Origin of the sequence: Bradyrhizobium sp. STM 3561 (genome assembly GCF_045571455.1) — a bacterium.
Classification (GTDB): domain Bacteria; phylum Pseudomonadota; class Alphaproteobacteria; order Rhizobiales; family Xanthobacteraceae; genus Bradyrhizobium; species Bradyrhizobium vignae.
Genome location: NZ_CP120695.1, coordinates 749731 through 805891 on the forward strand (window position 1 = coordinate 749731; position 56161 = coordinate 805891).

Sequence of the window (56161 nt, forward strand, 5' to 3'; positions counted from 1 at the left end):
GGCAGCTTCGGCTTCGGCGGCGAGGAGAGTGCAGGGGCCTCGTTCCTGCGCCGCGACGGCACGGTGTGGACCACCGACAAGGACGGCATCATCCTCGGCCTGTTGGCTGCCGAGATCATGGCCAAGACCGGTCGCGATCCCAGCCAGCTCTTTGACGATCTCACCGCCGAGTTCGGCATGCCCCATTACGCGCGCATCGACGTTGCCGCGACCGGGCCGCAAAAGAACATCCTGAAGTCCGTCACGCCCGAGCAGCTCGGCCTCGAGGAGCTCGCCGGCGATCCGGTGCGCTCAACGCTGAGCAAGGCGCCCGGCAACGGCCAGCCCTTCGGCGGCATCAAGGTCGAAACCGATTTCGGCTGGTTCGCCGCAAGGCCGTCGGGGACGGAGGATGTCTACAAGATCTACGCCGAAAGCTTCCGCAGCGCCGAGCACCTGACGCGGATTCAGGAGGAAGCGCAGGCCGGCCTGGCGAAGGTGTTCGCGGCGTAAGGTGTTCTGCAGCCGGCACGCCTTTCTCTCGCCCTCCGAGAGGGCCGCCACATTTTTCCGGTGTCATCGCCCGCGAAGGCGGGCGATCCAGTACGCCGCGCCTGAAGTTTGTGTGAACCAATGTCTGCCGCGGAGTACTGGATTCCCCGCCTTCGCGGGGAATGACAGCGGATGGTGTGTATACATAATGAAATATGAAGGTAATATAATACGGCATTTGTGGCCTTGAACGTTTCCATACCCCCGCTATTGTATACATAACGTATTCATAAGCCGTGGGAGTGAGACCGATGACGAAACCCTTCCCCATGAACGCCTGGTACGCCGCCGCCTGGGACGCCGAGGTGAAGCCGGCGCTGCTGCCGCGGACGATCTGCGGCAAGCATGTCGTGATGTATCGGAAAGCTGACGGCTCGGTGGCCGCGCTGGAGGACGCCTGCTGGCATCGCTTGGTGCCGCTGTCCAAGGGGCGGCTGGAGGGCGACACCGTCGTCTGCGGCTATCATGGCCTGAAATACAATGCGCAGGGCCGCTGCACCTTCATGCCCTCGCAGGAGACCATCAACCCCTCGGCCTGCGTGCGCGCCTATCCCGTCGTCGAGCGCCATCGCTACATCTGGCTCTGGATGGGCGATCCTGCACTCGCCGATCCCGCGCTCGTGCCCGACATGCACTGGAACGACGATCCCGCCTGGGCCGGCGATGGCAAGACAATCCATGTCAATTGCGACTACCGTCTCGTGCTCGACAATCTCATGGATCTCACCCACGAGACCTTCGTGCACGGCTCGTCGATTGGAAATGACGCGGTGGCGGAAGCGCCGTTCGACGTCACCCATGGCGAGAAGACGGTGACGGTGACGCGCTGGATGCGCGGCATCGAGCCGCCGCCGTTCTGGGGCAAGCAGCTCGGCAAGCCCGGCCTCGTCGATCGCTGGCAGATCATCCGTTTCGAGGCGCCGTGCACCATCGCCATCGACGTCGGCGTGGCGCCGACGGGCACCGGCGCGCCGGAAGGCGACCGCTCGCAGGGCGTCAACGGCTTCGTGCTCAACACCATCACGCCGGAGACGGAGAAGACCTGCCATTACTTCTGGGCCTTCGTGCGCAATTATCGCATCAGCGAGCAGCGCATCACCACCGAGATCCGCGAGGGCGTCTCCGGCATCTTCCGCGAGGACGAGCTGATCCTCGAAGCGCAGCAGCGCGCGATGGACGAGAACCCCGACCGCATCTTCTATAACCTCAACATCGACGCCGGCGCGATGTGGTCGCGCAAGCTGATCGACCGGATGGTGGCGAAGGAAAACGCGCCAACGCACCTCCAGGCCGCGGAGTAGATCATGGCCGAGCGTGAGGTCGACCGCTCCGTCTCGCAGACCGTGAAGGCGCAGCTCGCGCTGCGCGATCAGATTCTGTCGGGGTCTTTACGCCCCGGCGAGCGCATCTCCGAGCTGCAGGCGGTGGAGACCACCGGCGCCTCGCGCACGCCGGTGCGCATGGCGCTGGTGCGGCTGGAGGAGGAGGGCCTGCTGGAGGCGATCCCCTCGGGCGGCTTCATGGTGAAGGCGTTCTCCGAGCGCGACATCTCCGATTCCATCGAACTGCGCGGCACGCTGGAAGGTTTGGCTGCGCGCTTTGCCGCCGAGCGCGGCGTCTCCGCGCGCGAGCTCGAATCGTTGAAGGAGTGCCTTTCCGCAATCGACGAATTGCTCCGCCAGGTGCCGATCTCGGTCGATGCCTTCTCGTCCTATGTCACGCTGAATGCGCGTTTCCACGCGCTGCTCACGGAACTGTCCCGCAGCCAGCCCCTGATCCGGCAGATCGACCGCGCCTCAGCGCTGCCGTTCGCATCGCCAAGCGGCTTTGTGATGGCGCAGTCGGCGCTGCCCGAGGCGCAGCAGATCCTGATCATCGCCCAGGAGCACCATCGCGTCGTGATCGACGCCATCGAGAACCGCGAGGGCGCGCGCGCCGAGGCCATCATGCGCGAGCATGCCCGGCTCGCGGTGCGAAACCTGCGGCTCGCGCTGCGCAACCGCACCCATCTCGACCTCTTGCCGGCGCTCGCGCTGATCAAGACCGCAACCGATTGAGGGCAGTCACAATGCGCTTCGTCGAAACCCGGATTCCGGCGACACTCGTCTCGACGCGCGATCTCGCGCCCGGCATCCGCGAATTTCTGATCAGGCCGGATCAGTTCGACGTCACGTCCTATCCGGTCGGCAGCCACATCAATGTCAGCGTCACCATCGACGGCCTGCCGGAGACGCGATCCTATTCGCTGGTCGGCGAAGCCTCTTCGCATGGCTTCAGAATAGCGGTGCGCCGCGCTGAGGATTCCCGCGGCGGCTCGCGCTACATGTGGCAGCTCGCACCCGGCGCGCGCCTCGACATCACCCGGCCCGCTTCGCTCCTTGCGGTTGACTGGGCTCGCGAAAACTACTGCCTGATCGCCGGCGGCATCGGCATCACCCCGATCCTCGGCGCGGCGCAGGCACTGGCGCGGCGCGAGGCAAACGTCGCGCTGCATTACGCCGTGCGCTCGCGCCGTGAGGCCGCCTATCTCGACGATCTCGCCGCGATGCTCGGGGACCGTCTGGTTGTTCACGCCAGCGACGAGGGCCGGCGGCTCGATCTCGACGCGCTGTTCGCCTCGTTGCCGCAAAGTACGCTGGCCCTGTTCTGCGGCCCGATGCGGATGCTGGACGCCGCGCGCCATGCCTGGATCGGGGCCGGCCACCCGCTGCCCGATCTCCGCTACGAGACCTTCGGCTCCAGCGGCACGCTGCCGACCGAAACTTTTCGCGTGCGATTGAAGGACTCGAACGTCGAGCTCGAGATCCCGCGCGAGCGCTCGATGCTGGACGTGCTCAACGCCAGCGGCCACGACGTGATGTACGACTGCAAGCGCGGCGAATGCGGCCTCTGCGCCATCGACGTGGTCGCGGTCGACGGCGAGATCGATCATCGCGACGTCTTCTTCAGCGATCATCAGAAACAGAGCAACCGGAAGATCTGCGCCTGCGTCTCTCGCGCGCGCGGCACCATCACGGTGGACACCCTGCTGCGGGCGGATGCGATCTGACACTAAAGCGCGATGGGATCGGGATGAATCGCCATCGCGCTTCAGGTTATTGTTTGAGCATGATCTTTTCGGAAAACCGCTGCACACTTTTCCGGATCATGCTCTAGGAGAGGTCGCCATGCCCGGGCTTGTCCCGGCCATCCACGTTCTTCATGCTCGGAGCCGACGCGTGGATGGGCGGTACGAGCCAGGCCATGACGCGGTTGGAAGCGCTGGCACCTACGCCGCGTAAATCGCCCGAAGCTTCTTCGTATCGAGCAGCGCCAGCACGCCATCGGCCGAAACAGGCCGGCTGATGAGATACCCCTGCACCTCGTCGCAACTGATCTGGCGCAGATATTCGAGCTGGTCGGCGGTCTCGACTCCCTCCGCCACCACGCCGATGTCGAGGTCGCGTGCCAGCGAAATCACCGACTTCACGATCGCGGCGCAGTCCGGCTGCACCAGCATGTCGCGGATGAAGGACTGGTCGATCTTGATGCGGCTGAACGGCAGCTTGCGCAGGTATGTCAGCGACGAGAAGCCGGTGCCGAAGTCGTCGAGCGCCACGGTGACTCCGAGCTCCAGCAATGCGTTCAGGACCGTCGCGGCCGAGCCGTATTTCGACAGCAGCATCGATTCCGTGATCTCGATCTCGAGCCGATGCGGGGCAATCTTGGCGTCGGCGAGCGCCTGCACGATGATCTGAAGAATGCCTGTATTGTGGAACTGCGCCGCGGAGAAGTTCACGGCGACCCTGATCTCTTCCGGCCATTGCGCCACGGTGGCGCAGGCGCGGCGGATCACCCATTCGCCGATCGCGTGGATCAGCCCGGTCTCCTCCGCGATTGGTATGAATTCACTCGGCGGCACCAGCCCGCGCGAAGGATGCCGCCAGCGCAACAGCGCCTCGAAGCCGGTGATCCGGTTGTCGCGGATATCGAGGAAAGGCTGGAACGCCAGGAACAGCTCGTCTCGCGCGATCGCGCCTTCGAGGTCCGACTGCAGCGCCTTGCGGTCGCGAGATAGCCTGTCGTCCGCTTGTTCGAAGAAGCAGACCGTGCCCGGCCCCGCCTTCTTGGCACGGTAGAGCGCCGCATCGGCGTTCTTCATGACGTCGAGCGCGGTGTTGCCGTCGCGAGGGGCCAGCACGATGCCGACGCTGGTCGCGCCGATGATCTGGCGGTCCTCGATCTGGAACGGTTCGTCGAACGCCGCGACGAAGCGCTCGGCGATTTCGAGCGCATCCTCGGGCCGCGCCAGATTGGCCATCACCAGTGCGAACTCATCGCCGCCGATGCGCGCTACGTGCTCGGCCGTGCGGGTGCAGCGCTGCAGGCGGCCTGCGACCTGCACCAGGAAGTCATCGCCGGCGGGATGGCCGAACTTGTCGTTGACCTCCTTGAAGCGATCGAGATCGAGCAGCAGCACCGCGAACTCCTCGCCGGAAAGGGCCAGTCGCTTCAGCGCGGCATCGAGCGTCTCGTTGAAGGCGAAGCGATTGGGCAGTTGCGTCAGCGAGTCCTGGCGCACCGTGCGCTCCGCCTCGATCTGCCGTATCACGCGCCGCGCGAACGAGAACGAATTGACGAACACGTTGCGCAGCAGCACGCTGCCATAGACCACGACGAGGAAGGCCATCAGCAGGAAGGCCAGGTCGCCGTTCCTGCTGAGGCAGATCGCGATGCCGAGGAAGATGGGCGCCGTGAACGCGATGGCCGCGATCGGGATCGTGGCGAAGGCTAGCGCGCCTCCGGCCAGCATGCCCGAGCACAGGCAGGTGATGACGAGCTGCCCGCCGGTCGAGGCGCCGGCGAAGAACGCGACCGGGACGATGCCCCAGGCGGAGCCAAGGATGAAGGCATTGCGCACCAGCCGGTGCATGGCGCGGCGCGAGACGAATTGCGGCTTGGTAATGCGGCGCGCGGCGTAGGATTGCAGGCAAAATCCGATCGCGGCGGCGGCGACCGCGACCGCCCAGATCAGGGCGAACATCCGGTCCGGCGACTGCCACAGCGCGATGGCGAGTACGATGGCGTTGCAGGCATTGGCGAGCATGATGCCGACCGAATAGCCGAGCACCAGCGACATCTGTTCGGCGCGGATATGGCCGGCCATCGCCTCGTCGGTTGCGGGACCGCCAAAGGCCGACAGATCGCCGGCGAACAACCGTGCGACATAGTTGGTCGTTTGAGTCCGCATCCCAGAGCCTAGCAGCAGGGCCGTTCGTCCAGCTCGATCCGGAGAATTCGCTACAAACCTTTGACGAACTATGAATTTTCCACGCCAGCCAGCTTGGCTGCGACCACTCCTGCGTGTTCAAAGCAAGGTATCGATAACAAATCGATACAAATGCGACGTCTTGCGTTACGGATGTAACGGAAGGAGCATGCGGGGCATCCAGTAGGCCGCGGCTTCTCGGCTCAATCACAGCTGTCCTCAATCACAGCTGTCTCGGAGTACTGGATCGCCGGTCAAGCCGGGCGATGACAGCAGCTCGGGGCTTCACCGCCCCAGCTGCTTCGGGTCGTAATAGAACCGTTCCTCGATCAGCTCATCGCCCCGCCAGGCCTGCCACGCGATCTCGTCCAGCGTTCGGACGACGCCTTCGGCATTGGTGAAGCTGAAAACCCAGCGCGTGGCGACGTGGTCGCCCTCGATCAGGCTCGGGGCGACGCGGACGGCCTTGACCTCCTTGAAAGCGGTCAGCACGCCGCGCTCCTTTGCCGCCAGCTTGTCGCGCCCCATCGTCGGCTCGGCGTTGTTCTCGTAGGTGGCAGCATCGGGCGCATAGAATTGCTCGATCGCGCCGACGAAGTCCCCGTCCTCCAGCAGTTTCGCAAAGGCTTCGACGATGTCACGGCTCGGCATGGCGACCTCACGATTAAAACCGACTTATAGTCGGTAAACACCGACCGATGGTCGAAAAGTCAACTGGCCGTCCGCGCTGAATTCGATTAGAGGGGGAGTGAGTTTGAATCGATGCGAGCCAAGAACTCGGAACACCTCTCCCCGTCGGGGAGAGGTGGACGCAAGACGAGAGCCATGGCGAAACAGGCGGAGCGGCGGGCGGCGACGACGGAAGCGATCCTGACGGCGGCGCGCCGCTTGTTCGGCACGCAAGGCTTTGCCGCCACTACCATGGACGAGATCGCCGAAGGCGCCTCCGTCGCCAAGGGCGCGGTCTATCATCACTTCAAGACCAAGGAGGCGGTGTTCGAAGCCGTGTTCGATCAGGTCTCGCGCGACCTCGTTGCCGAGATCGACCGCACGGCGCGGGCAGAGAAGGACGTGCTCGCCGCGATGGTCGCCGGCACCCAGCATTACTTTGCCGCGACCGCCAAGGGCCCGACCGGCCAGATCATCCTGCGCGACGGTCCCGCCGTGCTCGGCTGGGAACGCTGGCGCGAGATCGACGCGCAGCACTTCGGCGGCAAGATGCCGCGTGCGCTTTCCGCAGCGATGGAGGCCGGCCTGATCGCGCGGCAGCCGGTCGAGCCCTTAGCGCGGCTGCTGCTCGGCGCCGTGACGGAGGCCGCGGTCGCCTGCGCCGGCCGTGCCGATATCGCAAGGGCAGGCGCGGAATATGCCCGTGCGTTCAAGTCGCTGGTCGAGGCACTGCGCGTGCGCGCATGATTGTGTTAATGCGGAGCGAGTGATGTGGATGGGGTTACGGTCTCACTTGCCATTGCGGCTCCTCACCCGGATTGCTACGGACGATGCCGCGCATTGCCGTGCGCAAACCGACCTCTCTCCGCTGGGAGAGGTGAAGTGACGAACTGGAAACGCCATACCAACAAAAAGAACAGTAGCGCATGAACGCAAATTCCTCTCTCGCACTCAACGATCCCGAATTCGATTACGTCATCGTCGGCGCCGGCTCTGCCGGCTGCGTGCTGGCCAATAGGCTCTCTGCGAACGGCAAGCACAGCGTGCTGCTGCTCGAGGCCGGCCCGAAGGACTCCAACATCTGGATCCACGTCCCGCTCGGCTACGGCAAGCTGTTCAAGGAGAAGAGCGTCAACTGGATGTACCAGACCGAGCCGGAGCCCGAGTTGAAGGGCCGCCAGGTGTTCCAGCCTCGCGGCAAGACGCTGGGCGGCTCGAGCTCGATCAACGGCCTGCTCTATGTCCGTGGTCAGCACGAGGACTATGACCGCTGGCGCCAGCTCGGCAACACGGGATGGGGGTATGACGACGTGCTGCCCTATTTCAAGAAGGCCGAGAACCAGTCGCGCGGCGCCGATCACTATCACGGCACGGGCGGACCGCTGCCGGTCTCCAACATGATCGTGACCGATCCGCTATCGAAGGCTTTCATCGATGCTGCCGTCGAGACCGGTCTGCCCTACAACCCTGATTTCAACGGCGCGATGCAGGAAGGCGTCGGCCTGTTCCAGACCACGACGCGCAACGGTCGCCGCGCCTCCGCGGCGGTGGCCTATCTCGGCCCTGCCAAGGCCCGCGGCAACCTCAAGATCGAGACGGGCGCGCTCGCCCAACGCATCCTGTTCGAGGGACGCCGCGCCGTCGGTGTCGAGTACCGCCAAGGCGCTGCCTTGCGCCGCGCACGGGCGCGCAAGGAGGTCGTGCTGTCGAGCGGGGCCTACAACTCGCCGCAACTGCTCCAGCTCTCCGGCGTCGGCCCTGGCGATCTCCTGCGCAAGCACGGCATCGAGGTGGTGCTGGACGCACCGGGCGTCGGTCACGACCTTCAGGACCACATGCAAGTCCGCATCGTGATGCGCTGCTCGCAGAAGATCACGCTCAACGACACCATCAACCATCCGCTTCGTCGCACCATGGCCGGCGCGCGCTATGCGCTGTTCCGCAAGGGCTGGCTGACGATCGCGGCGGGCACGGCCGGAGCCTTCTTCAAGACCAGTCCGCGGCTGGCTTCGCCAGACATCCAGGTGCACTTCCTGCCGTTCTCGACCGACAAGATGGGCGAGAAGCTGCATGATTTCTCCGGCTTCACCGCCTCGGTGTGCCAGCTACGGCCCGAAAGCCGCGGCTCCCTGCGCATCAAGAGCGCGGACCCGACCGTGCCGCCGGAGATCCGCATCAACTACATGTCGACCGAGACCGACCGAACCACCAACGTGGAGGGTCTGAAAATCCTGCGCAAGATCCTGAACGCGCCGGCGCTGAAACCGTTCGTGGTCAGCGAGTACGATCCCGGGCCAAAGGTATCCACGGATGCCGAGCTGCTCGATTTCTGCCGTGAGCGCGGCAGCACCATCTACCATCCGACCTCGACCTGTCGTATGGGCAATGACGCGCTTGCCGTGGTCGATCAGCGGCTGAAGGTGAGGGGGCTCGACGGCCTTCGTGTCGTCGACGGCTCGATCATGCCGGACCTCGTGTCGGGGAACACCAACGCGCCGATCATCATGATCGCTGAAAAGGCTTCCGACATGATATTAGAGGAGGCGCGTTGATTTGCGGCTAGAAAGGACAGCGGCTTGGCTACGCGACTGAAGATATCGGCACCCGCAAGAGCGCCATGGCGCTGGCACAGACGGACGAGATCGCGCGCCGCCTGACCGCCGCCGTGCCGGGTCTCGACGTCGAGATCGTCAAGTTCGACACCACGGGCGATCTGGACCAGACCAGCAAGCTGCTGCCACATGGCGGCAAGGGCGGCGCTTTCGTGGCGCAGATCCGCGCCGCCGTGCTCTCGGGCGAATTGCAGGCGGCGATGCATTCGCTGAAGGACATGCCGGGCAACGAGGACACGCCCGGCCTCGTCATCGGCGCCACGCTGTCGCGCGATCCGCCGAGCGACGCGCTGGTGCTGCGCGATGGCGTAACGCTGGAGGCGCTGCGTCAGTCGCGCGGCAAGGGTTTTAAGATCGGCACCAACGCCGTGCGCCGGGCGGCTTATGCACGGCGGTTGTTCCCGGAGGTGGAAGTGATCCATTTCCGTGGCGCCGCCGACACCCGCGTGCGAAAACTCGACAACGGTGAGAAGCAGCGCCTGCCGGATGGCGGTGCGGTGGGGCCGGCAGATGCGCTGATCATGGCGCGTTCGGGCCTCGATCGCGTCGGTCTGTCGAGCCGCATTGCGCACGAATTCACCGCGGCGGAGATGCTGCCGGCGGCGGGGCAGGGCATCGTCGCGGTCGAATGCGCGGCGCGGGACTGGCAGACGCGACAAATTCTGTCATCGATCGACGATCCCTTGGCCCACGCCTCAGCCGATGCCGAGCGCGAGGTGCTGTGGGTGCTCAACGGTCATTGCAATTCGCCGGTGGCGGGCTTCTCGACCATATCAGGCGATCAGATGTCGCTCACCGCCTCGGTGCTCGACCTCTCCGGCAACACCATCATCGAAGCTTCGTGCACGGGCCCGGCCAATCGCCCGCGCGAGCTCGGCCGTGCGGTAGGGCTCGATCTGCTGGTGAAGGGTGCGGCGGAGATCATCGAGCGCAGCCGCCCGCGCTGACGCGCTTTCCGCGACCGCCGTCGTCATTGCGAGCGCAGCGAAGTAATCCAGACTGCTACCCGCGGAAAGATTCTGGATTTGCTTCGCTGAGCCCGTCATCGGGCCGCGCTTCGCGTGGACCCGCTGGCTCGCAATGACTGGTGTGATGAGGAGCCGTCGTCTAACCCGCTGCACCAAGAGCCGGTTGGCACGCTGGCCTTTCTCGAAGCGGGGCAGCGCGCGATGATGCCATACTGCTCCTGTTTTGCCCGACGAGTCAAACCTCGGCGCGATCTGGTGCGATGACGTCTCATCTGATTTCAGCGCGCGCTAAGTCATTGATCGGGCGTGGTCTCTCTACTGTGCATGGGGTTGTTTTCGCACTTTTTTGTTTGCGCCTCCCGAGAGGCGGAAAGATCATCCCCGCACCCGCTTGATCATCTGCTCGACATGAGCGATCGGCGTCTCCGGCTGGATGCCATGGCCGAGATTGAAGATCAGCCGCCCTTGCGCAAAATTGGCCAGCACGTCGTCGACCGCGCGGTCGAGCGCGGCGCCGCCTGTGATCAGCACCAGCGGATCGAGATTGCCCTGCACCGCGACCTTGCTCTGCACGCGCTCGCGGATGAAGGCCGGCTCCGCGGTCCAGTCGATGCTGATGCCGTTGACGCCGGTTGCCTCGACGTAAGCGGGCAGCAGCGCGCCGGCCCCGCGCGGAAAGCCGATGATCTTCGCATCCGGCACCTTCGCACGCACGCCCGCCACGATGCGCCGCGTCGGTTCGCTCGACCAGCGCGCGAACTCGGTTGGCGGCAACACGCCGGCCCAGGTATCGAAGATCTGTAACGCGTCGGCACCGGCGGCGAGCTGCGCCAGCAGATATTCGATCGAGCTGTCGACCAGCACGTCGATGATTTTGGAGAATGCCTCGGGATGGCGGTACGCCATCATCCGGGCCGGCGCCTGGTCCGGCGTGCCGTGGCCGGCGACCATGTAGGTCGCCACCGTCCACGGCGCCCCGCAGAAGCCGATCAGCGCGGTCCTGGGATCTAGCGCGTCGCGCACGATCTTCAGTGCATCGAACACCGGTTGAAGCTTGCCGAGATCAGCGCGCCGCGCCAGCGTCGCGACCTTTGCCGGATCGTCGAGCGGCTCGAGCCGCGGGCCCTCGCCGACCTCGAACCGCACCGAGCGTCCGAGCGCATAGGGGATCACGAGGATGTCCGAGAAGATGATCGCCGCGTCGAAGCCGAATCTGCGGACCGGTTGCAGCGTGACCTCGGCGGCAAGCTCTGGATTGAAGCAGAGATCGAGGAAGCCGCCGGCCTTGGCGCGCACTTCGCGATATTCCGGCAAGTAGCGCCCGGCCTGACGCATCATCCATGTCGGCGGGACGGTCTGGCGCTGGCCGGAGAGCACGTCGATGAAAGGCTTTTTTGCAGACTGGGGCACGAACTGTCCTGATGCAGATTTGAGGTTCCTGATACACCGCCAAAGGCCCGAGCGGAACAGGGGAACCGAGGCAAATGCGCCGCGTTGACCGGCGAATGGAGGAGGATCTCATGGCTCAGACATTCAATCCCGCCCCGCACGACAAGCACGCCGAAGATCTGCGCGAGGCCCTCGCTGCCGATCGCAATGCCAAGCTCGACGCCGGGCTGAAGGATACGTTCCCGGCTTCAGATCCCGTAAGCGCCGCACAGCCGACGCCTTCGAAGGCCGATGCGGATGCCGAGCATTCCTCATTCTGGGACAAGGTTAAGGCCATCTTCAGCTAGCAGCATCGCGCGCCGGACTCCGATAGGCGTGCTAATGTCTTGTTAGCGATGCTTGGATCATTGCGTCCGTAAGACTACTGGAAACGGGGGAGTCGCCGCGTATTCCGGTCGTGATTTCAGACTTCAATAACACAAGCGGCAGAGTCTCCCGTCGATCGGAGAACCCTGCCGCATGAGCGCTGTTACCCAACGAGCCGGATGGAGCCGTCTGCCGCTGCGCGCGGCGGCTTTCGTCGTGCTGACCTGCGCGACCATCCTCGGCGTCAGCGGTTGGCGCGAATGGGCGGCACGTGACGCGGTCCTCAAGGCCGCCGAGGCGGAGATGGCGAACGTCGCCCGTTCGCTGACACAGCATGCCGAGGATAGCCTCGATCTCCTGGACTCCGGCGTCGTCGGCGTGGTCAGCCGGTTGGAGATGGATGGCACTGGAGCGGCCACGATCGCCAAGCTCGGCAACCTCCTCGAAGCGCGCAAGAAGGCGATCGCGCGCATCCACAGCCTCGCCATCATCGACGATCAGGGCAATTCGCTGACCTCGCCCGGTTCGATCGGCTCGACCTTCAGCGACGATGCGTTCTTCCGATATCACCAGCTCTCGCCGAAGCGCGAGGCCCATGTCGGCCGTCCCGTGAAGAGCCTCCTGGACGGCGAGTGGGTCATCACCCTGTCGCGCCGCTTCAACAAGCAGGACGGCAGCTTCGGCGGCGTGGTGCTCGCGACCACCAGCTCCGGTTATCTTTCGCATTTCTACGAGCAGTTCGAGATCGGCCGCAACAGCGCTGTGGCGCTGATGCACGGCGACGGCCTGATCATCGCGCGCAATCCCAGCAACGAGACATTCGTCGGACGCAGCGTCTCCGACAAGCCGTTGTTCCGCGAGCCGGATCTGCAACGGCCCAAGGGTGCCTATCATTTCAAGTCGTCGCTGGACGGTGCCGAGCGCGTCAGCTTCTTCAATCGCAGCAGCCGCTTCCCGCTCCTGCTGCTCGCCACCGTCGACAAGGACGAGTTGCTCGTGCCCTGGCGCGCCGCGGCAATCTCCCGCATGCTCTACGTGCTCGCGCTGGTCATGCTGATCGCGGTCATCGGCGGCGTGCTGGTGCGGCAGTTGCAGCGGGGCCAGCGCATGGCCGTCGCGCTGGCCGAGAAGGAGGCGCATTTCCGCCTGCTCGCCGAAGGCTCCAGCGACATGGTGACGCGCATCGGGCTCGACGAGCGGCTGCGCTACGTCTCGCCCTCCTCGGTCCGCATCGTCGGCTGGCGTCCCGATCAGTTGATCGGTACGCCGGCTCTTGCAGGCATCAATCCGGAGGATCTGCCGGAGGTCCAGGCGATCGTCGACGCCATGAAGCGTGGCGAGAAGGAGGAGGCGCGTCTCACCTATCGCAACTCGCACCGGCAGAACGGCGAAATCTGGCTGGAATCGACCATGCAGGTCACACGCAAGGACAATGGCCGCATCGACGGCGTGGTCGCGATCTCCCGCGACGTCACCGAGCATAAGAAGCTGGAAACCAGGCTCGAGATGCTTGCGATCGAGGACAGCCTCACCGGCCTCGCCAATCGCCGCCGCTTCGACGAGCGGCTGAAGGAGGAATGGGCCCGCGCCTATCGCGACCGCTCCAGCCTTGCTTTGCTGATGATCGATGTGGACCACTTCAAGGCCTACAACGATGAATACGGCCATCCCGCCGGCGATGCCTGCCTGCGCCGGATCGCAAAAATCATCGCGGCCGAAACGCAGCGCGCCGGCGATCTGGCGGCGCGCTATGGCGGCGAGGAATTCGCCGTGCTGCTGCCGAACATCGATGCCGCCAGCTGCGCAGGGGTCGGCGAGCGGATCCGCAGCGCGATTCACGATGCCGGCCTCGTTCATCGCACCAATCTGGCGGCCGGATGCGTCACCGCCTCGATCGGCGGTGCGACCTGCCGGCCGGTGCTGGAGCGCACGGCGGGGGTGGCCTCGCTGGTCGAAGCTGCCGACCGGGCGCTCTACGCCGCCAAGGACGCAGGCCGCGACCGCCTGGTGATGTCGGGTGAGGTGGCCAGCGTGATGCTCAAGGCGTCTGGTCAATAAGCCGCGATGAGTCCGGGACGCGACGCTGCGTGCCCGGGGCACGAGATCTCAATAATGCGGTGGACGCTCGTTGGCAGGTCCGGGCGCGTTTGCCTCGGCCTCCTGGAGCCGCTCATTGAGCTGAGCGATCTGCCGCGTCAACGCGTCGATCTGCTTCCATTGTGCGGTGATGGTCTGGTTCAACGTCTCGATCGTGTCGTCCTGGTAGGCGAGGCGCGTCTCCAGCGTGTCGATGCGCTCGCTCAGCGTCTTGATCTCATCGGTCACGGCCGTGCCCCAATTCCTGTTCGCGCAGGCCCCGTTCGCGCAAGCCGTGGCCGAGCGCCACGCGCTCGTCGAACACGAAGCATTCGCCGCGCCAGCGGCTCTCCGTCTCCGGCACCTCCTCGAGATATTTGAGGATGCCGCCCTTGAGGTGATAGACCTCGGCAAAACCGCGGGCGAGCAGATGCGCGCTTGCCTTCTCGCAGCGGATGCCGCCGGTGCAGAACATCGCGATCCTGCGGTGCCGCGCCGGATCGAGGCTGGCTGCGGCAAAATCCTTGAACTGGCCAAAGCTCTTGATGCCGGGGTCGACCGCGCCCTCGAATGTCCCCATGGCCACCTCGAAGGCGTTGCGGGTGTCGAGCAGCAGCGTGTCGGGCGTCGCAATCAGCGCGTTCCACTCGGCGGCATCGACATAGGTGCCCACTTGGCGGGCCGGGTCGGCAGTCTCGTCGCCGAGCGTGACGATCTCCTTCTTGAGCCGCACCTTGAGGCGCCCGAACGGCATCGCTTCCGCAGTCGAGAATTTCAATTCGAGATTGTCGAGCCGGCCGCCGAACATGTTGCCGTGTGCGAGCTCGCTGGCGAAGGCGTCGATCGCCTCCGGCGCACCGGCGACCGTGCCGTTGATGCCCTCCTGCGCCAGCAACACGCTGCCCTTCAGATGAAGGCCAGCGCAGAACGCGCGCAGCGGCTCGCGCAGCTCGCGGTAATCGGGGAGGGCGACGAATTGATAGAAGGCCGCGACCTTGGTTGTCGAATTCCGATCAGACATGGCGGCTCGTTTAGCAGGCGGCGGCCCTCCGGAAAACCCGCACGGCGGTTTGCCTCGAAAATCCATACGCCCAGCGGATGGCAGCCATTTGCCTGGTATGCCAGCATTGCCCCGCCGGGCGGGAATGTGTCATGTAGACGCGGTTTTCGAGATGGCGCGCACCCGCGCCGACGGCCAAGAGAGCAAGACATTCGATGAGAAACTTTCATTTCCCCGGCAGGTCCACGGTCCATGCCACCAACGCGATGGTGGCGACCTCGCATCCGCAGGCGTCGCTCGCCGCGATCGAGGTGCTCCGTGAGGGCGGCACGGCGGTGGACGCGGCTGTCGCGGGCTCGGCCCTGCTCGGCGTGATCGAGCCGCAATCGACTGGCATCGGCGGCGACTGCTTTGCGCTGATCCAGCCGCGCGGCGAGGGCAAGATCGTCGCCTATAACGGCTCCGGCCGCGCGCCCAAGGCGGCGAATGCCGACTGGTATCTCGAGCGCAAGATCAACTCCGTGCCGCTGACCTCGGCGCATGCGGTCTCGATCCCCGGTGTGATCGACGCCTTCGCGACCGTGCTGCGCGACCACGGCAAGTTCGGTTTCGACCGCCTGCTCCAGCCCGCGATCAAGGCGGCCGAGGAGGGCTATGTCGTCGCGCCCCGCATCGCCTTCGACTGGAAGAACCAGTTCGAGAAGCTGAAGAACGGCACCAACACCGTGCGCTACCTGCTGCCCGGCGGCAAGCCGCCGGTGGCCGGCGACATCATCCGCCAGATCGAACTCGGCAAGACGCTGCGCGCGATCGCCAAGAACGGCCGCGACGCCTTCTACAAGGGTGAGATCGCGGAGGATATGGTCGAGACGCTGCGCGGCATCGGCGGCCTGCACACGCTCGACGATTTCGCCGCGCACACGACCGAAGTGACCACGCCGATCGGTACCATGTACAAGGGCTACGACGTCTGGCAGTGCCCGCCGAACGGCCCGGGCGTCACCGCGCTCTTGATGCTCAACATCCTGTCGCGCTTCGACCTGACCAAGTACGCGCCCGTCAGCGTCGAGCGCTTCCATCTCGAGGCGGAAGCCGCGCGCATCGCCTACATGAACCGCGAGATGCACGTCGCTTCTCCCGAGCACATGAAGATCAATGTCGCCGAGATGCTCGAGAAGGGCTTTGCCAACGAGTACATCAGCAAGATCCGCATGGACGGCATGCTCGACCTGCCGAACGTCGCGCCGCCGATGAACCCCTCGACCATCTACATCACGGTGGTGGACAAGGACCGCAACGTCTGCTCGTTCATCAACTCGGTCGCGCATTCCTTCGGCTCGGCGATCGTCTCGAACAAGACCGGCGTCTTGTTCCAGAACCGCGCCGGCGGTTTCCGCATCCAGCCCGGTCATCCCAACTGCATCGAAGGTGGCAAGCGCCCGCTGCACACGATCATGCCGGGCCTGCTCACCAAGGGTGGCCGTTCCACCATGTCCTTCGCAGTGATGGGCGGCCAGTACCAGCCGACCGGCCAGACTCATCTGCTGACCAACATGCTCGATTACGGCTGCGACGTGCAGGAGGCGATCGACATGCCGCGCGGCCTGCACTACGAGGGCCAGTACCAGCTCGAGGACAGCGTGCCGGCTGCGATTGTCGAAGGTTTGAAGAAGCTCGGCCACAAGACCACCAGCGTTGTCGGCCCGCTCGGCGGCGCCCAGGCGATCTGGATCGACTGGGACAAGGGCACGCTCACCGGCGGCTCCGATCCGCGCAAGGACGGCTGCGCGCTCGGCTATTGAGCTCGCGCGGGGTTCCGCGCACGAGATCAGGACGCGCGATCAGGAAAAGTTGACGAGGGGCGGCGCGGCATTTGCAGCGCCGCCCCTTCTCGTTCGGAACTGCACTCATTGCTCCAAGTTATGCGGCGATGAGCGGTGCAGGCGTGCGCTGCTTTTCTCGATAGCGGCGGAGGCCGGCCCATGTCCGACAAATCAAGTTCCCGACCATCTGGATTCGATCGGCGCGCCTTCATGGCCGGTGCCGCCGGAAGTGTGCTGGTTCCGATGACGGCGCGCGCGGCCGCGCAGGATGCAAATGCGCCCCTCGCGCAGGATCCGTCGCTTCCCGTTGAGGTCACGCTGCGGGTGAACGGCGAGGACAAGCACCTGAGCCTCGACGCACGCACCACGGTGCTCGATGCGCTGCGTGAACATCTCAAGCTCACCGGCAGCAAGAAGGGTTGCGACCACGGCCAGTGCGGCGCGTGCACGGTGCTGATCGATGATCGCCGGGTGGTATCGTGCCTGACGCTGGCGGTCGCCGCCGAAGGGCAGGAGATCACGACGATCGAGGGCCTCGCCACCGACGACCGCCTGCATCCGATGCAGCAGGCCTTCATCGACAACGACGCATTCCAGTGCGGCTACTGCACGCCTGGCCAGATCATGTCCGCCGTGGCCTGCGTGAAGGAGGGGCATGCGGGAAACGAGGCCGACATCCGCGAATATATGAGCGGCAACATCTGCCGCTGCGCCGCCTATCCCAACATCGTCGCCGCCGTGAAGCAGGCCGCGCCCGAGATCATGAAAGGCTAGGCGCATGCGACCGTTCTTGTATCAGAGAGCATCAGACTCGAATATGGCCGTGCAGGCGCTCGGCGCCGCAGCGGCCGCCAACAATCCATTGACGAAAGCGACGGCGCAACCGCTTGCCGGCGGCACCACGCTGATCGATTTGATGAAGCTGGATGTGATGCGGCCCGCCACGATCGTCGATATCAATCCGCTGGCGCGCGCCTGGTCGGCGATCGAGCCAGGCAGTGATGGCTTGCGGCTCGGCGCGCTCGCAAAGATGTCCGACGTGGCCGCCCACGCCGAGATTCAGCGCAGCTATCCGGTGATCGCGGATTCGCTGAAGCTCGCCGCCAGCGCCCAGCTGCGCAACATGGCGACGCTCGGCGGCAATGTGATGCAGCGGACGCGTTGCAATTACTTCCGCGATGTCTCCTATGAAAACTGCAACAAGCGCAATCCCGGGTCTGGCTGCGCCGCAATGGACGGCGTCAATCGCATGCATGCGGTGCTCGGTACCTCCGATCAGTGCATCGCGACCTATCCTGGTGATTTTGCCCAGGCGCTGATCGCGCTGGATGCTACGGTCGAGATCACGGGCAAGGCCGGTACGCGCACGATGCCCTTTGCCCAGTTGCACAAGGCCCCCGGCGACACGCCTGAGATTGAGACCACGCTTCAGCCTGGCGAGCTGATCTCGGCGTTCTCCATTTCCGGACGCTGGCCGCGCTCGGTGTATCTCAAGGCACGCGACCGACAATCTTACGAATTCGCACTCTCATCGGCCGCGATCGCGCTCGATGTGCAGGACGGCACGATCCGGAACGCGCGCGTCGCGCTCGGCGGCGTCGCCACCGTGCCGTGGCGGGCGCGCGAGGCGGAGGCGCTATTGAAGGGGCAGAAGTTCGATGAAGCGCTGGGACAGCGCGTCGCCGAGGCCGCCTTTGCGGACGCCCGCGGCCGTCGGCACAACAGCTTCAAGATCGCGCTCGGCAAGCGTGTGGTGGCTCGTGCGCTTCAGCAGGCCGTAACGATGGAGATCTGACCATGACCGCTGCAGCTCCCGAGCCCAAGGCGAATATGGGCCAATCCGTGCCGCGCTATGATGCGGCCGCAAAGGTCACGGGGCGGGCGACCTATGCCTCGGACATGCCGCTGGACAATCCGGCCTACGCATTCCTGGTCACCAGCGCCATCGCCAAGGGTCGTATCGACCGCTTCGACCTCGACGATGCCGGGCGCGTCCGCGGCGTGATCGACATCGTCACGCACGAGAACGCTCCGAAGCTGAAGGAATCGAAACTCTTCAGCAACGGCGGCTATGCCGGCACCACGATCCAGCCGCTGAAGTCGGCCGAAATCGCGCATGACGGCCAGATCATCGCCGTGGTCATCGCGGAGAGCTATGAGGCGGCGCGCGAGGCGGCCAATCGCGTCAAGGTCAGCTACACCGCGGCGGCGCCGAGCGCGAGCTTCGACTCGCGGGGGACGACCATGGCAGCCGCCAAGGGACAGAACGCGCAGTTCAAGGAAGACCCCGCGGTCGGCGACTTCGCCAAGGCGTTCGAGACGGCCGAGGTCAAGCTCACCGCTTCCTATGATACGCCGACGCAGCATCACAATCCGATGGAGCTGTTCACGACCAGCTGCGTTTGGATGGGCGACAATCTCGTCATCTACGAGGGCAGTCAGTACGTCCATGGCCTGAAGAACGGCGTGTCCGAGCAGCTCGGCATCGACGCCGACAAGGTGCGTGTGGTCAATCCCTATGTCGGCGGCGGTTTTGGTTCGCGCGGCTCGATGACGCCCCGGACTGCCATCATCGCCGGCATTGCCAAGCGCCTGAACCGCCCGATCAAGCTGGTCCCGACCCGCGACCAGGGCTTTACCATTGCGACCTATCGCGCCGAGACGCGGCATGAGATCAAGCTCGGTGCGAACCGGGACGGAAGGCTGGTCGCTTTGAGGCATGAGGGGGCCGAAGTCTCCTCGCGCCCCGACGCCTATTGCGTCGGCGGCACCAAGACGACGACGCGGCTCTATGCTTGCCCGAATGTGGACAGCCTGGTCTCGATCGTGCGCGCCGATCGCAATACGCCCGGCTTCATGCGATCGCCCCCCGAGGTGCCGTATTTGTTCGCGCTGGAGAGCGCGCTGGACGAGCTTGCGGTCAAGCTCGACATGGACCCGATCGAGCTTCGCCGCATCAACGACACCACGAACGAGCCGATCAACGGCAAGCCCTACACGTCGCGCTCGCTCATGGCCTGTTTCGACGAAGCCGCAAAAGCGTTCGGCTGGGCGCAACGCTCGCCTCAGCCGAAATCGATGTCGGACGGCGACTGGTTGATCGGCTACGGCTGCGCCGCGACCTGCTATCCGACGCAGATGGCGCCGTCCGCCGCGCGCGTGCGCCTGCAGCGCGACGGCCGCACCCGCGTCGAGATCGCCGGGCACGAGATCGGCACCGGCGCTTATACCGTCATCGCCCAGACCGCGGCTGAGCGGCTCGGCGTACCGCTCGAGAAGGTGGCAGTCTTCATCGGTGACAGCGACCTGCCGCCGGCGCCGGTGGCGGGCGGTTCGAACTCGACCGCCAGCACCTGTTCTGCGGTGATGATGGTGTGCGACCAGATCCGCCAGCGCCTGTTCAAGGCGGTGATGCCGAGCGACAGCCTCGCCGACAAGGCCAAGGAGACCGTCGGCATCAGCCCGGCGCCGTCGACTCAGGCGGCGAGAGGCGATCGCTCGCTCGATCTCGACAAGGCCTTCGATGCGCTCGGCGTCGGCGTGGTCGAAGAGTATGGCGAGTGGAAGCCGGAGGGCGCGCCGCTGGATTCCTTCCAGGCCATGCACACGGGTCACGTGCGGTTGATCGGCGGTCACGCCATGAAAGACCAGATCGCCTACGCCTTCGGGGCGGAGTTCGTCGAGGTCCGCGTCAACCGCTTCACACACGAAATCCGCTGTCCCCGCCTGGTCGGCGCGTTCGCGGCGGGCAGAATCATGAATCCGCGCACCGCGCGCAGCCAGCTCATGGGCGGTCTGATCTGGGGCATGTCCTCGGCGCTGCTGGAGGCCACCGAGATTGACGAGCGCAATGCGCGCTACGTCAACGACAATCTTGCCGACTACCTCGTGCCCGTGAATGCCGATGTGCCCGGCGTCGAGGTGATCATGCTTTCCGAGCAGGACGACCATATCAACCTGGTGGGCGCAAAGGGCCTTGGCGAGCTTGCCAATGTCGGCACCAATGCTGCGGTCTGCAACGCGCTCTATCACGCCACCGGTCAGCGTATCCGCAAGCTGCCGGTGCGGCTGGAAAATATCGAGATCTAAGGGGTGGAAACGGCGACGGCGTTGGGTTAGACACCTCCCGCCTCAAACGGAAGGTGCCTTATGCAGCGTTTCCGGCGCGTGCTCCTCGCCCTGATGTCCGCACTCGCGATCACCGTGATCGCGGGCGTGTCGCATTTTGCTTCCACCACGGCCTCGGCCCAGACCGCAGGAAAGACCATGACCACAGCTTCAGGCTTGCAGATCATCGACTCCACCGTCGGCACCGGTGCTTCGCCGCAGCCCGGTCAGATCTGCGTGATGCACTATACCGGCTGGCTCTATGAGAACGGCCAGAAGGGCAAGAAATTCGACTCCTCGCTCGATCGCAAGGAGCCATTCGAATTCCCCATCGGCAAGGGCCGCGTCATCGCCGGCTGGGACGAAGGCGTGGCCTCGATGAAGGTCGGCGGCAAGCGTACGCTGATCATCCCGCCGCAGCTCGGCTATGGCGCGCGCGGTGCCGGCGGCGTGATCCCGCCGAACGCGACGCTGATGTTCGACGTGGAATTGCTCGCGGTGAAGTGACGGCCTAGCCGTCATTCCGGGGCGGTGTGAAGCACCGACCCCCGAATCTCGAGATTCCGGGTTCGCTTCGCGCCCCGGAATGACGGCTCAAACAACAAGACCGGCCTGCCGGCCGGTCTTGTTTCATTTTCGATCTTACGCGCGTTACTCTGCCGCGCGACGTGCCGCCGCGGCGGCGCGATCCATCGCATCCTTGGCGGCGTCCTTGGCATCGCCCATGGCCTGCTGACCCTTGCCCTTGACCTCCTGCACCGCGCCTTCGCCCTTCATGCGGTCGGATCCGGTGGCCTCGCCGACGCCCTGCTTGGCCTTGCCGATCGCCTCGTTGGCGTTGCCCTTGATCTTGTCGCTCGTGCTACCCATGAAACGCTCCTTCCATCTTGCTCGGTGCGACAACGCTCGGCAGCTGGCAGCGTTCCGATTTTGGTATGGCTTGCGGCTGCGCCTTTGGGTTAGTTTTGCCGCGCACGGAACCAACAGAAAGCAAGTCCAATGACCGGCCATGACCACTCGCATTCCCACCATGACCACGATCACGACGATCGCTGGAAACATGACGGCGTGCGCGTCATTCCCGGCAACCAGCTCGATACCAATGTGCCGTCGACGCCAGGCATGGACCGCGCAGCCGCCATCAATTTCGCCCGCGTCGGGGCGCAGAAATTGTGGGCGGGCACGGTCAGCATCAAGCCGGATGCCAAGACCGGCGCGCATCATCACGGCCATCTCGAAAGCGTCATCTATGTGGTGAAGGGGAAGGCGCGGATGCGCTGGGGCGAGAGCCTGCAATTCACGGCGGAAGCCGGTCCCGGCGACTTCATTTTCGTCCCGCCCTATGTGCCGCACCAGGAGATCAATGCCAGCGCGGACGAGGTGCTGGAATGCGTTCTGGTGCGCAGCGACGGCGAGGCGGTGGCGATCAACCTCGACATCGAGCCGGTCGAGAAGCCCGAGACCGTGCTGTGGATCGACCCGGTGCACCGGGATCCCAACGAGAAGAAGTAAGACTCTTCAGGGGCGCGGGCGCGGCGCGATAGAACCCCGCAGACCGGGATTCAAAAAATCGTCGGAAGCGGTGTCGGATGGCGGCCTGGTCGTCCGTCCTTGGGCAGAACCCCGCCCAAGGAGCTTCCAATGCCCAAGATGATCTTCGTCAGCCTGCCGGTGACCGACCTCAAGCGCGCGACCGCCTTCTACGAGGCGGTCGGCGCGGTCAAGAACCCGCAATTCAGCGACGAGACCGCGAGCTGCATGGTCTTTTCCGAGACCATTTTCGTCATGCTGCTGACCCACGACAAATTCCGCCAGTTCACGCCGAAGCCGATCGCGGACGCCAGGACTTCGAACCAGGTGCTGCTCTGCCTGTCCGCGGACAGCCGCAGCGATGTCGACGATATCGTCGCAAAGGCCGAGGCTGCGGGCGGGATGCCCGATCCCAGCCCGAAAGACGAATACAGCTTCATGTACGGCCGCAGCTTCGAGGATCCCGATGGTCATATGTGGGGCGTGAACTGGATGGACCTCGCGGCCGCCCCCCTGCAGCGCGACATGGCGAACGCCTGATTCAAGCCCATCAAGACCTGAAGAGGAGCATTCACGATGTCCAAGCTCGTGCCCTGTATGTGGTTCAACGGCGATGCCGAGGACGCCGCAAAATTCTACGTCTCGCTGGTCCCGAACTCAGAGATCACGCACGTCCAGCGCAACGTTTCGGACGGGCCCTCCGGCAAGGAAGGCTCCGTGCTCGTGGTCGAGTTCACCGTGGCCGGACAGCCGCTGGTCGCGCTCAACGGCGGCATGAAGATGGAATACACCCACGCGATCTCGCTGATGATCCATTGCGACGACCAGGCCCAGGTCGACAGCGTCTGGGACGCGTTCCTCGCCCATGGTGGCAGGGAGGAGCAGTGCGGCTGGCTGAGGGATCGCTGGGGCGTGGCCTGGCAGGTGGTGCCGAAGGTGATCTTCGAGTTCCTGTCGAGCCCCGACAAGGCCGCGGCCGCGCGTGCGATGCAGGCCATGATGAAGATGGTGAAGCTGGACGTGGAAGCCTTGCGCCGCGCGTTCGAGGGCAAGTCGGCAGCGTGAAGGTCGGAATGCTCTCGCCATGAGATCGGTGTCATCGCCCGGCTTGATGTTCAGCCCGGGGACATGACCGACGGGTGTTCGGGGACATAGCCGACACATTCCCCGCTTTGCGCGGGGAATGACAGCAGAGTTTGTGGCCGCGGGCCGCCGCTAATAGTTGATCCTCAGCCCCACGCCGCCGTGGATCGTATTGCCCACCGGCTGCGGGCCCAGTGTGCCGTTGGCGAACAGGTCCACGATCCAGCCCTTCTGCACGCGGAAGCCGAGGCGGCCGCCATATTCGAACCAGCCCTGGTTGCCCATGGTCGGCACCACCACGCCGTTGCCGGTCACCGTGGCGACGATGCCGCTATGGCTGGCGAACGACTGCACCCAGCCGCCATTGATGTTGGTCTCGATGTTGCTGCCGAACAGATGCGTCCACTGGCCGCCGATCTTGATGAGGCTGGTGCGGTCGGTGCCGGTCGCGATGCTGGCGTCGAATGGATTGAACGCCACTGCGCTGTCGGTGTAGCCCGACACACGTTGCCAGAGCTGCCAGACTTCGATCGCGGCCGCGACCTCGTCGCGCGGCGAGAGGCGGCTGATCCAGCCGGCACGGCCGTAGACGGCGTAGTTCGATGCATTGGTCGAACTCGTCACGCTGACCGGGCCGAGGCTGGTGTCGTAGCTGCGCGTGTAGCGTGCCTTCTCCCATGGCGTCAGAATGGTGCCGACATCGAAGAACGGGCGCGACGAGCCCCAGTCGGTGAAGTCATAGCGTAGCGCGAAGGCGCCGATCGGCGCACTCGTGATCTTGTAGCCGCCTTCGTTGTATTGCGTGTAGGCGATGCCGGCGAGCAGCGACAGATTTTTGGTCAGCTCCTTGCGGCCGTGGATGCCGGCCGAGAACGAGCCGGCCGAGCCGAACGCGCTGATGCAATCGCTGCAATTGATCTGCTCGTTGACACCGAGCAGCACCGTGCCGAGCACCCGGTTGGTGATCATCTGGTTGAAGCGCTGATTGGCGAGGCCGCCGATCGAGTTGCCGCTGGAATCCGCACCGGTCGGCGTCGGGCTAGGAGACGGATATGGCGACGGCGACGGCGAGGGATAGGGACTAGGCGAAGGGGAGGGCGTCGGGGACGGTGAATAGGTCGGCGTAGGCGACGGCTCGCTGCATTCGATCTCGCAGGTCGCCTGGGCTGCCGCCGGAAGAACATCGAACGCGACAAGCGCAAGCGCCGCCACGGCGGAAAGCAAGCCGGCGAGGATGAGGCGCTTCAACGGGAGCTTCGCCATCGTCAACGCCCGCACAGCATGCCGTCGTCCTGGACGGCGGGCGTGATGGTCGGCGGGGCGCCGGCGTACTGGTTGATCACGCACAACCCGGCGCTCGCGGCGCAGTTGGCGGCGAAGGTCCAGGGCGGCGTGTTGGTCTTGGTGATGCTCACCTTGCCGCCGGTCGATGTGATGATCGCGGTGTCGCCGGGCTGGGTGAGTTGCACGCACTGAGAGCTTTTCGTGCAGACGCTGGCTGCGCCGTCCTGAAGCACGACCACGGAGCGCCCGCGTTGCGAGAGAATGTCGAGTGTGGTGCCGCGCACGCCGATGGTCGCGAGCGGCGTCGTGATCTTGTAAGCGGCCTTTTCGGAGTGCCCGGTGACGAAGCGGAAGGCGCCGGTGGTCATGCGGATCGCGACGTCGCGATAGCTGTGCTCGTCGTTGAAGACGGTGCGGTCGAGCTTCAGCGTGGCGCTCGGCCCGAGCGACAGATTGGTGCTGTCGGCCATCACGAAACGCGCCGCGCTGTCGGCGCCGGTCCGCACGGTCTCGTCGCGCAGCATGCTGTCGCCGACATTGATCGGCGTCGTGGTCGCGGCGACGCGCACCACCTCGTTCTGGATCACGACGGCCTCGCCGACGCGCGTCTGCGCCTGGGCGCCGGACGCCGCGCAGATTGCGGCCGTGAGCAGTATCGGGAAAAGCCAAAAACGCAAATTCATTTCGCAACCGATCGATGTGCCCCTGATCGTACCGGATCGCGCGCGCTTCTGATGTGGCGGAATTATCACAAGCGGCGCGGGACGTGCGTCATGCTTAGTGACAGCTGCGGCAGAATGCGTTCAATGACGAGAACCACTATCTTTTTTCTCAGCGGTGAAGCAGATTTGCCACGCAAGACGGCCCCACAAAAAATGCTCGAATCGCCCGCGGTTCCAGGGGTGTCGCGGAGCGCAGTGATTGCTGTCGCGATTTTCCTGGTTGCGCATCTGGCGCTGCTGATCGGTCTCACCACGCCGGAAAAATTCGTCTTCGACGAGGTGCATTACGTGCCGGCGGCGCGCCAGATGCTGGCGCCCGTGATGTCGCAGCCGATGCTCAATCCGATGCATCCGCCGCTGGCCAAGGAGCTGATCGCGGCATCGATCGCAACTTTCGGCGACAACGCGCTTGGCTGGCGTTATCCCGCGACATTGTTCGGCGCGCTCGCGATCGTCGCGATCTATCTGTGCGGTCTTGCGCTGTTTTCCGCGCAGGGACCCGCGATCGCCGCGGCCCTGATCGCCGGCCTCAACCAGATGCTGTACGTGCAGGCGCGCATCGCAATGCTGGACATTTTTGCGCTCGGTTTTGGCCTGCTCGCGACCGCGGCCTTCATGCATGGGTTTCGCAGAGAGCGGCCCCAGGCGATGTTTGCGTTCGCGGGGTGCCTGTTCGGCTGTGCGGCGGCCTGCAAGTGGAGCGGCCTGTTTCCGCTTGGCGTGTGTATCGTCATCGTTGCGGTGATCCGCTTGATGCAGGGCTGGCGCACGCTGTTCGCCGACCCGAAGCCGGACGATTGGTATCGGCCGGAGGTTTGGCCAAGCCTGAAGCTGCATCATATCGCGCTCTGCTTCGCGGTCTTGCCGACGGTGGCCTATCTTGCCGCCTTCGTTCCGCTCTATGGATTGTCGCTGCCGGATTTGATCGAGGCGCAGCGGCGGATCTTTGCCGACAACACCACGACGGCCATCGCCGGCCACACCTATATGAGCGCATGGCCGTCCTGGCCGTTGCTCGCGCGGCCGGTGTGGTTCCTGTTCGACAAGACGGCGGAGGACCACGTCGCCGCAATCGTCTTCCTCGGCAATCCGCTGGTAGCGTGGCCGGCGCTGCTCGCGCTCGTCGTGGTGCTGCGCGATTTCATCGTGGCGCGGCGCTGGGACGCGTTCCTGATCGCGGCATTTTATTTCGGTCCCTGGCTCGCCTGGGCGTTGCTGCCGCGCACCCTGGGTTTCATCTATTACTACCTGCCGGCTGCAACTGCAGCGTCGCTGGCGCTGGTCTACGTGCTGCGCCGGGAGGGGCTGCCGCGCTGGCTGCTGTGGGCTTATGTCGGCGTCGCCGCGGCCGCCTTTGCAATCATGCTGCCGATTTCCGCGGCCTTCATCGGCACCTCGATGAAGGGCTTCAACCGGCTGATGCTGTTCCAAAGCTGGATATGACATCGCCGCCTGCCGGGCTGCGGCAAGCTGCGTGTTTTGCCCGACGGTCGCGAGTTACTTCGCCGCCGTCTTGGTGTCCATGTTCACGACCTGGACGCGGCGGTTGATCGGGTCGGCGCCGTTGGCGGCATCCTTCAGCTTGGTCTTGCCGTAGCCGACGGTGACCAGATCATTGCCGTTGAGACCGTAGTTCTGCACCAGGTACTTCTTGATAGTGTCGGCGCGCCGTTCGGAGAGCCCTTGATTGTACTCTTCGCTGCCGATCGCGTCGGTGTGGCCGGCGACCACGAAGGTCGAGCCCTTGAGCGCCGGATCGGACAGAGCCTTGCCGAGCGCCTGCACCGAGGCCACCGACGTCTTGGCGATATCGGCCGAGTTGTAGTCGAACTGGATCTCCAGATCGATCTTCGGCTTGGTCGCAGCGAGCTCGGCGATCTGCTCGCGTTCGCCCGTCGAGAGCGACCTGGTCGATCGGTTGCGCACGGTGTTGAGGAAGGCGGCTTCCCTGGCCTGCGCGGTCGTGTCGGCCTGCGGACCGACGGAGAGGCCGCGGGTCACCGGCTTCGGCTTCAGCGCATCGACGATCTGGCTGGCGGAGATGTTGTTGTCGCCGGCCAGCGCAAGGCTCGCCGTCATCGACAGGGCCGCGGAGAGGGTTATCGCCTTCAGTCCAAAGAACTTATCAAAAAGGGTCATTGTCGTATCCTCGCTGTTACGCCCGATGGCGATTTGATGCCGCGAGCCTAGGGCAGGTTCAACGGCACTGACGTGATCTTGGTCACATTCGAAACTGCGAGCCGAGCTCACTCTTGGTCGGGTTGGCTTGTTCGCGGTTTGCTTCGAACTGCTCCCGAGCGGGTTCCCGGAAATGCGCTTTCACCGATCGTCGCAAAGGCGTCGCGTCGCGGCCCGCCCGCGAACAAGAATTCGTCCAGAAGCCCGCCTAGCACGCGTCAATCATTCGACAATTTGTCCCCTCCGCGACAGGAGCCGAGTTCCGTCCAGTGCCGAGGCCAATTGACCATCAGCGTGACTATCAGTTCTATCGCAGCGGCCCTCCGGATCGGACACTGTCCCTGAGCTCAACGCCCATTTATATCGGCGCAGCGATGATCGCAGTGGCAATCCTGCTGTCGACGCTGATCTCGGGGCTGACCTCCCGCTATATCGGGCTCGAAGGGCCGACCGACGAGAACATGTGGCTGGTCGACCGCCTCACCGGCAGCGTTTATCGCTGCCAGGCGGAGGCACGCGGCAAGGCCGTGTGCGAGCCGGATGTCGCGACCGGAAGCCTCGGTGACCGGTCGAAGGCGCCGAAGGACGGCCGCTGATCCTGTCTTCGCAGCGCAGCAAGATAATTGTGTCGCGTCCACACTTTCGTGTCACCCGCATCCGCGGCGATGATGGCCAGCACCAAGGACAACATGATGAAGTCCGCCGCCGCGATAGGCGGTACGCCAGATGCCTCGGCCAAGATGGCGTCCAACAAGGAAATGGCCATGGCAGCACCGACATGAGCAATGGCAAGATGAAGAGTGCCTGCATGCACTACATGAAATCGCAGAAAGCAATGATGGCGAAGTAGGCTTCGGCGCGTCATCCGCCGCGCTGTCAGCAGGTGGCAGCGCGGTTTTTCTTTGGCCGCTCCCGCGGTCCTCTTTCCTCCTTCTTGTTGGCGCGAATCCCGCTACATTGCCTGCTGCAATGTCCCGTACGCCCAAACCGCTTCCACTCACCACGACACAGGCCCGGCGGATCTGGCTGCATGCCCAGCGGCTGGACGAGCGCATCCCGTTCGGCGACGGAGCGCAGGCCGTGGCGGACGCGGTCGCCCATCTCGGCTATGTGCAGATCGACACCATCAACGTCATCGAGCGGTGTCATCACCACATCCTGTTCAGCCGCATTCCGTCCTATCGTCGCGCCGATCTGGGCCAAGCCCAGAGCACCGACAAGAGCGTATTCGAATACTGGACGCATGCGTTGTCCTACGTCCCGGCGAGCGATTTCCGCTTCTTCCTGCCGGCGATGCGCGAGCATCGGCGCGAGGGGCACAAATGGTTTGCTTCGGTGAAACCGGCCGACACGCGCAAGGTGATGCGGCTGCTGCGCGCCGGTCCGCTGACGATCCGCGACATCGATGACGACGTGCTGGTCGAGAAGGAGCATCTGTGGCAGAGCCGCAAGCCGTCGAAGCGGGCGTTGCAGCTCGCCTTCTATACCGGCGCCGTGACCATCAGTGAGCGCCAGGGCATGCTCAAAACGTACGAGCTGATGACGCGCCATTTCGGCTGGGACAAGCTGCCGAAGGCGGCGTCGGCTGGCGAGATCACGGCCTATCTGCTCGACCGCGCGCTGCGCTCGCAGGGCGTGGTCAGCCTCGATTCGATCTGCCATCTCGACGCGCCGCGCAAGAAGCCGGTCGCACGCCTGATCGCCTCGCGCGTCCGCCGCGGCGAGCTCCTGCCTGTTACGATCGAGGGCGCCGGCAAGCAGGAGCATTGGGCCTCGCCCGCAGCGTTGGAGCCGCATGAGGTATCTCCCGATCTCGTCCACATTCTTTCGCCGTTCGATCCCCTGATCATCCAGCGCAAGCGCACCAATCTGATCTTCGGCTACAACCACCTGTTCGAAGCCTATGTGCCGAAGGCCAAGCGCAAATTCGGCTACTTCGCGCTGCCCGTGCTGGTCGGCGACGAGATCGTCGCCGCGCTCGATCTCAAGACCGATCGGCAGGCGAAGAAGCTGTTGATGCAGAAATGGACCTGGGTCGGGCAGGGCAAGAAGACGGCGGGACGAAAGGAGCTCAAGCGCAAGATCGAGGACGAGCTCGATCGCTTCGAGCGGTTTCAATTGGCGGAGTGAGACGCCTTCTGCGTCGGCGCAATGGCTTGATCCGGCTGCGCCCCGTGCATTGCTCGCTCCATTGACTCTTTGCCCGCGATGCTCAAAACCGCCCACTCGGCCCACAAAAGCAACAACCCCGGGGGGAAGCCATGAGCCAGACCACCTATGCCGGTTCCGCCGGCGGCGCCAAGAGCGCCAGCAAAAGCGACAGCAAGAGCGACATCGAAACCTCGACCATCCGCGCCATCTCCTGGCGTCTGATTCCGTTCCTGGTGCTGGCCTACTTCTTCTCCTATCTCGACCGCGTCAATCTCGGCTTCGCCGCGCTGACCATGAACGCCGAGCTGAAATTCACGCCGCTGATCTTCTCCTGGGGCGCCGGCATCTTCTTCATCGGCTATTTCATCTTCGAGGTGCCGAGCAACCTCGCGCTGGAAAGATTCGGCGCGAGCCGCTGGATCGCCCGCATCATGGTGACCTGGGGCATCATCTCGGCGCTGATGGCGGTGGTGAGCGGCGTCACCAGCTTCTACGTGCTGCGCTTCCTGCTCGGCGTCGCCGAGGCCGGCTTCTTCCCCGGCATCATCCTCTATCTCACTTATTGGTACCCGGCCGAATATCGCGCCCGCTTCCTCGCGGCCTTCGCCATCGCGGTGCCGGTCTCGACCGTGATCGGCGCGCCGATCTCGGGCCTCTTGCTCGGGCTCGACGGCATGATGGGGCTGAAGGGCTGGCAGTGGCTGTTCATCATCGAGGGCATCCCCTCGGTGCTGCTCGGCATCGTCACCTGGTTCTATCTCACCGACAAGCCGGAGAAGGCGGACTGGCTCTCTTCCGAGCAGAAGGCCTGGCTCAAGGCGAAGCTCGATGCCGAGATCGCCATCAAGCAGGCCGTGAAGCATCCCTCGCTGGGCGAAGCCTTGTCCTCGCCGAAGGTGATCGCGCTCAGCCTGATCTATTTCGGCTTTGTCGGTGCGCTCTATGGCATGCAGTTCTGGCTGCCGCAGATCGTCAAGGCGTTCGGCCTCACCAACGCGCAGACCGGCTTCGTCACCGCGATCCCCTATCTGTTCGGCACCATCGCCATGATCCTGTGGGCGCGGCATTCGGATGCGAGCCGCGAGCGCGTCATGCATGTCGGCGCCCCGCTGCTGCTCACCGCCGTCGCGCTCGGCGTCTCCTCCTATCTCACGGATCCCACCCTCACGATGTTGGTGCTGACGGTGGCCGCGGTCGGCGTGTTCTGCTGCTTCGGCGTGTTCTGGACCCTGCCGACCGCCTGGCTGTCCGGCACGGCGGCGGCCGGCGCCATCGCCCTGATCAACTCGATCGGCAATCTCGCCGGCTTCGGCGGTCCCTATCTGATCGGCTGGGTCAAGGAGGCCACCGGCCAGACCTCGACCGGCCTCCTGGTGCTCGCGGTGCTGCCGTTGATCGCCGGGATCCTCGTCTTCGCCGGCGGCCACGACAGCAAGCACGAGTTCAGCGAACAGAAGCGGTGAGGGCGAAACCCACCGCTGCGTAGATCCTATGGGTGACGGGTGGTCCAGGCGCCATCCGGGCACCCGCCTGGCAACGGTCCTCTGAAACGCTCACCAGCTTTGACGATCACGGTTTCCTGATGACTGACGATTATTGACTTTTATCAGTGATTAGTCGACATTCCTCTCATTCGAGATGCTAGGAGTGTCCTTCGATGTTCGTCCGGTCCGTTTTGTCGAGCTATTCCAGGCTGTTGGCAGGTGTGTCGCTGGCCCTGATGGCCGCCAGCCTCGCCGGATGCAATGATACCGTCGCCGAGAAGGCCGAGCCCCCACGGCCGGTCTTGGTCGCGACCGCGCATTATGATGCCGAAACTCCGGAGCGCAGCTTCGTCGGGACCATCAAGCCGCGGATCGAAAGCGATCTCGGCTTCCGCGTCGCCGGCAAGGTGGCAAAGCGCCTGGTCGAAGTCGGCCAGACGGTCGAGGTCGGCCAGCCGCTGGCCACCCTCGACGAGGTCGACCTGAAGCTCCAGGCCGAGCAGGCGGTGGCGGAGCAGACCGCCGCAACCGGCGTGCTGGCCCAGGCCGCTGCCGCCGAGCAGCGCGCCAAGGATCTGAAGGCGAAGGGCTGGACCACGGATGCGCAGCTGGATTCGAGCCGTGCGGCTGCCGACGAGGCCCGCGCACGCCTCGATCGCGCCGTTCGCTCGGTCGAGCTGACCAAGAATTCCCTTTCCTACGCGACGCTTGTTGCCGACGCCCGCGGCGTCGTCACCGCAACGCTGATCGAGCCCGGCCAGGTGGTCGCCGCGGGCCAGGCTTCGATCCGTGTCGCCCGTTTTGCCGAGAAGGAAGCGGTCGTCGCGATCCCTGAGACGCTGGTTGGACGCGCCAAGTCGGGCGTCGCCAGCGTCACTCTTTGGTCCGAGCCGGATAAGAAATATGCGGCCAAGCTGCGCGAGATCGCGCCGGCTGCCGACCCGGCCACGCGCACCTATCTGGCAAAGTTCTCGCTGCCCGAGGCGGACGACAAGGTCGCGCTCGGCATGACCGCGACGCTGACGCTGTCTGACGCCGCAACCGAGCGCGTCGCCCGGCTGCCCCTGTCGGCGCTGTTCAACGAAGGCGGCAAGCCGTCCTTCTTCGTTGTCGACGACAATGGCTCCGTCACCTTGAGGCCGGTCGCAGTGAAGTCCTACGAGAGCAACGACGTGCTCATCACCGGCGGCGTCGAAGAGGGCGCCAAGATCGTCGCCCTCGGCGTGCAGAAGCTCGATCCGAGCCAGCGGGTGCGGATCGTGTCGTCCCTGAGTTTCTAGTTTCCGTCATTCCGGGGCGCGCGTAGCGCGAACTACGGTGCGCAATTGCGCACCTGAGAATCTCGAGATTCCGGGTCCGGTCCTTCGGCTATCCCGGAATGACAAGGAAATTGAATTCCGTCGTGTGAGGTGAGTTTCGGCCTTTGTCCCTAAGCAAAGGCTGAAGCGGCGAAGCGATCCAGAACCTGCCCAGCCCCCTGGATTTGCTTCGCTGCCTCGCGACGACGGTTCGAACAGAGCGGCTGTGGTTGTTTGCAACTGGATCGTCTTTCGGAGAGTGCGATGAAGCGCTTCAACCTTTCGGCCTGGGCCGTCAGCCATCCGACGCTGGTTCTCTTCCTGATGGTCGTGCTCGGCGTTGCCGGCTTCTTCTCCTATGAGAAGCTCGGCCGTGCCGAGGATCCGTTCTTCACGGTGAAGGTGGTCAACGTGTCCGTGATCTGGCCCGGCGCAACCGCGCAGGAGATGCAGACGCAGGTCGCCGATCCCATCGAGAAGAAGATCCAGGAGCTGCCCTATTTCGAGAAGGTGCAAACCTATTCCAAGCCCGCCTTCACCGCGCTCCAGGTCACCTTCCGCGACAACACGCCGCCGAAGGACGTGCCCTACCTCTTCTACCTGCTGCGCAAGAAGCTGGTCGACGTGCAGGGCCAGCTGCCCTCCGGCATTCTCGGACCCGTCGTCAACGACGAGTTCTCCGACGTCGATTCCATCCTGTACATGATGACCGGCGACGGCGCCGACTATGCCCAGCTCAAGAAGGTCTCGGAAGGATTCCGTCAGCGCCTGTTGAAGGTGCCTGGCGTGACCAAGGTCGACGTCTACGGCAACCAGGACGAGCGCATCTTCGTCGAGTTCAGCCACGCCAAGCTCGCCACGCTCGGCATCACGCCGCAGGCACTGTTCGATTCCCTTGCCAAGCAGAACAACGTGACGCCGGCCGGTACGGTAGAGACTTCGTCGCAGCGCGTGCCGCTGCGCGTCACCGGCGCGCTCGACGGCGCCAAGGCCGTCGCCGAGACGCCGGTCGAGAGCAACGGCCGCGTGTTCCGTCTCGGCGATATCGCCACCGTCACCCATGGCTTCGTCGATCCGCCGAGCTTCGTCGTGCGCCAGGAAGGCAAGCCCGCGATCGGCATCGGCATCGTCACCGCCAAGGGCGCCAACATCCTCGATCTCGGCAAGGAGGTCGAGAAGGCGACCGCCGAGTTCATGAAGGCCGTGCCGCAAGGCATCGACGTCAAGCTGATCGCCGACCAGCCCAAGGTGGTCGAGCACGCCGTCGGCGAGTTCGTTCACTCCTTCATGGAGGCGCTCGTCATCGTGCTGTTCGTCTCGTTCCTGGCGCTCGGCTGGCGCACCGGCATTGTGGTCGCGCTGTCGGTGCCCTTGGTGCTCGGCATTGTCTTCATCGTCATGAACACGATGTCGCTCGACCTGCATCGCATCACGCTCGGCGCGCTGATCATCGCGCTCGGCCTGCTCGTCGACGACGCCATCATCGCGGTCGAGATGATGGTGGTGAAGATGGAGCAGGGCTGGGATCGCATGCGCGCGGCGTCCTTTGCCTGGGAATCAACTGCGTTTCCGATGCTCACGGGGACGCTGGTCACGGCCGCTGGCTTCCTCCCCATCGGCTTTGCCAATTCCGCGGTCGGCGAATATGCCGGCAGCATCTTCTGGATCGTGGCGATCGCGCTGGTCGCCTCCTGGTTCGTGGCGGTGATCTTCACGCCCTATATCGGCGTCAAGCTGCTGCCCGACATGAAGGCCCACCACCACCATGATCCGCACGCGGTCTACGAGACCCGGATGTACCGGGGCCTGCGCGCCATCGTGCAATGGTGCGTCAACCATCGCATCACCGTGGTGGCCGCGACCGTCGGCGTCTTCATTGCTTCGATCGTCGGCTTCGGCCATGTCCAGCAGCAGTTCTTCCCGCTGTCGGAGCGGCCCGAGCTGTTCCTGCAGCTGCGTCTGCCCGAGGGTACCGCCTTCAACGTCACCGAGAAGGCGGTGAAGGAGGCCGAGACGCTGCTCAAGGATGACAAGGACATCGAGACCTACACCGCCTATGTCGGCCAGGGCTCGCCGCGCTTTTGGCTGGGCCTCAACCCGCAGCTGCCGAACGAGGCCTTTGCCGAGATCGTCATCGTCGCCAAGGGCGTCGAAGCGCGCGAGCGCGTCAAGGCCAAGATCGAGAACGCGGCAGCTGACGGTTTCCTCTCCGAGGCGCGCGTGCGCGTCGACCGCTTCAACTTCGGTCCGCCGGTCGGCTTCCCCGTCCAGTTCCGCGTGATCGGCCCCGACGCCAACAAGGTGCGCGAGATCGCCTATCAGGTCCGCGATGTCATGCGGCAGAACAAGAGCGTCAAGGACGTCCAGCTCGACTGGAACGAGCAGTCTCCCTATCTCAAGCTCGTCGTCGACCAGGATCGTGCCCGCGCCATGGGACTGACCCCGCAGGACGTCTCGCAGGCACTCGCGATGCTGATCTCGGGCGCGCAGGTCACCACCGTGCGCGACGGCATCGAGAAGGTCGGCGTGGTCGCCCGTGCGATTCCCTCCGAACGCCTCGATCTCGGCGGTGTCGGTGATCTCACCATCACCTCGCGCAATGGCGTCGCTGTGCCGCTGCAGCAGATCGCCAGAATCGAGTATTCCCACGAGGAGCCGATCATGTGGCGGCGCAATCGCGACATGGCGATCACGGTGCGCTCCGACGTCGTCGACGGCGTGCAGGCGCCGGATGTCACCAACCAGATCACGCCGAAGCTGAAGGCGATCAAGGATCATCTCGAGCCGGCCTACCGGATCGAGCCGGGCGGGGCGTTCGAAGAGTCTGCCAAGGGCAATGCCTCGATCTTCATCCTCTTCCCGGTGATGGTCATGGTGATGCTGACGCTGCTGATGATCCAGCTGCAGAGCTTCTCGCGCTTGATCCTGGTGTTCCTGACCGCGCCGCTCGGCATCGTCGGTGCCTCGCTCGGCCTCAACGTTGCCAATGCCCCGTTCGGCTTCGTGGCCCTGCTCGGCCTGATCGCGCTCGCCGGCATGATCATGCGCAACACCGTGATCCTGGTCGACCAGATCGAGACCGACGTCTCCCACGGCCTGACCCGGCGCGAGGCGATCGTGGAAGCGACCGTCCGCCGCGCCCGTCCGGTGGTGTTGACGGCGCTGGCCGCCATCCTCGCCATGATCCCGCTGTCGCGCTCGGCCTTCTGGGGCCCGATGGCGATCACCATCATGGGCGGCTTGTTCGTCGCGACCTTCCTGACGCTCCTGTACCTGCCGGGTCTTTACGCCCTGTGGTTCAGGAAGAGCCTGGACGAGGCCGGCACCGCCGAACAGCCTGCCGCGCCGCAGCATGGGAGCGATGACCGGCGCGCAATTCCACTTGCTGAGGCGGCTGAATAAGTGAGATGAAGTATTGAGGAACGAGTCCTGAGAGATGACACTGGTTGCGGAACATATCGAAGGCGACACCCGGGATCGTATTCTCGAGGTGGCTGAGCGGCTGTTCCGCCAGATCGGTTACCAGAAGACCACGGTCGGCGACATCGCCAAGGAACTCCGGATGAGCCCCGCCAACGTCTATCGCTTCTTCGAATCGAAGAAGGCGATCCACCAGGCGGTGGCCCGGTCGCTGATGGGGGAGGTCGAGCTTGAGGCCCAGCGGATCGTGGCGAGGCCCGGTCCGGTCAAGGAGCGCTTCCGCGAGTTGCTCACCACCATCCACCGCATGAACACCGAGCGCTATGTCGGCGACAACAAGCTGCATGAGATGGTCGAGATCGCCATGCAGGAGGACTGGGACGTCTGCGCCTCCCACATGGAATGTATCGCCGGATTGATTGGGCAGATGATCGCGCAAGGCGTGGCCTCCGGCGAGTTCGAGGCTCCCGACCTGCAACTGGCTGCGCTCTGTTCCTGCACCGCGATGATGCGCTTCTTCCACCCGCAGATGATCGCCCAGTGCGCCACCAAGCCGGGCCCGAACATCGACCAGATGATCGATTTCGTCATCGCGGGTCTGTCCCCGCGCCACTGACGGGCGGGGCCGTTTCTTCCTATAAGCAGGCCGACCGCTCCCGGCTGACGGCCGCGTGGCGGTCCGGGACGGATCATCAAACTCCGTCATTGCGAGCGTAGCGAAGCAATCGAGGCTGTCTCCGCGGACGGATTCCGGCTTGCTTCGCTGCGCTCGCAATGACGAGCAGGGGAAAGCCAGCGTGACCGACAAAGACCTCCACTTCTACGAGCCCTCCAAGGGCCACGGCCTCAAGCACGACCCCTTCAATGCCATCATCGCGCCGCGGCCGATCGGCTGGATCTCTTCGCGCGACGCCAGGGGCCACGTCAATCTCGCGCCCTACAGCTTCTTCAACGCGTTCTGCTACGTGCCGCCGATCATCGGCTTCTCCTCTACCAACTGGAAGGACACGGTCGAGAACATGCAGCAGACCGGCGAGTTCGTCTGGAATCTGGCCACGATGGACCTGGCGAAGCACATGAATGCGACTGCGGCCCATGTCGCCCCCGAGGTCGACGAGTTCGAGGTCGCGGGCCTCACCGCTGTACCCGGCAAGCTCGTCAACGTGCCGCGCGTGGCTGAGAGCCCCGTCGCCTTCGAGTGCAAGGTGTCCGATATCGTCCGCCTCAAGGGTGCCGACGGCAGGGAGGCCGACGCGTGGCTGACCCTCGGCGAGGTCGTCGCCGTCCACATCGACAAGGCCTTGATCAAGGATGGCGTCTACCAGACCGCCGCCGCCCGCCCCATCGTTCGCGCCGGCCGCCGCGGCGACTATTTCGAGATCAAGCCGGAAAACATGTTCGAGATGGTGCGGCCGGATTAGGCCGGCTTTTCTCTCCACGCGTCATTCCGGGGCGCGCCGCAAGGCGCGAACCCGGAATCCATTCATCTACCCACGCTGCCGCACGATGGATGCTCTGGTGCGCAATTGAGCACCAGAGTTCACGCTTCGCGCGCTCCGGAATGACGGCGAGAGATCGACCGCATTTCTTCTCCCGGAACTGCCGCCGCACCCTCGCCGTTATGGTTCGGGGCCGCCAGGCCGCGTCAATTTTGCAGGCGAACGCTCCACCGCGGCCAGCCAATTTCCGCTAAAATGCCCGACACCCGCGCCGATGCATGAGGTCCGCCATGAGCTTCCGCCGCGACACCCTGACAAAGCCGATCTTCTCCTGGGCGCGCGGCGTGTTGCCCGCGATGTCCGATACCGAGCGCGAGGCACTGGAGGCGGGCGACGTCTGGTGGGATGCCGATCTTTTCACCGGCAACCCTGATTGGTCGAAGCTGCTGAAGGTTCGGCAGCCGACGCTAACGGACGAGGAACGGGCCTTCCTCGATGGTCCCGTCGACGAGCTCTGCGCCATGCTCGACGAGTGGAAGATCTTCTGGGAATTGCGCGATCTGCCGCAGGACGTCTGGCACTTCGTCAAGCGCGAAAAGTTCTTCGGCATGATCATTCCGAAGGAGTTCGGCGGGCTCGGCTTCTCGCCCTACGCGCATTCAGAAGTGGTGCGCAAGATCTCGACCCGCTCGATCGCCGCGGCCGTTACCGTGATGGTGCCGAACTCGCTCGGTCCCGGCGAGCTCCTGATGCGGTTCGGCACCAGGGAGCAGCAGCAGCGCTGGCTGCCGCGCCTCGCCGACGGCCGCGACATTCCCTGCTTCGGCCTCACCAGCCCGGAAGCCGGCTCCGACGCCGCCTCCATGGTCGACACCGGCATCATCTGCAAGGGCGACTTCGAGGGGCGCGAGGTCGTCGGCCTCAGGTTGAACTGGCACAAACGCTACATCACGCTCGGTCCGGTCGCGACGCTGCTCGGCCTCGCCTTCAAGGCCTATGATCCCGATCGCCTCGTCGGCGATCAGGAAGAGCACGGCATCACCGTGGCGCTGATCCCGACCAACCTGCCCGGCGTCGAGATCGGGCAGCGCCATCTGCCCTCGATGCAGGTATTTCAGAACGGCCCGAATCGGGGCCGCGACGTGTTCATCCCGCTCGACTATGTCATCGGCGGCAAGGAGCGGCTCGGACAAGGCTGGAAGATGCTGATGACCGCGCTCGCCGCCGGCCGCGGCATCTCGCTGCCGTCGCTCTCTGCTGCGGGTGCCGCCTATGCCGCGCGCACCACTGGCGCCTATGCCCGCATCCGCGAGCAGTTCGGCATCTCGATCGCCAAGTTCGAAGGCGTCGAGGAGCCGCTCGCGCGCATTGTCGCGACTGCCTACCAACTCGATGCGGCGCGCCGGCTGACCTGCGCGGCGCTGAATGCCGGCGTTCATCCCGCCGTCATCTCCGGCATCATGAAGCTGCACGCGACCGAGCGGATGCGGGTTGCGATCGATGACGCCATGGACATCCATGGCGGCAAGGCCGTGATCGACGGTCCGCAAAACTATCTCGGCAATCTCCATCGCGCAGTGCCGGTCGGCATCACGGTGGAAGGCGCCAACATCCTGACCCGCAATCTCATCGTGTTCGGGCAGGGCGCCATCCGCGCCCATCCCTATCTGCTCGACGAAATGAATGCGCTGGCGGATGCCGATCGCGAGCGCGGGCTCACCGCGTTCGACAAGGCGTTCTGGAAGCACGCCGGCCACAGTTTCCGGACTCTGTTTCGCGCCTTGGGCCGCAGCTGGACCTTTGGCGCATTCGCGCCGGCGCCCGATGCGGGCGATGCTACGCCATTCTACCGCCAGCTCTCGCGCTATTCGGCGGCCTTTGCGCTCTGCGCCGACCTGACGCTGCTGACGCTCGGCGGCGCGCTCAAACGCAAGGAGATGCTGTCGGCCCGCTTCGGCGACATCCTGTCCGAACTTTATCTGCTCTCGGCCGCGCTGAAGCGCTGGCAAGATGAAGGCCGCCAGAAGGAAGATTTTGCCGCGTTGGAATGGTGCATGGCGACCGGCTTCAAAACCATCGAGAACCGGCTTGCCGAGATCCTCGCCAATCTGCCCAACTGGTTCGTCGCCGGCTTCCTCAAGGTCGTGGTCCAGCCTTTCGGCGCCCGTGTGCTCGGCCCTTCCGACCGCGTCGTGCACCGATGCGCGAGCCTGGCGCTGGAGCCATCGGCGGCACGCGAGCGCCTCACGCCGGATCTGGCCCATGTCGATGACGACGGCGGCTTTGCCCGGCTGGAACGCGCGTTCAAGCTGGTCGCGAGCACGGACGCCATCGCCAAGCGCCTGCGTGCCGCGCGCGTCCGCGACTGGAAGGAGGCGGTCACAAAAGGCGTGATCACGCAAGCCGAGGGCGAGCAACTCGCCGCTGCCCGCGAAGCCGTCGCAAAAGTGATCGAGGTCGACGATTTTGCGCCGGATGTACTGTCGCCGATTTACAAGAAAACCGTCAACGTGCATCAGTTCTTCCAGGAACTCGGTGAACAGAGGGCGGCGAGCTGATGGCGCGACCGGTATTCATCGTCGACGGCAGTCGGACCCCGTTCTTGAAGGCGCGTTCGGGGCCAGGTCCGTTTACGCCGGTCGATCTCGCCGTGCAGTGCGGCCGGCCGCTCCTGGCGCGCCAGCCGTTCGCCCCTGACAGCTTCGATCAAGTCATCCTCGGCTGCGTCAACGTGATCGCGGACGAGATGAATCCCGCCCGCGTTGCCGCGCTCCGGCTCGGCATGGGCGAGGACATGGTCGCCTTCACCGTGCAGATCAATTGCGGCTCCGGCATGCAGTCGATCGACACCGCCTACCGCTACATCCGCGAAGGCCATGCCGACATGATCCTCGCCGGCGGCACCGAGGCGCTCAGCCACGCGCCGCTGGTTTGGCCAAACGCGGGCGTGCGCTGGTTTGCCGGCCTTGCCACCGCCAAGGGCGTTGCCGCGAAGATCGCCTCGGCGTTCAAGCTGCGGCCGCGCTATCTCAAGCCGATCATCGGTCTCGAGCGCGGCCTGACCGATCCCGTCACCGACCTGAACATGGGCCAGACCGCCGAGGTCGTCGGCCATCTCTTCGGCATCACGCGCGCGCAGTCCGATGCCTATGCCGCCGAGAGCCATCGCCGCCTCGCGCATGCGCAAGGCGCGGGTTTTCTCAAGGGCGAGGTCGAGACCGCCTTCTCACGCGACGGCAAGTTCTTCGACCACGATGACGGCGTGCGGCCGGACTCGACGCCCGAGTCTCTGGCAAAGCTGAGGCCGGTGTTCGAACGCCCCTGGGGGCAGGTCACCGCCGGCAATTCCTCGCAAATCACCGACGGCGCGTCCTGGATCATTCTGGCTTCCGACGCGGCGGTGGCCAAGCACAAGCTGACGCCGAAGGCCGTCATCGTCGACAGCCATTGGGCTGCGCTCGACCCCAGCATCATGGGGCTCGGTCCGGTGATGTCCGTAACGCCGCTGCTCACGCGCAACGACCTCACCATCAAGGACGTCGAGACCTGGGAGCTGAACGAGGCTTTCGCCACCCAGGTGCTCGGCTGTCTCGCCGCCTGGAACGACGACAAGTTCTGCCGCGAGATTCTCGGGCTCGACGGCGCGGCCGGTGAGATCGACCGCGATAGGCTCAATGTCGACGGCGGCGCCATCTCGCTCGGCCATCCCGTCGGCACCTCCGGCAACCGCATCGTGCTGCATCTCGTCAACGCGATGAAGCGGCTCGGCACGCGGCGCGGCGTTGCCACCGAATGCATCGGCGGCGGGCTCGGCGGCGCCATGCTGATCGAGGCGGTGTGACCATGGATTCCAAGATCATGACTGCGCTTGGCGACCGGCTGCTGGAGCTCGGGCCCAAGCCGGCGGCAGACAGTCGCTACAAGCATTTCAAGTTGACGCGCGATGCCGACGGCGTCGCCTGGCTGCTGTTCGATCGCGCCGAGACGAGCGCCAACACGCTGTCCTCCGACGTGATGGAGGAGTTCGACGCGGTGCTTGCAGCGATCGAGACCGAGCGTCCCGGCGGCCTCGTCATCCGCTCGGCAAAGCCCTCCGGCTTCATTGCGGGCGCCGATGTCAACGAATTCCGCGGTGCGTCCGACCCTGGAATGGTGGAGACGCGCATCCGCGCCGCGCATGCGGTGGTCGACCATCTGGAAGCCTTGAGGCTGCCGACGGTCGCGGTCATCCACGGCTTCTGCCTCGGCGGCGGGCTCGAGGTGGCGCTGGCCTGTCAGGCGCGCATCGCCATCGACGGCGCGCGCTTCGGCTTCCCGGAGGTGATGCTCGGCCTGCATCCCGGCCTCGGCGGTACCGCGCGGTTCACCGCGCTGGTCAATCCGACCCGGTCGATGGCGCTCATGCTGACCGGCCGCACCATCGACGCGCGCCGGGCCAAATCACTCGGCCTCGTCGATGCCGTGACGCAGGAGCGGCACGTCCAGTGCGCCGTGAGGGATGCGCTGTTCGGCCGGCTCAAGCGGTCCAAGCCCGGTCTGCTCGCGCGTGCGGCCAATCTCGGAGCGATACGTGGCCTGCTGGCCAAGCGCATGCGTGCGGAGGCGGCAAAGGCCGCATCCCGCGAACATTATCCCGCGCCTTACGCGCTGATCGATCTCTGGGAGACCCATGGCGGCAGCAAGGCCGCGATGCTGAAGGCCGAGCAGGCGTCCTTCGCCAAGCTGATGGTGACGCCGACCGCGCAGAATTTGATCCGCGTGTTCTTCCTGCGCGAGCAAATGAAGAAGGCCGCAGGCTCCGGCAGCAGGGTGAAGCACGTCCACGTCATCGGCGCCGGCGCCATGGGTGGGGACATCGCGGCCTGGTGTGCGGGGCAGGGGCTGCGCGTCTCGCTCGCCGACATGAAGCCGGAGCCGATCGCGGGCGCGGTCAAGCGCGCGGCCGAGCTCTACGGCAAGATCATCCGCAAGCCCACGGAGGTGCGCGACGCGCTCGACCGCCTTATCCCCGACATGGACGGTGAGGGTGTCCGTAACGCCGATCTCATCATCGAGGCCGTGCCGGAGAAGCTGGAGCTGAAGCAGAAGGTCTATGCCGGCCTCGAACCATGGATGAAGCCCGGTGCGATCCTCGCCACCAATACCTCGAGCATTCCGCTTCAGGATCTGCGCACCACGCTGGCGCGGCCGGAGCGGCTGGTCGGCCTTCACTTCTTCAATCCGGTATCGCGGCTGCAGCTGGTCGAGGTCGTCAGCCATGACGGCAACCCCCCTGAGGCGCTGAAGGAGGCGCTCGCCTTCGTCGGCGCGATCGACCGGCTGCCGCTCGCGGTGAGGACCTCACCCGGCTTCCTCGTCAACCGCGCGCTGACGCCGTACATGCTGGAAGCGATGGTGATGCTGGACGAGAAGATCGACCAGCGCCTGATCGACGCCGCGGCCGAGCAGTTCGGGATGCCGATGGGGCCGATCGAACTCGCCGATCAGGTCGGGCTCGACATCTGCCTCGACGTTGGCGACATGCTGCGCACCAAGTTCGGCGATCTCCTGCCGCCGACGCCGGCCTGGTTGCGCGAGAAGGTCGCCAAGGGCGAGCTCGGTCGCAAAGCCGGCAAGGGTTTTTACACCTGGAGGGACGGCAAGGCCGTGAAGGCGCCGCTGCCGGAGACCGGCCCGCGCGTCACCGACCAGATGATCGATCGCCTGGTGCTGCCGATGTCCAATGTCTGCATCGCGTGCTTGCGCGAAGGCATCGTCGATGATCCCGATGCGGTCGACGGCGCCATGATCTTCGGGACCGGCTATGCACCGTTCCGTGGCGGTCCGCTGAACTATGCCCGCACGCGCGGCGCGGAAAACATTGTATCCACCCTGCGTGCGCTGGCGGAGCGATTCGGCGAGCGCTTCGCGCCCGATCCGGGCTGGGACAATTTCAATTGAGCAATCTCGAGCGAGAGAGGCATGAACGAACAAGCCACGACCGGGCCGAGCGGTGATCTCTGCATCCGCACGCTGGCGATGCCCGCCGACACCAATGCCAACGGTGACATCTTCGGCGGCTGGCTGCTGAGCCAAATGGATGTCGGCGGCGGCGTGTTCGCCTCGAAGGTCGCGCGGTCGCGCACCGTGACGGTCGCGATCGAGGCGATGAATTTTCGCAAAGCGGTCTATGTCGGCGATCTCGTCTCGGTCTATGCCAATCTCGTGCGCGTCGGGCGCACCTCGCTGACCGTGCATCTCGAGGCCTGGGCATTGCGGCGCAAGGAGCTGCATCCGTTCCTCGTCACCGACGGCAATTTCACCTACGTCTCGATCGACGATCACGGCCGCCCACAGCCGATCCAGCGAAATGATCCGCCGAGCGCGACGTAGTCGCGCGCGACGCTCTGCCTCATCTCACGACGACGCGGCAAGCGCTGCCAAACGCGGCGTCCGTGCGTCATGCCCGTCGCGGCTTCACCAAGAACCAGTCATAAAACGGATGAGGTACCGGCGTACTCAATTGGGTGTCGATTCGGGGTGGAAACGGCCTCAAATGCCTGGGAACCTTTGGGCAGGAGCACCGTTATTTGCCCGCACTGAGGAATCCACGGACCATGCCGGACAGCTACATCATCGAAGTCGATTCGCAGACCGCGGGTATCGTCGTTCGTTCTTCTGGAGGCTATCGCTTTTTCGCGTCATCCGACCGCTTCAACCGTCTCGAAGGCCAGCTCTTCCGCAACGCGCGCGAAGCAGAACGCGCCGCACGCAGGCTGGTGAATGGCGATGTAAAGGAGGCGGCGTAAGCGCCTTCCGCTGGTGATTTTGATGCGCGAAGCGTGGTCGGAATTTTTTGCCGCGCACGCCGCTGCCCTTCTCCCCTTGTGGGAGAAGGTGGCGCGAAGCGCCGGATGAGGGGTTCTATCGGCGGCCTCAAAGGCAGGTTGCCTCGCGGAAGTATACCCCTCACCCGACTCGCCGCTATGCGGCGAGCCGCCCTCTCCCACAAGGGGGCCCACAAGGGGAGAGGGTCAGAAGCGCGGTCACAGCTTCGTCGCTGCGCGCGACAAGAGCTTCCACTCGTCTCCCTGCTTCTGCCAGTTCATCAGGATGTGAAGGTTGGTCGATACTTTCTTCCCATCGGCTGCCATCTCCTGCTCGCCCAGCCAGTGGAAACGCACGATCGCTGCAGGGCCGACGACCTTGATGGTGGGATCCTTATATTCGATCGACAGGAATTTCGATTTGCCGTCCGTGGCATTGGCGATGAACGTCGCCTTGTCCTCGACCTTGCCGCTGGAATGGCTGTAGCTCAGCTCCTCCGCGCACAGCGCGCCCAGCGCTTTCGGATCGGCCGCGATCTGGGCAAGGCGGAAGGCCTCGACCTGCTTCGCCACGGCTTCCTCTTCCGCTGAAGCGGCGAGCGCCGGCATGGCGAACGCGAGCGCCGAGACGGCGAGAGTCGAGAGAGCCAGATCGCGTCGGTTGATCGTCATCGTTTCCTCCTTTTTGATCTTGGCCAGAGTGTTGCAGCCGCGCGCGGCTTTGTCGAGTGTCGCGGCATCGTCATGCACGCGCATGATTGCGCGACAGAGGCAATATTGATACCCCTTCTGTATTGATACGTTGGGTATTCGGAAAAGTGCGGAAATGATCGAGGCGAAAGAGCGAGCAATGGGGCGGGCATTGCTGTTCGATATCGACGGCACACTGGCCGACACCGATGCCCTTCATCGCGAGGCCTTCAATCGCGTGTTCGGCCCGCGCGGCCATGTCGTAGATGAGGAGCGCTTCAAGCGCGAGCTCCAGGGCTTTTCCAACGTGTCGATCGGGGAGCGATTTCTGCCGGACGAAACGCCGGAACGACGGATCGCCATCCTCGACGAGAAGGAGGCGATTTTTCGCGGCCTCGTGGCGGGCCAGATCGCGCCGCTGCCGGGCCTGATGGCGCTGCTCGACCGGGCGGACGCCGCCGGCATCCCCATGGTCGCGGTGACCAACGCGCCGCGTCTCAACGCGGAGCTGCTGCTGTCGGGGCTTGGCATCACCGAGCGGTTCAAGGCGATCGTAATCGGCGACGAGCTGCCGCATGGAAAGCCGCATCCGCTGCCCTATCAGGAAGGGCTGCGCTTCGTGGGCGCCAGCGCGGCGGGCTCCATCGCGTTCGAGGACTCCCGCTCCGGCGTGCAATCGGCCGCCGCGGCCCGAATCCCGACCATCGGGATGCGCACCACGCTCGGCCATGCCGATCTCGTTGCAGCCGGCGCTATTGCGTCCGCGAGCGCCTATGACGATCCTGACCTCCTCGCGCGTATTGCCACGGCAATGGCGTGGTGAGATTCCTGGTCGGCTAGCCGGTGGGTTCCGGCATTGACCGGAAGCGCGAACCGCCGCACCATGCATCATCCTGATTTGAGGCCGTTGCTGTGACCGGACTGACCCATCGCCAAGCCGAAATCCTCAACATCGCGCGCGCCTCCGGCCGCGTCATGGTCGACGAGCTGGCGCGCCGGTTCGAAGTCTCCGCTCAGACCATCCGCAAGGATCTCAACGATCTCTGCGAACGGAGATCGCTGACCCGCATTCATGGCGGCGCCATTATCGCCTCCGGCGTGGAGAATCTCGCCTATGAGGCGCGCCGTTTCGTCGCCGCCGACGAGAAGAAGGCGATTGGCGCTGCAGCCGCCTCGCTGATCCCGAACGGTTGCTCGCTGTTCATCAACATCGGCACCACGACGGAGGAGGTCGCGAGCGCGCTGACCTCGCACGAGGACCTCCTCGTCATCACCAACAACCTCAATGTCGCGATGCTGCTCTACCGCCATCCCCGCATCGAGGTGGTGGTGGCCGGCGGCACGGTGCGGCGCGCCGACGGCGCGGTGGTCGGCTCGACCGCGACGCAGCTGATCGGCCAGTTCAAGGTCGACTATGCCATCATCGGGGCGTCCGCGATCGACGAGGAGGGCGCGCTGCTCGACTTCGACTATCGCGAGGTTCAGGTGGCGCAGGCCATCATCGCCAATGCCCGCAGCGTCATGCTGGTCGCCGATTCCACCAAGCTGCGCCGCAGCGCGCCTGTGCGCATCGCCCACATCACCCAGATCCAGACCTTCGTGACCGACCAGGAGCTGCCCGAGCGCCTCGCCACGATCTGCCACAGCAAGGGCATCGAGGTGGTGGAGGCGCTGCCGAAGGGGGCCGATATCGACGATGCGGCCGATGCTCAGGATGCGGCATCGGAAGTCGCGCCGGTCGTGCGGCTGCGCTAAATTTAGGTGCCGCTCCACGGATTCAGCAGCGTCACGCCCGTAGGGTCGAAATCCCCCACATTGCGCGTAACGACCGTCAAGCCGTGAACAAGCGCGGTCGCAGCGATAAGGGCGTCGCGTTCGGCCCACGGGTTGGGAACATGCAACTGGGCGCAACGCTGCGCCACGGCGGTGTCGATCGCCAGAATCCTTCCTTCGAAGCGGGCCAGAATGTGATCGTTGATCCAGGCACGCAGGACAGCACCTTGCGCCGCGTCTTTGCGCTCGATCAGGCGCGCACCAAGTTCAATCTCAAGAATCGAGATGGCGGACATGAAAAAATTCGCCGCAGGCACAGCATTGGCCCAAGCGAGGACGTTGCGATTGGCCTTATCCGGCCGCCTCAGTTCGGAAATGACATTGGTGTCGAGCAGAAACATCAGTCGAGATCAGCGGGCCTGGAGATGCCGCCGGTCACGCGAGGCGGTTCGAAATCGAAATCCGCGTTCGCCTGTCCCAGAGCTTCGGCAAGGCTCATATGCCCGCCGCTCAGGCGCAAATAATCCTCGATCCTCAATAGGACATGGGCCGGGCGACCGCGGTCGGTAATAAAGACGGGACCCTGCGATGCGGCTTTCTTGGCGCCGCTGGTATCTTGATTGAATTGTCGGCTGGTCAGGGTGGTCACCACCGTTTGAGCCTCCAAGCCGTGGCTATGCTCCGCCTGCGGAATCTACGTAGAGATGTTGCTACATTCAAGTCCGCGAGCAGGTCGGTTGGCGGGCCCGCGTCAGCCTGCCGTTCAATCAAGCTGTTCGCCCCTGAATCTGCCCGTCCGGCTGCTGATTTCGCTGTCTCATTGCCGTTGAAAAAGTTCCTCTTTCACTTCCTTTGGCCTCTCTTTCGTCTTGCTTTCGTTTTCCGGTGTGATCTAATCAAAAACGAAAGTAACCGCTCGAGGAACGGGCGGTCGCCGGGGGATGCGTCTGTTGGAGCGTATTTTCGATCTCGCCATCATCGGAGGCGGTGTTAACGGTTGCGGCATCGCGCGCGACGCGGTGGGCCGCGGCAACACGGTTTTCCTGTGCGAAATGAACGATCTGGCGAGCGGAACCTCGTCCTGGTCGACCAAGCTGGTGCATGGCGGCCTGCGCTATCTCGAATATTACGAGTTTCGGCTGGTGCGCGAGGCGCTGATCGAGCGCGAGATCCTCTGGGGCATCGCGCCCCACATCATCCGCCCCCTGCGTTTCGTTCTGCCGCATCATGCAGGGCTCCGCCCCGCCTGGCTGCTGCGCCTCGGCCTCTTCCTTTATGATCACATCGGTGGCCGCCATCTGCTGCCCGCCACGCGCTCGGTCGATCTCAAGCGCGATGAGGTCGGCAAGCCGCTGATCCCGAACCGCTACAGCCGCGCCTTCGAATATTCGGACTGTTTCGTCGATGACGCCCGCCTCGTCGTGCTCAACGCGCGCGATGCCGCCGACAAGGGTGCGGAGATCCGCACTCGCACCCGCGCCACCGAGATCCGCCAGGCCGACGGCCTCTGGATCGTCAACATGGTCAACATGCTGACCGGCGAGCGCTCGCAGGTCCGGGCGCGTGCGCTGGTCAATGCCGGCGGTCCCTGGGTCGAGGACGTGCTCGGCCGCGGTGCCGGCGTCAATGCCAAGGCAAAAGTCCGCCTGGTGCAGGGCTCGCACATCGTCGTGAAAAAGCTCTACGACCACGACCGCGCCTACATGTTCCAGAACGCCGACGGCCGCATCATCTTCGTGATCCCGTACCAGGACGATTTCACGCTGATCGGCACCACCGATCGCGACTATGACGGCGATCCCGCCAAGGTGAAGGCGACGGTTGAGGAGATCGAGTATCTCTGCAAGGCGGCGAGCGAATATCTGGCCAAGCCCGTGACGCCCGAGGATGTGGTTTGGACCTATTCCGGCGTGCGTCCCCTCTACGACGACGGCGCCAGCGAGGCCAAGGCCGCAACCCGCGACTACGTGTTCGAGCTCGACACGCCCGGCGGGACGCCGCTGCTGTCGATCTATGGCGGCAAGATCACGACCTATCGCCGGCTCGCCGAGGAGGCGCTGGAGCGGCTCGCGCCCTATCTTCGCAGTGCCAAGGCGCGCGAAGGGTGGACCGGCAAATGGCCGCTACCCGGCGGAGATATGGACGTCTCCGCCGTCGATGGCCTGATTGCGGAATTGCGGCGCGGCTATCCGTTCCTCAGCCACGAGCATGCCCGGCGCCTCGCGCGCGCCTATGGCACCCGTGCCATCAAGCTGCTCGGCGATGCGAAATCCGCCGCCGATCTCGGCGAGGCCTTCGGTGCGACCCTGACCGAGCGCGAGGTCCGCTATCTCATGGCCAATGAATGGGCCGTCACCGCCGAGGACATCGTCTGGCGTCGTTCCAAGCTCGGCCTGCGACTAACCGCCGACGAGATCGCGGCGCTTGACGACTGGATCAGGACCCACGCCGTGCCGCAAAGTCCTCTGCTGGAAGCGGGAGGACGCTCATGACCGTGACACTCGATCACGTGACCCGGACCGTAGATGGCGTGCCGCACATTCGGGACGTCTCGCTGACGCTGGAGAGCGGCACGCTCAACGTCCTGCTCGGGCCGACGCTGTCGGGCAAGACCTCGATCATGCGATTGCTCGCGGGCCTCGACAAGCCGACATCAGGCAAGGTGCTGGTCAATGGCAAGGACGTCACCGGCGCGGACGTGCGCCAGCGTTCGGTCGCGATGGTCTATCAGCAGTTCATCAACTACCCCTCGCTGACGGTCTACGAGAACATCGCTTCGCCCTTGCGCGTGCAGGCCAAGCCGCGCGATGAGATCGAGGCGCGCGTGGCGGAGGCGGCAAAGCTGCTGCGGCTCGAGCCGTTCCTGAAGCGCACGCCGCTCCAGCTCTCCGGCGGCCAGCAGCAGCGCACCGCGATCGCCCGCGCGCTGGTCAAGGGCGCCGATCTCGTGCTGCTCGACGAGCCGCTCGCCAATCTCGACTACAAGCTGCGCGAGGAGCTGCGCGCCGAGCTGCCGCGCATCTTCGAGGCCTCCGGCGCGATCTTCGTCTATGCCACCACCGAGCCGAGCGAGGCGCTGCTGCTCGGCGGCAACACGGTGTGCATGTGGGAGGGGCAGGCGCTGCAGATGGGCGAGACCTCTAACGTTTACCGCCGGCCGCAGACCTTGCGCGTCGCGCAGGTGTTTTCGGATCCGCCGCTCAATCTCGTCGGCCTCGAGAAGGGAAATGGCATGGTCCAATACGCCGGCGGGAGTGCAGCGCCCGCGTCCGGGCTTTATGCCGGTCTGCCCGACGGCTTCTACCGCATCGGCTTCCGTGCCCATCAGCTCGGGCTCGCAAGTGGCCAGGCCGATCGCCACGCCTTCCACGCCACTGTCACGGTGACCGAGATCACCGGTTCGGAGAGTTTCGTGCATCTGACCCGCGATGGATCGAACTGGGTGGCCGTGCTGCACGGCGTGCACGAATTCGAGCCCGGCCAGACCATCCATGCCGTGCTCGATCCCAATGATGTTTTTGTGTTCGACGCGGCTGATCGCCTCGTCGCAGCACCGAGCTCCTGAGGAGGTGCGTCATGGCCCGCATTGACCTCGTCGATCTCGCCCACTCCTACGGCGGCAACGGTGCCGCGCCGGAGAGCTTTGCGCTCAAGCCTGTCACCATGACTTGGCGGCAGGGCGGCGCCTATGCGCTGCTCGGCCCGAGCGGCTGCGGCAAGACCACGCTGCTCAACGTCATTTCCGGCATCATCACGCCTTCGCGCGGAAAAATCATGTTCGACGGTGTGGACATCACACCGCTGTCAACCCAGAAGCGGAACATCGCCCAAGTGTTCCAGTTTCCGGTGATTTACGACACCATGACGGTCGGGCAGAATCTGGCGTTCCCGCTGAAGAACCGCGGCGTGCCGAAGGCCGATATCGACAGGCGCGTCGCCGAGATCGGCCGCCTGCTCGATCTCGAACCCTATCTCAATCGCAAAGCAACTCGGCTCACGGCGGATGCCAAGCAGAAGATCTCGCTCGGCCGCGGCCTCGTCCGCTCCGACGTCGCCGCTGTGCTGTTCGACGAGCCGCTGACGGTGATCGATCCCGAGCTGAAGTGGCAGCTTCGCTCCAAGCTGAAGGCGCTGCATCGCGAGCTCGACCTCACGATGATTTACGTGACCCACGACCAGACCGAGGCGCTGACTTTCGCCGACACCGTGGTCGTCATGCATGACGGCCGCGTGGTGCAGAGCGGCACGCCGGCCGAGCTGTTCGACAAGCCGGCGCATACCTTCGTCGGCTATTTCATCGGCTCGCCCGGCATGAACATCCTGCCCGCGGAGGTGCGAGGACGCGAGGCCAGGCTCGACGGCCATGTCATCGCGCTCAACCGCAGCTACGACAACCTGCCTGCGGGAGCGAAGATCGAGATCGGCGTCCGTCCCGAATTCGTCGAGGTGGTCGCGCCCGCGCCGGGCCTGCTGACCGCGAAGATCGAGCGCATCGACGATCTCGGCCGCATCCGTTTCGCGCGTGCGCGCCTTGGGGACGCAAAGCTCGCGGCGCGCGCCCCTGGCGGCTTCACCAGTCCGGACGGCACCGCCGGGCTGAAATTCGACCCGTCGCATGTGCACGTCTATGCCGACAGCCTTCTGGTGGAGGGAGCCGCCTGATGGACAAGACCGTCAACCAAAAAGCCTGGTTCCTGGTGCTGCCGGTGTTCCTGGTCGTCGCCTTCTCGGCGGTGCTGCCGCTGATGACGGTGGTGAACTATTCGATGCAGGATACGTTCGGCAATAACCAGTTCTTCTGGAACGGCGTCGGCTGGTTCAAGGAACTGCTCGATCCCTCGACCGATCTCGGCGGCCGCTTCCTCGCCTCGCTCGGGCGTAACCTGTTTTTCTCGCTGGTGATCCTCGCCATCGAGGTGCCGCTCGGCATCGTCGTCGCGCTGTCGATGCCGCGCGAGGGCTGGACGGTCGCGGCCTGCCTCGTGATTCTCGCGCTTCCGCTCTTGATTCCGTGGAACGTGGTCGGAACGATCTGGCAGATCTTTGGCCGTCCGGACATCGGCCTGCTCGGCTATGTGCTCAACGCTGCCGGCTTCGACTATAATTACGTCTCCAATGACATCGATGCCTGGGTCACCGTCATCGTGATGGACGTCTGGCACTGGACCAGCCTCGTCGCGCTGCTCTGCTACGCTGGCCTGAAGTCGATTCCCGAAGCCTATTACCAGGCCGCGCAGATCGACGGCGCCTCGCGCTGGGCCGTGTTCAAGGCGATCCAGCTGCCCAAGATGAATCGCGTGCTGCTGATCGCCGTGCTGCTGCGCTTCATGGACAGCTTCATGATCTACACCGAGCCCTTCGTCGTCACCGGCGGCGGGCCCGGCAACTCCACGACGTTCGTGTCGATCGAGCTCGTCAAGATCGCGCTCGGCCAGTTCGACCTCGGCAAGGCCGCGGCGCTGTCGCTGGTCTACAACCTGATCATCCTGATCGTCTGCTGGATCTTCTACACCGTCATGACCAATGCCGGCGTCGAACGCAAAGTCCAGGCTTCGAGCGAGGAGGCGACGGAGCCGAAGCCTTCGGCCGCGCTCAAACCCGTGCCCGCGCTCAAGCCAAAGGAAGGAGTGGCCTGATGCATTCGATCCCCGGCCGCCGGCTCGTCATGGGGCTGTTCCTGATCTTCCTGCTGCTGCCGATCTATTGGCTCGTCAACATGAGCTTCAAGACCAACAGCGAGATCGTCTCGACGATGACGCTATGGCCGCACACCCCGACGCTGCAGCACTACAAGCGCATCTTCACCGACGAGAGCTGGTATTCCGGCTACATCAATTCGCTCGAATACGTCGTCCTCAACACCATCATCTCGATCGCTGTGGCGCTGCCTGCGGCCTATGCGTTCTCGCGCTACCGCTTCCTCGGCGACAAGCACCTGTTCTTCTGGCTGCTGTCGAACCGCATGGCGCCGGCCGCGGTCTATGCGCTGCCGTTCTTCAACCTCTATTCGGCAATCGGGCTGTTCGACACGCCCTGGGCCGTCGCGCTCGCGCACTGCATCTTCAACGTGCCGCTGGCGGTCTGGATCCTCGAAGGCTTCGTCTCCGGCGTGCCGCGCGAGATCGACGAGACCGCCTTCCTCGACGGCTATTCCTTTCCGCGCTTCTTCATCAAGATCCTGGTGCCACTGATTGCGAGCGGCATCGGCGTCGCCGCCTTCTTCTGCTTCATGTTCTCCTGGGTCGAGCTTCTGCTGGCGCGCACGCTGACCTCGGTGCAGGCCAAACCGATCGCCGCGATCATGACGCGCACGGTCTCGGCTGCCGGCATGGACTGGGGTCTGCTCGCGGCTGCCGGCGTGCTCACCATCATCCCGGGCGCGCTGGTGATCTGGTTCGTCCGCAACTACATCGCGCGCGGCTTCGCGCTCGGCCGCGTATAAGGGGGGCGACCATGGAGTCTATTGCATGGATGGCCTGGACGCTGCCGACCGCGATCTTCTTCGCCGGGCTGGCCTGCACGCTCGCGGTGATGACGTGGCTCGCTGCGGTCTATCCGGAGGCCGAGCGCATCGGCGTTCTCAGTATTCCGACCACGCGCGGCGACCGTCTGTTCATCTCGCTGATCGCGGCCGCCGTCATCCATCTCGTGTGGATCGGCCTCGTCGGGACCGATCCGATCGCCACGCTGCCGATCGGCGAGGAGGGGTTTGAAATTTCGAGCCTGTGGCTCGCAAGTGGAATTTCGCTGGCCACGGCAGTGCTTGTTTTTCGCACGGTCTGAAGCTCGCGAAGGGACGGCCAGATCCGGGGGGCAACCCGGACCTGTATAAAAGTTTGTCGCTGCAACGGAGGAACAACATGCGACAGTTTAGGAGAAGGAAAGGTCCATTGACCAAGAATAGTTTTCTGACCATGTCCAGCGCCGCTGCGATCGTAGCAGTGTCGTTCGCCGTCTCGGCGCCCGTTCGCGCCGCCGACGACGCCGTGATCCAGAAGTGGATCGCGGAATTCCAGCCCTCGACGCTGTCGAAGGAAGATCAGAAGAAGGAGTTGGAGTGGTTCGCCAAGGCCGCCGAGCCTTTCAAGGGCATGGAGATCAACGTCGTCTCCGAGACCATCACGACCCACGAATACGAGTCGCAGACGCTGGCCAAGGCGTTCTCCGAGATCACCGGCATCAAGCTCAAGCACGACCTCATCCAGGAAGGTGACGTCGTCGAGAAGCTGCAGACGCAGATGCAGTCGGGCAAGAACGTCTATGACGGCTGGATCAACGACAGCGACCTGATCGGCACGCATTTCCGCTACGGCCAGACCGTGGTGCTGTCGGATTACATGACCGGCGAGGGCAAGGACGTCACCGATCCCATGCTCGACGTCAACGACTTCATCGGCAAGTCTTTCACGACGGCTCCGGACGGCAAGCTCTACCAGCTACCCGACCAGCAGTTCGCCAACCTCTATTGGTTCCGCTACGACTGGTTCACCAATCCGGACTACAAGGCCAAGTTCAAGGCCAAGTATGGCTACGAGCTCGGCGTGCCCGTGAACTGGTCCGCCTATGAGGACATCGCCGAGTTCTTCACCAACGACATCAAGGAGATCAACGGCGTCAAGGTCTACGGCCATATGGACTATGGCAAGAAGGACCCCTCGCTCGGATGGCGTTTCACCGACGCCTGGCTGTCGATGGCCGGCAACGGTGACAAGGGCATTCCGAACGGCCTGCCGGTCGACGAATGGGGCATCCGCATGGAAGGCTGCCGCCCGGTCGGCTCATCGGTGGAACGCGGTGGCGACACCAACGGTCCGGCCGCGGTCTACTCGATCACCAAATATCTCGAGTGGCTGAAGAAGTATGCGCCGCCGCAGGCGCAGGGCATGACCTTCTCTGAAGCCGGCCCCGTTCCGGCGCAGGGCAACATCGCCCAGCAGATGTTCTGGTACACCGCCTTCACCGCCGACATGGTGAAGCCGGGCATCGCCGTGATGAACGCGGACGGTACGCCGAAGTGGCGTATGGCGCCCTCGCCCCACGGTGCGTACTGGAAGGAAGGCATGAAGCTCGGCTACCAGGACGCCGGCTCCGCGACGCTGCTGAAGTCGACCCCGCCGGACCGCCGCAAGGCAGCCTGGCTCTATCTCCAGTTCATCGTCTCCAAGTCGGTGAGCTTGAAGAAGAGCCATGTCGGTCTCACCTTCATCCGTGAATCCGACATCTGGGACAAGTCGTTCACCGAGCGTGCGCCGAAGCTCGGCGGCCTGATCGAGTTCTACCGCTCGCCCGCCCGCGTGCAGTGGACCCCGACCGGCAACAACGTGCCCGACTATCCGAAGCTCGCGCAGCTGTGGTGGCAGAACATCGGCGATGCGTCGTCCGGTGCGAAGACGCCGCAAGCCGCGATGGATGCCCTTGCGGCTGCCCAGGACTCCGTGATGGAACGTCTGGAGAAGTCCGGCGTGCAGGGCGCCTGCGGTCCGAAGCTGCACAAGAAGGAGAAGCCGGAGTACTGGTTCGCCAAGGCCGAGAAGGACGGCACCATCGCGCCCCAGCGCAAGCTCGCCAACGAGAAGCCGAAGGGCGAGACGGTCGACTACGACACGCTGATCAAGTCGTGGCCGGCGACCCCGCCGAAGCGCGCGGAAGCGAAGTAAGCGGCGCGCAGCGTCATCAAAATGAAAGGCCGGGAGCGATCCCGGCCTTTTTCTTTCATGCCGCATTCACTTCGCCGACCTTACTCCTTCCGCTTCACAGAATCTTCGATCATCTTCTGCACGTGTGCCAGCCAGGCGTTCCGCATCGCCTGGTCCGCAAGATCGATCTGCGTGTAACTCGACAACGTGTAGAGGTTGGCGCGGTAGAAATAGGTGAGCGAGAGGATCGACAGATAAAGATGGAAGCGGTCGCAGTCCGCCCTGAACTCGCCCCGTTCGACCCCGCTCTGGAGCACGCGCTCGAGCATGCCGAGCTGCGTATTGGCGAAGCTGCGACGGATATTGTTCTTGACGTGACGGCCCTTGAAGAGATTCTCCGTGGCGAGAATGCTCAATAGCTCCGGATGGGCCCAATAATAGTTCCAATTGAAGGCAACCAGCGCCGCCAGCGACTGGCGCGGGCTGGAAAAATCGAGGTCGAGCGCCTCTTCCGACGCGACCAGATCGGCATAGCAATGCTCGATGACCTGATGAAAGAGCTTCTCCTTGCTCTTGAAGTAATAATAGAGCATCCGGTCGTTGCTCTTGGCGGCCTTGCTGATGCGATCGACCCGCGCGCCGCCGTAGCCTTCGCGGGCAAACTCGGCGACCGCCGCACGCAGAATGGCTTCACGGGTCTGATCGGGCGCTCGCGTCCGTCGAACCGTTGAGGCCCTTTTCCGCTTGGCCGCCCGCTTGAGGCGCGGGCCGGCCAGTGTGCGGGCTGGCAGCTCTGTATCGTTGGCCATTGCGTATCCCAGGGAATCACAGCCAGCAGGATGGGGCCTGCCGCTTTTTTGGCAAGCCCCGCCGATTCT

Annotated in this window: 52 protein-coding genes and 1 pseudogene (1 of these 53 cut by a window edge); 40 read left to right on the top strand and 13 right to left on the bottom strand. The window is 64.5% G+C overall.

Annotated elements, in window-relative coordinates; all coding sequences use genetic code 11:
* The 4 genes from pgm to P6U28_RS03170 all read left to right on the top strand — a co-directional run.
* Positions 1-492, top strand: partial view of a phosphoglucomutase (alpha-D-glucose-1,6-bisphosphate-dependent) gene (gene pgm, locus P6U28_RS03155; protein ID WP_407121716.1) — the final stretch only. 1155 nt of this gene lie to the left of the window's left edge; only the last 492 of its 1647 coding nucleotides appear in the window; its start codon lies off the left edge, out of view; it ends in the stop codon at positions 490-492.
* A 290-nt stretch (positions 493-782) separates the two neighbouring features.
* Positions 783-1832: an aromatic ring-hydroxylating dioxygenase subunit alpha gene (locus tag P6U28_RS03160; protein WP_129144968.1), complete on the top strand. Its 1050-nt coding sequence runs from the start codon at positions 783-785 to the stop codon at positions 1830-1832.
* A 3-nt stretch (positions 1833-1835) separates the two neighbouring features.
* The gene (locus P6U28_RS03165) at positions 1836-2588 is read left to right on the top strand and encodes a GntR family transcriptional regulator (protein WP_122404911.1); all 753 of its coding nucleotides are present in this window, start codon (positions 1836-1838) and stop codon (positions 2586-2588) included.
* Positions 2589-2599: 11 nt separating this feature from the next.
* On the top strand, positions 2600-3580 hold the full coding sequence (locus tag P6U28_RS03170; protein WP_407121717.1) for a PDR/VanB family oxidoreductase: 981 nt from the start codon (positions 2600-2602) through the stop codon (positions 3578-3580).
* A 219-nt stretch (positions 3581-3799) separates the two neighbouring features.
* On the opposite strand, the gene P6U28_RS03175 is transcribed toward P6U28_RS03170, so the two are convergent.
* Positions 3800-5761, bottom strand: coding sequence for a putative bifunctional diguanylate cyclase/phosphodiesterase (locus P6U28_RS03175; RefSeq protein WP_407121718.1), 1962 nt, complete (start codon positions 5759-5761; stop codon positions 3800-3802).
* 303 nt (positions 5762-6064) lie between these two features.
* Positions 6065-6430, bottom strand: coding sequence for a nuclear transport factor 2 family protein (locus tag P6U28_RS03180; protein ID WP_407121719.1), 366 nt, complete (start codon positions 6428-6430; stop codon positions 6065-6067).
* A gap of 174 nt (positions 6431-6604) precedes the next feature.
* Here P6U28_RS03180 and P6U28_RS03185 point away from each other — a divergent pair, with 174 nt between their 5' ends.
* From P6U28_RS03185 to hemC, 3 genes are all read left to right on the top strand, one after another.
* Entirely contained in the window at positions 6605-7195 is a 591-nt protein-coding gene (locus P6U28_RS03185) for a TetR/AcrR family transcriptional regulator (RefSeq protein ID WP_122404907.1), read from the top strand.
* A 179-nt stretch (positions 7196-7374) separates the two neighbouring features.
* Positions 7375-9000 (top strand): GMC family oxidoreductase, encoded by a 1626-nt coding sequence (locus P6U28_RS03190; protein WP_407121720.1) that lies wholly within the window; start codon positions 7375-7377, stop codon positions 8998-9000.
* Positions 9001-9065: 65 nt separating this feature from the next.
* Entirely contained in the window at positions 9066-10007 is a 942-nt protein-coding gene (gene hemC, locus P6U28_RS03195) for a hydroxymethylbilane synthase (RefSeq protein ID WP_407121721.1), read from the top strand.
* 396 nt (positions 10008-10403) lie between these two features.
* Here hemC and hemE read toward each other — a convergent pair whose 3' ends face one another.
* A complete protein-coding gene (gene hemE, locus P6U28_RS03200; protein ID WP_407121722.1) occupies positions 10404-11438 on the bottom strand; it encodes a uroporphyrinogen decarboxylase in 1035 nt (344 codons plus the stop codon).
* A gap of 110 nt (positions 11439-11548) precedes the next feature.
* Here hemE and P6U28_RS03205 point away from each other — a divergent pair, with 110 nt between their 5' ends.
* Together P6U28_RS03205 and P6U28_RS03210 are read left to right on the top strand one after the other, a co-directional pair.
* Positions 11549-11764 (top strand): hypothetical protein, encoded by a 216-nt coding sequence (locus P6U28_RS03205; protein ID WP_122406831.1) that lies wholly within the window; start codon positions 11549-11551, stop codon positions 11762-11764.
* 172 nt (positions 11765-11936) lie between these two features.
* Positions 11937-13841 carry a diguanylate cyclase gene (locus P6U28_RS03210; RefSeq protein ID WP_407121723.1) on the top strand — a complete coding sequence of 635 codons (1905 nt, stop codon included), beginning with the start codon at positions 11937-11939 and terminating at the stop codon, positions 13839-13841.
* A gap of 48 nt (positions 13842-13889) precedes the next feature.
* On the opposite strand, the gene P6U28_RS03215 is transcribed toward P6U28_RS03210, so the two are convergent.
* Positions 13890-14108 carry a SlyX family protein gene (locus P6U28_RS03215; RefSeq protein WP_407121724.1) on the bottom strand — a complete coding sequence of 73 codons (219 nt, stop codon included), beginning with the start codon at positions 14106-14108 and terminating at the stop codon, positions 13890-13892.
* Positions 14098-14880, bottom strand: a complete 783-nt coding sequence (locus tag P6U28_RS03220; RefSeq protein WP_407121725.1) for a rhodanese-related sulfurtransferase — start codon at positions 14878-14880, stop codon at positions 14098-14100. The genes P6U28_RS03215 and P6U28_RS03220 overlap by 11 nt, the downstream gene beginning before the upstream one ends.
* Before the next feature lie 194 nt (positions 14881-15074).
* Here P6U28_RS03220 and ggt point away from each other — a divergent pair, with 194 nt between their 5' ends.
* The 5 genes from ggt (at position 15075) to P6U28_RS03245 (ending at position 21296) form a co-directional block, all read left to right on the top strand.
* Positions 15075-16661, top strand: coding sequence for a gamma-glutamyltransferase (ggt, locus tag P6U28_RS03225; RefSeq protein ID WP_407121726.1), 1587 nt, complete (start codon positions 15075-15077; stop codon positions 16659-16661).
* Positions 16662-16892: 231 nt separating this feature from the next.
* Positions 16893-17456, top strand: coding sequence for a (2Fe-2S)-binding protein (locus P6U28_RS03230; RefSeq protein WP_245509612.1), 564 nt, complete (start codon positions 16893-16895; stop codon positions 17454-17456).
* A gap of 4 nt (positions 17457-17460) precedes the next feature.
* Positions 17461-18477 carry an FAD binding domain-containing protein gene (locus tag P6U28_RS03235; protein WP_407121727.1) on the top strand — a complete coding sequence of 339 codons (1017 nt, stop codon included), beginning with the start codon at positions 17461-17463 and terminating at the stop codon, positions 18475-18477.
* 2 nt (positions 18478-18479) lie between these two features.
* Entirely contained in the window at positions 18480-20771 is a 2292-nt protein-coding gene (locus tag P6U28_RS03240) for a xanthine dehydrogenase family protein molybdopterin-binding subunit (protein WP_407121728.1), read from the top strand.
* A gap of 60 nt (positions 20772-20831) precedes the next feature.
* Positions 20832-21296 (top strand): FKBP-type peptidyl-prolyl cis-trans isomerase, encoded by a 465-nt coding sequence (locus tag P6U28_RS03245; RefSeq protein ID WP_122404897.1) that lies wholly within the window; start codon positions 20832-20834, stop codon positions 21294-21296.
* Between the two features lie 144 nt (positions 21297-21440).
* On the opposite strand, the gene P6U28_RS03250 is transcribed toward P6U28_RS03245, so the two are convergent.
* Positions 21441-21659, bottom strand: coding sequence for a CsbD family protein (locus tag P6U28_RS03250; protein WP_122404896.1), 219 nt, complete (start codon positions 21657-21659; stop codon positions 21441-21443).
* Between the two features lie 129 nt (positions 21660-21788).
* Here P6U28_RS03250 and P6U28_RS03255 point away from each other — a divergent pair, with 129 nt between their 5' ends.
* The 3 genes from P6U28_RS03255 to P6U28_RS03265 all read left to right on the top strand — a co-directional run bounded on the left by P6U28_RS03255 (position 21789) and on the right by P6U28_RS03265 (position 23384).
* The gene (locus P6U28_RS03255; RefSeq protein WP_129144981.1) at positions 21789-22301 is read left to right on the top strand and encodes a cupin domain-containing protein; all 513 of its coding nucleotides are present in this window, start codon (positions 21789-21791) and stop codon (positions 22299-22301) included.
* Positions 22302-22430: 129 nt separating this feature from the next.
* On the top strand, positions 22431-22859 hold the full coding sequence (locus P6U28_RS03260) for a VOC family protein (protein ID WP_209296484.1): 429 nt from the start codon (positions 22431-22433) through the stop codon (positions 22857-22859).
* A gap of 36 nt (positions 22860-22895) precedes the next feature.
* Positions 22896-23384: a VOC family protein gene (locus P6U28_RS03265; RefSeq protein WP_209296485.1), complete on the top strand. Its 489-nt coding sequence runs from the start codon at positions 22896-22898 to the stop codon at positions 23382-23384.
* A gap of 150 nt (positions 23385-23534) precedes the next feature.
* Here the strand turns inward: P6U28_RS03265 and P6U28_RS03270 are convergent, their stop codons facing one another.
* The gene (locus P6U28_RS03270; protein WP_407121729.1) at positions 23535-24665 is read right to left on the bottom strand and encodes a hypothetical protein; all 1131 of its coding nucleotides are present in this window, start codon (positions 24663-24665) and stop codon (positions 23535-23537) included.
* Positions 24666-24667: 2 nt separating this feature from the next.
* Entirely contained in the window at positions 24668-25369 is a 702-nt protein-coding gene (locus tag P6U28_RS03275) for a FecR domain-containing protein (protein ID WP_407121730.1), read from the bottom strand.
* A 51-nt stretch (positions 25370-25420) separates the two neighbouring features.
* Here P6U28_RS03275 and P6U28_RS03280 point away from each other — a divergent pair, with 51 nt between their 5' ends.
* Complete coding sequence (locus tag P6U28_RS03280; RefSeq protein ID WP_407121731.1) at positions 25421-26851, top strand: phospholipid carrier-dependent glycosyltransferase; 1431 nt, start codon at positions 25421-25423, stop codon at positions 26849-26851.
* Between the two features lie 54 nt (positions 26852-26905).
* Here the strand turns inward: P6U28_RS03280 and P6U28_RS03285 are convergent, their stop codons facing one another.
* Positions 26906-27547 carry an OmpA family protein gene (locus P6U28_RS03285; RefSeq protein WP_407121732.1) on the bottom strand — a complete coding sequence of 214 codons (642 nt, stop codon included), beginning with the start codon at positions 27545-27547 and terminating at the stop codon, positions 26906-26908.
* Positions 27548-27960: 413 nt separating this feature from the next.
* Here P6U28_RS03285 and P6U28_RS03290 point away from each other — a divergent pair, with 413 nt between their 5' ends.
* The 13 genes and pseudogenes from P6U28_RS03290 (at position 27961) to P6U28_RS03350 (ending at position 44166) form a co-directional block, all read left to right on the top strand.
* Positions 27961-28182, top strand: a complete 222-nt coding sequence (locus P6U28_RS03290) for a hypothetical protein (protein WP_122404888.1) — start codon at positions 27961-27963, stop codon at positions 28180-28182.
* Positions 28183-28209: 27 nt separating this feature from the next.
* Positions 28210-28436: pseudogene (locus tag P6U28_RS03295) on the top strand (hypothetical protein).
* Positions 28437-28555: 119 nt separating this feature from the next.
* Positions 28556-29716, top strand: a complete 1161-nt coding sequence (locus tag P6U28_RS03300; protein WP_407121733.1) for a winged helix-turn-helix domain-containing protein — start codon at positions 28556-28558, stop codon at positions 29714-29716.
* Positions 29717-29847: 131 nt separating this feature from the next.
* Positions 29848-31200, top strand: a complete 1353-nt coding sequence (locus tag P6U28_RS03305; RefSeq protein ID WP_407121734.1) for an MFS transporter — start codon at positions 29848-29850, stop codon at positions 31198-31200.
* 194 nt (positions 31201-31394) lie between these two features.
* On the top strand, positions 31395-32501 hold the full coding sequence (locus P6U28_RS03310; RefSeq protein WP_122404885.1) for an efflux RND transporter periplasmic adaptor subunit: 1107 nt from the start codon (positions 31395-31397) through the stop codon (positions 32499-32501).
* A gap of 282 nt (positions 32502-32783) precedes the next feature.
* Entirely contained in the window at positions 32784-35921 is a 3138-nt protein-coding gene (locus tag P6U28_RS03315) for an efflux RND transporter permease subunit (protein ID WP_209296700.1), read from the top strand.
* Positions 35922-35955: 34 nt separating this feature from the next.
* On the top strand, positions 35956-36555 hold the full coding sequence (locus P6U28_RS03320; protein WP_209296701.1) for a TetR/AcrR family transcriptional regulator: 600 nt from the start codon (positions 35956-35958) through the stop codon (positions 36553-36555).
* Between the two features lie 181 nt (positions 36556-36736).
* Positions 36737-37360, top strand: a complete 624-nt coding sequence (locus P6U28_RS03325; protein ID WP_164937221.1) for a flavin reductase family protein — start codon at positions 36737-36739, stop codon at positions 37358-37360.
* A 308-nt stretch (positions 37361-37668) separates the two neighbouring features.
* Entirely contained in the window at positions 37669-39936 is a 2268-nt protein-coding gene (locus P6U28_RS03330; protein WP_407121735.1) for an acyl-CoA dehydrogenase, read from the top strand.
* On the top strand, positions 39936-41219 hold the full coding sequence (locus P6U28_RS03335) for an acetyl-CoA C-acetyltransferase (protein ID WP_209296703.1): 1284 nt from the start codon (positions 39936-39938) through the stop codon (positions 41217-41219). The genes P6U28_RS03330 and P6U28_RS03335 overlap by 1 nt, the downstream gene beginning before the upstream one ends.
* Positions 41220-41221: 2 nt before the next feature.
* Positions 41222-43318 (top strand): 3-hydroxyacyl-CoA dehydrogenase NAD-binding domain-containing protein, encoded by a 2097-nt coding sequence (locus tag P6U28_RS03340; protein ID WP_407121736.1) that lies wholly within the window; start codon positions 41222-41224, stop codon positions 43316-43318.
* A 21-nt stretch (positions 43319-43339) separates the two neighbouring features.
* Complete coding sequence (locus P6U28_RS03345) at positions 43340-43750, top strand: acyl-CoA thioesterase (RefSeq protein ID WP_129145854.1); 411 nt, start codon at positions 43340-43342, stop codon at positions 43748-43750.
* A 224-nt stretch (positions 43751-43974) separates the two neighbouring features.
* On the top strand, positions 43975-44166 hold the full coding sequence (locus P6U28_RS03350; RefSeq protein ID WP_122404878.1) for a hypothetical protein: 192 nt from the start codon (positions 43975-43977) through the stop codon (positions 44164-44166).
* Positions 44167-44403: 237 nt separating this feature from the next.
* Here the strand turns inward: P6U28_RS03350 and P6U28_RS03355 are convergent, their stop codons facing one another.
* Complete coding sequence (locus P6U28_RS03355) at positions 44404-44856, bottom strand: nuclear transport factor 2 family protein (protein ID WP_122406829.1); 453 nt, start codon at positions 44854-44856, stop codon at positions 44404-44406.
* A 154-nt stretch (positions 44857-45010) separates the two neighbouring features.
* Between P6U28_RS03355 and P6U28_RS03360 the strand changes: the two genes are divergently transcribed.
* Together P6U28_RS03360 and P6U28_RS03365 are read left to right on the top strand one after the other, a co-directional pair.
* Positions 45011-45697 (top strand): HAD family hydrolase, encoded by a 687-nt coding sequence (locus P6U28_RS03360; protein ID WP_407121737.1) that lies wholly within the window; start codon positions 45011-45013, stop codon positions 45695-45697.
* 89 nt (positions 45698-45786) lie between these two features.
* A complete protein-coding gene (locus P6U28_RS03365; RefSeq protein ID WP_129145852.1) occupies positions 45787-46629 on the top strand; it encodes a DeoR/GlpR family DNA-binding transcription regulator in 843 nt (280 codons plus the stop codon).
* 2 nt (positions 46630-46631) lie between these two features.
* Here P6U28_RS03365 and P6U28_RS03370 read toward each other — a convergent pair whose 3' ends face one another.
* Together P6U28_RS03370 and P6U28_RS03375 are read right to left on the bottom strand one after the other, a co-directional pair.
* Positions 46632-47048, bottom strand: coding sequence for a type II toxin-antitoxin system VapC family toxin (locus tag P6U28_RS03370; RefSeq protein ID WP_122404875.1), 417 nt, complete (start codon positions 47046-47048; stop codon positions 46632-46634).
* A complete protein-coding gene (locus P6U28_RS03375; RefSeq protein WP_407121738.1) occupies positions 47048-47299 on the bottom strand; it encodes a type II toxin-antitoxin system Phd/YefM family antitoxin in 252 nt (83 codons plus the stop codon). The genes P6U28_RS03370 and P6U28_RS03375 overlap by 1 nt, the downstream gene beginning before the upstream one ends.
* A gap of 289 nt (positions 47300-47588) precedes the next feature.
* Between P6U28_RS03375 and glpD the strand changes: the two genes are divergently transcribed.
* The 7 genes from glpD to P6U28_RS03410 all read left to right on the top strand — a co-directional run bounded on the left by glpD (position 47589) and on the right by P6U28_RS03410 (position 55304).
* The gene (gene glpD / locus P6U28_RS03380; RefSeq protein ID WP_407121739.1) at positions 47589-49139 is read left to right on the top strand and encodes a glycerol-3-phosphate dehydrogenase; all 1551 of its coding nucleotides are present in this window, start codon (positions 47589-47591) and stop codon (positions 49137-49139) included.
* Entirely contained in the window at positions 49136-50212 is a 1077-nt protein-coding gene (locus tag P6U28_RS03385; protein WP_407121740.1) for an ABC transporter ATP-binding protein, read from the top strand. The genes glpD and P6U28_RS03385 overlap by 4 nt, the downstream gene beginning before the upstream one ends.
* 11 nt (positions 50213-50223) lie before the next feature.
* Entirely contained in the window at positions 50224-51309 is a 1086-nt protein-coding gene (locus P6U28_RS03390; protein ID WP_407121741.1) for an ABC transporter ATP-binding protein, read from the top strand.
* Entirely contained in the window at positions 51309-52283 is a 975-nt protein-coding gene (locus P6U28_RS03395; RefSeq protein WP_129145847.1) for a carbohydrate ABC transporter permease, read from the top strand. Before P6U28_RS03390 ends, P6U28_RS03395 begins: the two co-directional genes overlap by 1 nt.
* Entirely contained in the window at positions 52283-53089 is an 807-nt protein-coding gene (locus P6U28_RS03400; protein ID WP_091898072.1) for a carbohydrate ABC transporter permease, read from the top strand. The genes P6U28_RS03395 and P6U28_RS03400 overlap by 1 nt, the downstream gene beginning before the upstream one ends.
* An 11-nt stretch (positions 53090-53100) precedes the next feature.
* Positions 53101-53430 carry a DUF2160 domain-containing protein gene (locus tag P6U28_RS03405; RefSeq protein ID WP_129145846.1) on the top strand — a complete coding sequence of 110 codons (330 nt, stop codon included), beginning with the start codon at positions 53101-53103 and terminating at the stop codon, positions 53428-53430.
* 131 nt (positions 53431-53561) lie between these two features.
* Positions 53562-55304 (top strand): ABC transporter substrate-binding protein, encoded by a 1743-nt coding sequence (locus P6U28_RS03410; RefSeq protein WP_162500628.1) that lies wholly within the window; start codon positions 53562-53564, stop codon positions 55302-55304.
* A gap of 80 nt (positions 55305-55384) precedes the next feature.
* Here P6U28_RS03410 and P6U28_RS03415 read toward each other — a convergent pair whose 3' ends face one another.
* Positions 55385-56092, bottom strand: coding sequence for a TetR/AcrR family transcriptional regulator (locus tag P6U28_RS03415; RefSeq protein WP_129145845.1), 708 nt, complete (start codon positions 56090-56092; stop codon positions 55385-55387).
* Between the last annotated feature and the right edge of the window lie 69 nt (positions 56093-56161).

Bases quoted from the DNA above. Each gene is read 5' to 3' on its own strand.
- P6U28_RS03170 (WP_407121717.1), top strand. From the start codon at position 2,600: ATGCGCTTCGTCGAAACCCGGATTCCGGCGACACTCGTCTCGACGCGC.
- P6U28_RS03165 (WP_122404911.1), top strand. From the start codon at position 1,836: ATGGCCGAGCGTGAGGTCGACCGCTCCGTCTCGCAGACCGTGAAGGCG.
- P6U28_RS03240 (WP_407121728.1), top strand. From the start codon at position 18,480: ATGACCGCTGCAGCTCCCGAGCCCAAGGCGAATATGGGCCAATCCGTG.
- P6U28_RS03285 (WP_407121732.1), bottom strand. From the start codon at position 27,547: ATGACCCTTTTTGATAAGTTCTTTGGACTGAAGGCGATAACCCTCTCC.
- P6U28_RS03395 (WP_129145847.1), top strand. From the start codon at position 51,309: ATGGACAAGACCGTCAACCAAAAAGCCTGGTTCCTGGTGCTGCCGGTG.
- P6U28_RS03405 (WP_129145846.1), top strand. From the start codon at position 53,101: ATGGAGTCTATTGCATGGATGGCCTGGACGCTGCCGACCGCGATCTTC.
- P6U28_RS03400 (WP_091898072.1), top strand. From the start codon at position 52,283: ATGCATTCGATCCCCGGCCGCCGGCTCGTCATGGGGCTGTTCCTGATC.
- P6U28_RS03185 (WP_122404907.1), top strand. From the start codon at position 6,605: ATGGCGAAACAGGCGGAGCGGCGGGCGGCGACGACGGAAGCGATCCTG.
- P6U28_RS03175 (WP_407121718.1), bottom strand. From the start codon at position 5,761: ATGCGGACTCAAACGACCAACTATGTCGCACGGTTGTTCGCCGGCGAT.
- P6U28_RS03220 (WP_407121725.1), bottom strand. From the start codon at position 14,880: ATGTCTGATCGGAATTCGACAACCAAGGTCGCGGCCTTCTATCAATTC.
- P6U28_RS03410 (WP_162500628.1), top strand. From the start codon at position 53,562: ATGTCCAGCGCCGCTGCGATCGTAGCAGTGTCGTTCGCCGTCTCGGCG.
- P6U28_RS03320 (WP_209296701.1), top strand. From the start codon at position 35,956: ATGACACTGGTTGCGGAACATATCGAAGGCGACACCCGGGATCGTATT.
- P6U28_RS03260 (WP_209296484.1), top strand. From the start codon at position 22,431: ATGCCCAAGATGATCTTCGTCAGCCTGCCGGTGACCGACCTCAAGCGC.
- P6U28_RS03305 (WP_407121734.1), top strand. From the start codon at position 29,848: ATGAGCCAGACCACCTATGCCGGTTCCGCCGGCGGCGCCAAGAGCGCC.
- P6U28_RS03245 (WP_122404897.1), top strand. From the start codon at position 20,832: ATGCAGCGTTTCCGGCGCGTGCTCCTCGCCCTGATGTCCGCACTCGCG.
- glpD (WP_407121739.1), top strand. From the start codon at position 47,589: ATGCGTCTGTTGGAGCGTATTTTCGATCTCGCCATCATCGGAGGCGGT.
- P6U28_RS03360 (WP_407121737.1), top strand. From the start codon at position 45,011: ATGATCGAGGCGAAAGAGCGAGCAATGGGGCGGGCATTGCTGTTCGAT.
- P6U28_RS03250 (WP_122404896.1), bottom strand. From the start codon at position 21,659: ATGGGTAGCACGAGCGACAAGATCAAGGGCAACGCCAACGAGGCGATC.
- P6U28_RS03330 (WP_407121735.1), top strand. From the start codon at position 37,669: ATGAGCTTCCGCCGCGACACCCTGACAAAGCCGATCTTCTCCTGGGCG.
- P6U28_RS03265 (WP_209296485.1), top strand. From the start codon at position 22,896: ATGTCCAAGCTCGTGCCCTGTATGTGGTTCAACGGCGATGCCGAGGAC.
- P6U28_RS03270 (WP_407121729.1), bottom strand. From the start codon at position 24,665: ATGGCGAAGCTCCCGTTGAAGCGCCTCATCCTCGCCGGCTTGCTTTCC.
- ggt (WP_407121726.1), top strand. From the start codon at position 15,075: ATGAGAAACTTTCATTTCCCCGGCAGGTCCACGGTCCATGCCACCAAC.
- P6U28_RS03160 (WP_129144968.1), top strand. From the start codon at position 783: ATGACGAAACCCTTCCCCATGAACGCCTGGTACGCCGCCGCCTGGGAC.
- P6U28_RS03355 (WP_122406829.1), bottom strand. From the start codon at position 44,856: ATGACGATCAACCGACGCGATCTGGCTCTCTCGACTCTCGCCGTCTCG.
- P6U28_RS03315 (WP_209296700.1), top strand. From the start codon at position 32,784: ATGAAGCGCTTCAACCTTTCGGCCTGGGCCGTCAGCCATCCGACGCTG.
- P6U28_RS03180 (WP_407121719.1), bottom strand. From the start codon at position 6,430: ATGCCGAGCCGTGACATCGTCGAAGCCTTTGCGAAACTGCTGGAGGAC.
- P6U28_RS03310 (WP_122404885.1), top strand. From the start codon at position 31,395: ATGTTCGTCCGGTCCGTTTTGTCGAGCTATTCCAGGCTGTTGGCAGGT.
- P6U28_RS03335 (WP_209296703.1), top strand. From the start codon at position 39,936: ATGGCGCGACCGGTATTCATCGTCGACGGCAGTCGGACCCCGTTCTTG.
- P6U28_RS03255 (WP_129144981.1), top strand. From the start codon at position 21,789: ATGACCGGCCATGACCACTCGCATTCCCACCATGACCACGATCACGAC.
- P6U28_RS03210 (WP_407121723.1), top strand. From the start codon at position 11,937: ATGAGCGCTGTTACCCAACGAGCCGGATGGAGCCGTCTGCCGCTGCGC.
- P6U28_RS03415 (WP_129145845.1), bottom strand. From the start codon at position 56,092: ATGGCCAACGATACAGAGCTGCCAGCCCGCACACTGGCCGGCCCGCGC.
- P6U28_RS03275 (WP_407121730.1), bottom strand. From the start codon at position 25,369: ATGAATTTGCGTTTTTGGCTTTTCCCGATACTGCTCACGGCCGCAATC.
- P6U28_RS03235 (WP_407121727.1), top strand. From the start codon at position 17,461: ATGCGACCGTTCTTGTATCAGAGAGCATCAGACTCGAATATGGCCGTG.
- hemC (WP_407121721.1), top strand. From the start codon at position 9,066: ATGGCGCTGGCACAGACGGACGAGATCGCGCGCCGCCTGACCGCCGCC.
- P6U28_RS03290 (WP_122404888.1), top strand. From the start codon at position 27,961: ATGATCGCAGTGGCAATCCTGCTGTCGACGCTGATCTCGGGGCTGACC.
- P6U28_RS03205 (WP_122406831.1), top strand. From the start codon at position 11,549: ATGGCTCAGACATTCAATCCCGCCCCGCACGACAAGCACGCCGAAGAT.
- P6U28_RS03370 (WP_122404875.1), bottom strand. From the start codon at position 47,048: ATGTTTCTGCTCGACACCAATGTCATTTCCGAACTGAGGCGGCCGGAT.
- P6U28_RS03390 (WP_407121741.1), top strand. From the start codon at position 50,224: ATGGCCCGCATTGACCTCGTCGATCTCGCCCACTCCTACGGCGGCAAC.
- P6U28_RS03345 (WP_129145854.1), top strand. From the start codon at position 43,340: ATGAACGAACAAGCCACGACCGGGCCGAGCGGTGATCTCTGCATCCGC.
- P6U28_RS03300 (WP_407121733.1), top strand. From the start codon at position 28,556: ATGTCCCGTACGCCCAAACCGCTTCCACTCACCACGACACAGGCCCGG.
- P6U28_RS03340 (WP_407121736.1), top strand. From the start codon at position 41,222: ATGGATTCCAAGATCATGACTGCGCTTGGCGACCGGCTGCTGGAGCTC.
- P6U28_RS03190 (WP_407121720.1), top strand. From the start codon at position 7,375: ATGAACGCAAATTCCTCTCTCGCACTCAACGATCCCGAATTCGATTAC.
- P6U28_RS03230 (WP_245509612.1), top strand. From the start codon at position 16,893: ATGGCCGGTGCCGCCGGAAGTGTGCTGGTTCCGATGACGGCGCGCGCG.
- P6U28_RS03280 (WP_407121731.1), top strand. From the start codon at position 25,421: ATGTGGCGGAATTATCACAAGCGGCGCGGGACGTGCGTCATGCTTAGT.
- P6U28_RS03385 (WP_407121740.1), top strand. From the start codon at position 49,136: ATGACCGTGACACTCGATCACGTGACCCGGACCGTAGATGGCGTGCCG.
- P6U28_RS03350 (WP_122404878.1), top strand. From the start codon at position 43,975: ATGCCGGACAGCTACATCATCGAAGTCGATTCGCAGACCGCGGGTATC.